The 56455-nt window shown below is 70.2% G+C and carries 53 protein-coding genes, 3 pseudogenes and 1 riboswitch (2 of these 57 only partly in view); of the genes and pseudogenes, 16 read left to right on the top strand and 40 right to left on the bottom strand.

Features of this window, described 5'->3' with window-relative positions; all coding sequences use genetic code 11:
* Positions 1–580, bottom strand: partial view of a gamma-aminobutyraldehyde dehydrogenase gene (locus AB0D14_RS10805; RefSeq protein WP_362776888.1) — the beginning only. The gene continues 941 nt to the left of window position 1, outside the view; only the first 580 of its 1521 coding nucleotides appear in the window; its start codon is at positions 578–580; the stop codon falls past the left edge of the window.
* A gap of 207 nt (positions 581–787) precedes the next feature.
* Here AB0D14_RS10805 and AB0D14_RS10800 point away from each other — a divergent pair, with 207 nt between their 5' ends.
* Positions 788–1357 carry an NADAR family protein gene (locus AB0D14_RS10800; protein ID WP_362776887.1) on the top strand — a complete coding sequence of 190 codons (570 nt, stop codon included), beginning with the start codon at positions 788–790 and terminating at the stop codon, positions 1355–1357.
* A gap of 62 nt (positions 1358–1419) precedes the next feature.
* Here AB0D14_RS10800 and AB0D14_RS10795 read toward each other — a convergent pair whose 3' ends face one another.
* On the bottom strand, positions 1420–1869 hold the full coding sequence (locus tag AB0D14_RS10795) for a DUF4190 domain-containing protein (RefSeq protein WP_362776885.1): 450 nt from the start codon (positions 1867–1869) through the stop codon (positions 1420–1422).
* A 561-nt stretch (positions 1870–2430) separates the two neighbouring features.
* On the opposite strand from AB0D14_RS10795, the pseudogene AB0D14_RS10790 reads away from it, so the two are divergent.
* Together AB0D14_RS10790 and AB0D14_RS10785 are read left to right on the top strand one after the other, a co-directional pair.
* Positions 2431–3514 (top strand): annotated as a pseudogene (locus tag AB0D14_RS10790) (adenosine deaminase).
* Between the two features lie 25 nt (positions 3515–3539).
* Complete coding sequence (locus AB0D14_RS10785) at positions 3540–4217, top strand: glycerophosphodiester phosphodiesterase (protein WP_362776884.1); 678 nt, start codon at positions 3540–3542, stop codon at positions 4215–4217.
* Between the two features lie 20 nt (positions 4218–4237).
* Here AB0D14_RS10785 and AB0D14_RS10780 read toward each other — a convergent pair whose 3' ends face one another.
* The 3 genes from AB0D14_RS10780 to AB0D14_RS10770 all read right to left on the bottom strand — a co-directional run bounded on the left by AB0D14_RS10780 (position 4238) and on the right by AB0D14_RS10770 (position 7790).
* Entirely contained in the window at positions 4238–4834 is a 597-nt protein-coding gene (locus tag AB0D14_RS10780; RefSeq protein ID WP_362776883.1) for a PadR family transcriptional regulator, read from the bottom strand.
* A gap of 36 nt (positions 4835–4870) precedes the next feature.
* Entirely contained in the window at positions 4871–5797 is a 927-nt protein-coding gene (locus tag AB0D14_RS10775) for an SGNH/GDSL hydrolase family protein (protein ID WP_362776881.1), read from the bottom strand.
* Positions 5798–6353: 556 nt separating this feature from the next.
* Positions 6354–7790 carry a gamma-aminobutyraldehyde dehydrogenase gene (locus AB0D14_RS10770; protein WP_362776879.1) on the bottom strand — a complete coding sequence of 479 codons (1437 nt, stop codon included), beginning with the start codon at positions 7788–7790 and terminating at the stop codon, positions 6354–6356.
* A gap of 251 nt (positions 7791–8041) precedes the next feature.
* Here AB0D14_RS10770 and AB0D14_RS10765 point away from each other — a divergent pair, with 251 nt between their 5' ends.
* The 7 genes from AB0D14_RS10765 (at position 8042) to AB0D14_RS10735 (ending at position 15313) form a co-directional block, all read left to right on the top strand.
* Positions 8042–8575, top strand: coding sequence for an Lrp/AsnC family transcriptional regulator (locus AB0D14_RS10765; RefSeq protein ID WP_362776877.1), 534 nt, complete (start codon positions 8042–8044; stop codon positions 8573–8575).
* Positions 8560–9957, top strand: coding sequence for an aspartate aminotransferase family protein (locus tag AB0D14_RS10760; protein WP_362776875.1), 1398 nt, complete (start codon positions 8560–8562; stop codon positions 9955–9957). The genes AB0D14_RS10765 and AB0D14_RS10760 overlap by 16 nt, the downstream gene beginning before the upstream one ends.
* A gap of 263 nt (positions 9958–10220) precedes the next feature.
* Positions 10221–10958, top strand: a complete 738-nt coding sequence (locus AB0D14_RS10755) for an ATP-binding cassette domain-containing protein (protein ID WP_362776872.1) — start codon at positions 10221–10223, stop codon at positions 10956–10958.
* Complete coding sequence (locus tag AB0D14_RS10750) at positions 10940–12799, top strand: hypothetical protein (protein WP_362776870.1); 1860 nt, start codon at positions 10940–10942, stop codon at positions 12797–12799. Before AB0D14_RS10755 ends, AB0D14_RS10750 begins: the two co-directional genes overlap by 19 nt.
* Before the next feature lie 127 nt (positions 12800–12926).
* Positions 12927–13334 (top strand): VOC family protein, encoded by a 408-nt coding sequence (locus tag AB0D14_RS10745; protein ID WP_362776868.1) that lies wholly within the window; start codon positions 12927–12929, stop codon positions 13332–13334.
* Positions 13335–13357: 23 nt separating this feature from the next.
* Positions 13358–14491, top strand: coding sequence for a Rossmann fold nucleotide-binding protein (locus AB0D14_RS10740; protein ID WP_362776866.1), 1134 nt, complete (start codon positions 13358–13360; stop codon positions 14489–14491).
* Positions 14492–14656: 165 nt separating this feature from the next.
* Positions 14657–15313, top strand: coding sequence for an LAETG motif-containing sortase-dependent surface protein (locus AB0D14_RS10735; protein ID WP_362776864.1), 657 nt, complete (start codon positions 14657–14659; stop codon positions 15311–15313).
* A 132-nt stretch (positions 15314–15445) separates the two neighbouring features.
* On the opposite strand, the gene AB0D14_RS10730 is transcribed toward AB0D14_RS10735, so the two are convergent.
* The 5 genes from AB0D14_RS10730 to rlmN all read right to left on the bottom strand — a co-directional run bounded on the left by AB0D14_RS10730 (position 15446) and on the right by rlmN (position 21559).
* Entirely contained in the window at positions 15446–16261 is an 816-nt protein-coding gene (locus AB0D14_RS10730; protein ID WP_362776862.1) for a maleylpyruvate isomerase family mycothiol-dependent enzyme, read from the bottom strand.
* A gap of 10 nt (positions 16262–16271) precedes the next feature.
* Positions 16272–17318, bottom strand: coding sequence for an ABC transporter ATP-binding protein (locus AB0D14_RS10725; protein WP_362777041.1), 1047 nt, complete (start codon positions 17316–17318; stop codon positions 16272–16274).
* Between the two features lie 23 nt (positions 17319–17341).
* The gene (locus tag AB0D14_RS10720) at positions 17342–18961 is read right to left on the bottom strand and encodes an iron ABC transporter permease (protein WP_362776861.1); all 1620 of its coding nucleotides are present in this window, start codon (positions 18959–18961) and stop codon (positions 17342–17344) included.
* 128 nt (positions 18962–19089) lie between these two features.
* Positions 19090–20178 carry a thiamine ABC transporter substrate-binding protein gene (locus AB0D14_RS10715; protein ID WP_362777039.1) on the bottom strand — a complete coding sequence of 363 codons (1089 nt, stop codon included), beginning with the start codon at positions 20176–20178 and terminating at the stop codon, positions 19090–19092.
* Positions 20179–20307: 129 nt separating this feature from the next.
* Positions 20308–20413: riboswitch (TPP riboswitch) on the bottom strand.
* A gap of 39 nt (positions 20414–20452) precedes the next feature.
* Positions 20453–21559 carry a 23S rRNA (adenine(2503)-C(2))-methyltransferase RlmN gene (rlmN, locus tag AB0D14_RS10710; RefSeq protein WP_362776858.1) on the bottom strand — a complete coding sequence of 369 codons (1107 nt, stop codon included), beginning with the start codon at positions 21557–21559 and terminating at the stop codon, positions 20453–20455.
* 369 nt (positions 21560–21928) lie between these two features.
* Here rlmN and AB0D14_RS10705 point away from each other — a divergent pair, with 369 nt between their 5' ends.
* The gene (locus AB0D14_RS10705; RefSeq protein WP_362776857.1) at positions 21929–22171 is read left to right on the top strand and encodes a hypothetical protein; all 243 of its coding nucleotides are present in this window, start codon (positions 21929–21931) and stop codon (positions 22169–22171) included.
* A gap of 191 nt (positions 22172–22362) precedes the next feature.
* Here AB0D14_RS10705 and AB0D14_RS10700 read toward each other — a convergent pair whose 3' ends face one another.
* From AB0D14_RS10700 to rpsB, 5 genes are all read right to left on the bottom strand, one after another.
* Positions 22363–23508 (bottom strand): phosphatidate cytidylyltransferase, encoded by a 1146-nt coding sequence (locus tag AB0D14_RS10700; RefSeq protein WP_362776855.1) that lies wholly within the window; start codon positions 23506–23508, stop codon positions 22363–22365.
* Positions 23508–24065: a ribosome recycling factor gene (frr, locus tag AB0D14_RS10695; protein WP_362776854.1), complete on the bottom strand. Its 558-nt coding sequence runs from the start codon at positions 24063–24065 to the stop codon at positions 23508–23510. The genes AB0D14_RS10700 and frr overlap by 1 nt, the downstream gene beginning before the upstream one ends.
* 121 nt (positions 24066–24186) lie before the next feature.
* A complete protein-coding gene (gene pyrH, locus AB0D14_RS10690) occupies positions 24187–24969 on the bottom strand; it encodes a UMP kinase (RefSeq protein ID WP_362776853.1) in 783 nt (260 codons plus the stop codon).
* A 210-nt stretch (positions 24970–25179) separates the two neighbouring features.
* Positions 25180–26016 (bottom strand): translation elongation factor Ts, encoded by an 837-nt coding sequence (gene tsf / locus AB0D14_RS10685; RefSeq protein WP_362776851.1) that lies wholly within the window; start codon positions 26014–26016, stop codon positions 25180–25182.
* Between the two features lie 174 nt (positions 26017–26190).
* Complete coding sequence (rpsB, locus tag AB0D14_RS10680) at positions 26191–27189, bottom strand: 30S ribosomal protein S2 (protein ID WP_362776850.1); 999 nt, start codon at positions 27187–27189, stop codon at positions 26191–26193.
* Positions 27190–27470: 281 nt separating this feature from the next.
* Between rpsB and AB0D14_RS10675 the strand changes: the two genes are divergently transcribed.
* On the top strand, positions 27471–28163 hold the full coding sequence (locus tag AB0D14_RS10675; RefSeq protein ID WP_362776849.1) for a M23 family metallopeptidase: 693 nt from the start codon (positions 27471–27473) through the stop codon (positions 28161–28163).
* Positions 28164–28338: 175 nt separating this feature from the next.
* On the opposite strand, the gene AB0D14_RS10670 is transcribed toward AB0D14_RS10675, so the two are convergent.
* The 18 genes and pseudogenes from AB0D14_RS10670 to AB0D14_RS10585 form a co-directional block, all read right to left on the bottom strand.
* Positions 28339–28896 (bottom strand): helix-turn-helix domain-containing protein, encoded by a 558-nt coding sequence (locus AB0D14_RS10670; protein WP_362777036.1) that lies wholly within the window; start codon positions 28894–28896, stop codon positions 28339–28341.
* A gap of 150 nt (positions 28897–29046) precedes the next feature.
* A complete protein-coding gene (gene whiG, locus AB0D14_RS10665) occupies positions 29047–29883 on the bottom strand; it encodes an RNA polymerase sigma factor WhiG (protein ID WP_362776846.1) in 837 nt (278 codons plus the stop codon).
* A 276-nt stretch (positions 29884–30159) separates the two neighbouring features.
* The gene (dprA, locus tag AB0D14_RS10660) at positions 30160–31302 is read right to left on the bottom strand and encodes a DNA-processing protein DprA (protein WP_362776845.1); all 1143 of its coding nucleotides are present in this window, start codon (positions 31300–31302) and stop codon (positions 30160–30162) included.
* A complete protein-coding gene (locus tag AB0D14_RS10655) occupies positions 31299–32921 on the bottom strand; it encodes a YifB family Mg chelatase-like AAA ATPase (protein WP_362776842.1) in 1623 nt (540 codons plus the stop codon). Before AB0D14_RS10655 ends, dprA begins: the two co-directional genes overlap by 4 nt.
* Entirely contained in the window at positions 32921–33328 is a 408-nt protein-coding gene (locus tag AB0D14_RS10650) for a YraN family protein (RefSeq protein WP_362776840.1), read from the bottom strand. The genes AB0D14_RS10655 and AB0D14_RS10650 overlap by 1 nt, the downstream gene beginning before the upstream one ends.
* Before the next feature lie 131 nt (positions 33329–33459).
* A complete protein-coding gene (locus tag AB0D14_RS10645; protein ID WP_005311352.1) occupies positions 33460–33768 on the bottom strand; it encodes a DUF2469 domain-containing protein in 309 nt (102 codons plus the stop codon).
* Between the two features lie 55 nt (positions 33769–33823).
* Positions 33824–34300: an NUDIX hydrolase gene (locus AB0D14_RS10640; RefSeq protein WP_362777034.1), complete on the bottom strand. Its 477-nt coding sequence runs from the start codon at positions 34298–34300 to the stop codon at positions 33824–33826.
* Between the two features lie 97 nt (positions 34301–34397).
* Positions 34398–35138 carry a signal peptidase I gene (gene lepB / locus AB0D14_RS10635; RefSeq protein WP_362776837.1) on the bottom strand — a complete coding sequence of 247 codons (741 nt, stop codon included), beginning with the start codon at positions 35136–35138 and terminating at the stop codon, positions 34398–34400.
* A gap of 80 nt (positions 35139–35218) precedes the next feature.
* Positions 35219–36070: a signal peptidase I gene (gene lepB / locus AB0D14_RS10630; protein WP_362776836.1), complete on the bottom strand. Its 852-nt coding sequence runs from the start codon at positions 36068–36070 to the stop codon at positions 35219–35221.
* Complete coding sequence (lepB, locus tag AB0D14_RS10625; protein WP_362776834.1) at positions 36054–37160, bottom strand: signal peptidase I; 1107 nt, start codon at positions 37158–37160, stop codon at positions 36054–36056. Before lepB (AB0D14_RS10625) ends, lepB (AB0D14_RS10630) begins: the two co-directional genes overlap by 17 nt.
* A complete protein-coding gene (gene lepB, locus AB0D14_RS10620) occupies positions 37153–37935 on the bottom strand; it encodes a signal peptidase I (RefSeq protein ID WP_362776833.1) in 783 nt (260 codons plus the stop codon). The genes lepB (AB0D14_RS10625) and lepB (AB0D14_RS10620) overlap by 8 nt, the downstream gene beginning before the upstream one ends.
* 44 nt (positions 37936–37979) lie before the next feature.
* On the bottom strand, positions 37980–38330 hold the full coding sequence (rplS, locus tag AB0D14_RS10615) for a 50S ribosomal protein L19 (RefSeq protein WP_362776830.1): 351 nt from the start codon (positions 38328–38330) through the stop codon (positions 37980–37982).
* Positions 38331–38466: 136 nt separating this feature from the next.
* Positions 38467–39288, bottom strand: a complete 822-nt coding sequence (gene trmD / locus AB0D14_RS10610) for a tRNA (guanosine(37)-N1)-methyltransferase TrmD (RefSeq protein ID WP_362776827.1) — start codon at positions 39286–39288, stop codon at positions 38467–38469.
* Complete coding sequence (gene rimM, locus AB0D14_RS10605; RefSeq protein WP_362776825.1) at positions 39288–39929, bottom strand: ribosome maturation factor RimM; 642 nt, start codon at positions 39927–39929, stop codon at positions 39288–39290. The genes trmD and rimM overlap by 1 nt, the downstream gene beginning before the upstream one ends.
* Before the next feature lie 104 nt (positions 39930–40033).
* Positions 40034–40273, bottom strand: coding sequence for an RNA-binding protein (locus tag AB0D14_RS10600; protein WP_149515387.1), 240 nt, complete (start codon positions 40271–40273; stop codon positions 40034–40036).
* Between the two features lie 2 nt (positions 40274–40275).
* Complete coding sequence (gene rpsP, locus AB0D14_RS10595) at positions 40276–40695, bottom strand: 30S ribosomal protein S16 (RefSeq protein WP_362776822.1); 420 nt, start codon at positions 40693–40695, stop codon at positions 40276–40278.
* 324 nt (positions 40696–41019) lie between these two features.
* The gene (locus AB0D14_RS10590) at positions 41020–41616 is read right to left on the bottom strand and encodes a hypothetical protein (protein WP_362776819.1); all 597 of its coding nucleotides are present in this window, start codon (positions 41614–41616) and stop codon (positions 41020–41022) included.
* A gap of 263 nt (positions 41617–41879) precedes the next feature.
* Positions 41880–42125 (bottom strand): annotated as a pseudogene (locus AB0D14_RS10585) (proline--tRNA ligase); the annotation flags it as partial.
* 380 nt (positions 42126–42505) lie between these two features.
* Here AB0D14_RS10585 and AB0D14_RS10580 point away from each other — a divergent pair.
* Positions 42506–43363 carry an SAM-dependent methyltransferase gene (locus AB0D14_RS10580; protein WP_362776817.1) on the top strand — a complete coding sequence of 286 codons (858 nt, stop codon included), beginning with the start codon at positions 42506–42508 and terminating at the stop codon, positions 43361–43363.
* 225 nt (positions 43364–43588) lie between these two features.
* Here the strand turns inward: AB0D14_RS10580 and ffh are convergent, their stop codons facing one another.
* From ffh to AB0D14_RS10555, 5 genes are all read right to left on the bottom strand, one after another.
* Complete coding sequence (ffh, locus tag AB0D14_RS10575) at positions 43589–45142, bottom strand: signal recognition particle protein (RefSeq protein ID WP_362776815.1); 1554 nt, start codon at positions 45140–45142, stop codon at positions 43589–43591.
* 212 nt (positions 45143–45354) lie between these two features.
* Positions 45355–47814: a [protein-PII] uridylyltransferase gene (locus AB0D14_RS10570; protein WP_362776814.1), complete on the bottom strand. Its 2460-nt coding sequence runs from the start codon at positions 47812–47814 to the stop codon at positions 45355–45357.
* A 25-nt stretch (positions 47815–47839) separates the two neighbouring features.
* Positions 47840–48178: a P-II family nitrogen regulator gene (locus AB0D14_RS10565; RefSeq protein ID WP_055510557.1), complete on the bottom strand. Its 339-nt coding sequence runs from the start codon at positions 48176–48178 to the stop codon at positions 47840–47842.
* Positions 48175–49524, bottom strand: coding sequence for an ammonium transporter (locus AB0D14_RS10560; RefSeq protein WP_362776812.1), 1350 nt, complete (start codon positions 49522–49524; stop codon positions 48175–48177). The genes AB0D14_RS10565 and AB0D14_RS10560 overlap by 4 nt, the downstream gene beginning before the upstream one ends.
* A 412-nt stretch (positions 49525–49936) precedes the next feature.
* Complete coding sequence (locus tag AB0D14_RS10555) at positions 49937–51424, bottom strand: hypothetical protein (protein ID WP_362776810.1); 1488 nt, start codon at positions 51422–51424, stop codon at positions 49937–49939.
* A gap of 438 nt (positions 51425–51862) precedes the next feature.
* Between AB0D14_RS10555 and AB0D14_RS10550 the strand changes: the two genes are divergently transcribed.
* The gene (locus AB0D14_RS10550) at positions 51863–52516 is read left to right on the top strand and encodes a bifunctional DNA primase/polymerase (RefSeq protein ID WP_362776808.1); all 654 of its coding nucleotides are present in this window, start codon (positions 51863–51865) and stop codon (positions 52514–52516) included.
* Between the two features lie 149 nt (positions 52517–52665).
* Here AB0D14_RS10550 and ftsY read toward each other — a convergent pair whose 3' ends face one another.
* Positions 52666–53877 (bottom strand): signal recognition particle-docking protein FtsY, encoded by a 1212-nt coding sequence (gene ftsY / locus AB0D14_RS10545; RefSeq protein WP_362776805.1) that lies wholly within the window; start codon positions 53875–53877, stop codon positions 52666–52668.
* Between the two features lie 109 nt (positions 53878–53986).
* Between ftsY and AB0D14_RS10540 the strand changes: the two are divergent.
* Both AB0D14_RS10540 and AB0D14_RS10535 read left to right on the top strand, forming a co-directional pair.
* Positions 53987–54322: pseudogene (locus AB0D14_RS10540) on the top strand (cytosine permease); the annotation flags it as partial.
* A gap of 208 nt (positions 54323–54530) precedes the next feature.
* Positions 54531–55505: an LLM class flavin-dependent oxidoreductase gene (locus tag AB0D14_RS10535; RefSeq protein WP_362776802.1), complete on the top strand. Its 975-nt coding sequence runs from the start codon at positions 54531–54533 to the stop codon at positions 55503–55505.
* Between the two features lie 157 nt (positions 55506–55662).
* Here AB0D14_RS10535 and AB0D14_RS10530 read toward each other — a convergent pair whose 3' ends face one another.
* Positions 55663–56455, bottom strand: the 3' portion of a protein-coding gene (locus tag AB0D14_RS10530; protein WP_362776800.1) for a sugar porter family MFS transporter. Its footprint extends 626 nt past the window's final position; only the last 793 of its 1419 coding nucleotides appear in the window; the start codon falls outside the window, past its right edge — the gene reads right to left on this strand; its stop codon occupies positions 55663–55665.

The following is a 56455-nucleotide window of genomic DNA, read 5'->3' as shown; positions in this document are numbered from 1 at the left end:
GCGGGGTGACCTCGGCGGGCTTGAGGACGATGGTGTTGCCCGCGGCGATCGCCGGGAGGACCTTCCAGGCCGCCATCTGGAGGGGGTAGTTCCAGGGGGCGATGGAGCCGACCACACCGATGGGCTCACGGCGTACGTACGAGGTGTGGTCGCCCGAGTACTCGCCTGCGGACTGGCCCTGGAGGTGGCGGGCCGCGCCGGCGAAGTAGGCGGTGTTGTCGATCGTGCCCGGGACGTCGAACTCCCGGGTCAGCTTGAGGGGCTTGCCGCACTGGAGGGACTCCACCCGCGCGAACTCCTCGGCACGGTCGGCGAGTACCGCGGCGAAGCGGTGCATGGCGTCGGAGCGCTCACCGGGGGTGGCGCCCGACCAGCCGGGGAACGCCCCCCGCGCGGCTTCGACCGCCGCGTCCACGTCAACGGTGCTCGCCAGCTGGTACGTGTAGATCCCGTCGCCGGTCGCGGGGTCGACGACCACGTGGTTCCGGCCGGACGTGCCCTTGGTCAGCCGGCCGTCGATGTACTGCGCGCCGTCCGCGAAATGGTCCTGCGCCTGGAAGCGATGGCCCGGATTGTGCATGTAGCTCTCCTCCGCCGCACTCCCCGTAACCCGGGGGTCGGCGTAGCTCCAGCTCGATTTGAGTGCCGATCCTGACAGAGCAATGGTGCTCCAACAAGTGATTCCGTTGTTGCCTTTTGGTTACGCGACGGAATCTGTCGACCAGGTGTCGAGGCGCCCGGGAAAAGACGGGACGGATTGTCAGTGGTGCGTGCCACACTCGCGGGCATGGGGGAGATCGAATTGCGGATCGCGTCTCGGGACGCGCTGATCAGCGCGGTGCGGGCGGGGGCGAGAGTCAAGTACCTGCACTTCTGGGGGCATCGGCCGCGTACGGACGGACGGATCGGGGCGAGCTGTCTGAGCCAGTGGTGGCCGTCGCCGTTCACGGCGGACGGGGTGGAGTACCGGACGGCCGAGCACTGGATGATGGCGCACAAGGCGCGGCGCTTCGGCGACGCGGAGGCGGAGCGGCGGGCGCTGGACGCGCCGAACCCCGCGCTCGCGAAGAAGGCCGGCCGTATGGTCCGGGGGTTCGACGAGGCCGTGTGGGAGCGGGAGCGGTTCGGGATCGTGGCCGAGGGGAGCGTGCGCAAGTTCGCCTCGGACGGCGAGCTGAGCGCGTTCCTGCTGGGCACGGGTGAGCGGGTGCTGGTCGAGGCCAGCCCCGTGGACCGTGTGTGGGGCATCGGACTGGCCGCGGACGACGAACGGGCCTTCGACCCCGACCGCTGGCAGGGCCCGAACCTACTGGGCTTCGCCCTGATGGAGGCCCGGGACCGTCTACGGTCCACCTGACGACGGCGCGTCGAACCCCGTGGGCCGGTGAGGGCCGGTGCGGGGGCTGGTGCGCGGGCTGGTCAGCCGGCAACCGTCAGCGATGTACTGAAACCGTCCCCGCCCGTGCCCGAGTCACCGCTCCCAGAATCCTCGGGCATCACCAAGAACAGCACCGCGACGGCAATGGCCAGCGCGAGACCGACCGCCCCACAGATGATCCCCGCCAGCACCTGCCCCGAATTCGTGGCTTCGCCGCGCCGGACCCTGCCCTGCCCGATCCCACCGAAGATCAGCGCGAGGATGCCGCAGGCGAGAGCCACCGGCCACAGACAGAACCCGACCGCCGCGATGATCCCGAGCACGAGCGACGCGGTGCCCAGTCCGTTGCTGGGCATCGCGGGCCAGCCGTAGCCGGGGCCGCCGGGAGCGCTTCCGTAGGCGTGGGCGGGCCCGTGGTTGCCGTGGCCGGGGTAGGCCGGATGCCCGTACCCGCCTCTGTGCCCGCCCTCATACCCGTACCCGTACGGCATCTGCCCCGGTCCTCCCGGCGCGATGGGCGGCGGCGGAACGGCCGAGGCACCCGGAGGCGCGAACGGATGAGCCCATGGGCCCGGCCCCGGAGTCTGCCCCTGAGCCATGCCGGGCGCAGGACCATACGGATACGGATACGGATACGGATACGGATACGGAAACGGATAGGGCGGCCCGGGATAAGGGGCGACAGCCTGCTGGTCGTACACCGAGGGAGAGGGCGAGGGCGCGGGTGGTGTCGCCCTGGCATGCTCCGTCGGCGCGGCCCAGGGGTTCAGTTCAGCAGGGGGGTCAGGGACGGCAGGGGCATCAGGGATAGCAGGGACGGCAGAGGTCTTGCCCAGCGGCACCTTCGCCCCCGGAACGGCGTCCGCGACATCTGCGGCGTCCGCGGCATCCGCTGGGCGACGGTCCTGCGGCTCGTCACCCGGCGCATCCGGTATCTGCGCGTCCTCGGACATGCGCGGAGTCCCCTCTGTCGTACGTGGAGTCATGCTACGGCCCAAACCTCCCCCGCGCGGGCCCCGGCCTACGATGATCCCTGAACCACCGATCAGCCGATCACCCGCGCCGGCCGGACACCGGCCCGGCGCCGTTCCTGGGGAGGAACCCTTGACCGACCTGCACTCCTTCATCGCCGGCCTGCCCAAGGCCGAACTCCACGTCCACCACGTCGGCTCGGCCTCCCCGCGCATCGTCTCCGAACTGGCCGCCCGCCACCCCGACTCCAAAGTGCCGACGGACCCCGAGGCTCTGGTCGACTACTTCACGTTCACGGACTTCGCGCACTTCATCGACGTGTACCTGTCCGTCGTCGACCTCATCCGCACGCCCGAGGACGTACGCCTCCTCACCTACGAGGTCGCCCGTGACATGGCCCGGCAGCAGATCCGCTACGCCGAGCTGACGATCACGCCGTTCTCGTCGACCCGTCGCGGTATCGACGAGGACGCCTTCATGGACGCGATCGAGGACGCCCGCACGTCCGCCGAGGCGGACTTCGGGACCGTCCTGCGGTGGTGCTTCGACATCCCGGGCGAGGCAGGTCTCGAATCCGCCGAGGAGACGGTCCGGCTCGCCACCACCGACAAGCTCCGCCCGGAGGGCCTGGTCTCCTTCGGGCTCGGCGGGCCCGAGATCGGCGTGCCCCGGCCGCAGTTCAAGCCGTACTTCGACCGTGCGATCGCGGCCGGCCTGCACTCCGTACCGCACGCGGGTGAGACGACAGGTCCTGAGACCGTCTGGGACGCGGTGACGGACCTGCGGGCCGAGCGCATCGGCCACGGCACGAGCTCCGTCCGGGACCCGAAGCTGCTCGCGCACCTCGCCGAGCACCGGATCCCACTGGAGGTCTGCCCCACCTCCAACATCGCCACCCGCGCGGTCCGCACCCTCGACGAGCACCCCTTGAAGGAGTTCGTACGGGCCGGCTTCGTCGTCACCGTCAACTCCGACGACCCGCCGATGTTCGGCACCGACCTCAACAACGAGTACGCGGTGGCCGCCCGCCTCCTCGACCTCGACGAGCGGGGCCTCGCCGCGCTCGCCAAGAACGCCGTCGAGGTCTCCTTCCTGGACGGCCCCGGCAAGACGGCACTCGCCGCGGAGATCGACACGTACACCGCTGGATGGCTCGCGCCCTGAGCCGGCACACCAGCACAATGGGCCGATGCGTACCGTGACTGCCGTGGCCCATCGCGGCGACCCCTACCGCGTCCGTGAGAACACGGTCGACTCACTGCGTTCCGCGCTCGAAAGGGGCGCGGACGCCGTCGAGATCGACGTCCGGCTGACCCACGACGGCGTGCCCGTGCTGCTGCACGACGACACGCTGAAGCGACTGTGGGGGCGGGACCGGCCGCTGCGGTCGCTCTCCGCCGACGAGGTGCGGGGGCTGACCTCGGGCGGGATCCCCACGCTTGAGGAGGCTCTCAAGTCGACGGACGAGGGCCGGTTCATGGTCGACATGCCGGGTCCGGCGGACGCGCGCGCCGTCCGCCGGATCGTCGGCGTCATCCGCGACCTGGGCGCCGAGGAGCGCGTGTACTACTGCGCGGGCGCCGCCACCATGCTCGCGGTCCGCGCGGCGGACCCTTCCGCGGAGATCGCCCTCACCTGGACGAGCCTGGCACCGCCCCGGCCCGCGCTGCTCGACGCGGTGCGGCCGCGGTGGCTCAACTACCGCTTCGGGCTCGCTAGCCGCGACCTCGTCACCCGGGTCCACCGAGACGGGTACCTGGTCTCGGTGTGGACGCCCGACACCCGGCGGTCCATGCGACGGCTCCTCGACGCGGGCGTCGACTCGATCACGACGAACCGCGTCGACACGCTGCGCTCCCTGTCCTGAGGTTCAACCGCTCCGGCCGGTCAGCTGTGGGCGCGGGCCTGGCTGTCGAGTGCCGCGACGCGCTGCGCGAGGCGCTTCAGGACGGTTTCGCCCCACTGGAGGTTCGCCCGTTCCAGAGCCATGCCGCCCTGGAGGGTGAGGTAGGGGCCGACCCGGTCGGCAGTGATGAGGTACTCGTCCTCGGTGCGTCCGGCCAGCATCCGTTCCTGCATGCGCTGGTAGCGGGCGAGTTTTGCGGTGGCCCGCTCGACGCGCTCGGCGACGGCGGCCCGTACGGCCTCGATGTCGTCGGTGTCCCCGATGTCGACGCACTGGACCTTGACCATCAGCTCGTCCCTGATGGCCAACGGCTTCGCGGGGCCCTCGGCGACGTACGCGCGCAGGACGTGCCGTCCGGCCTCGGTGAGCGAGAAGAGCCGTTTGTTGGGCCGGCGCTCCTGCTGGACGACACGGGCGGAGACGAGCCCGTCGCCCTCCATGCGCTCCAACTCCCGGTAGAGCTGCTGCGGAGTGGCCATCCAGAAGTTGGCGACCGAGGCCTCGAAGCCCTTCGCGAGGTCGTACCCGGATGCCTCACCCTCCAGAAGCGCGGCCATCACCGCGTTGCGCAACGCCATGGGCCCAAGCTAACACCGTGTTGGTTAGTCAGTTGATTAGTCAAAGGCGCGACTATCGCCCCGCTTGTCGCTGCCCGGCCGGTCCGGGTGGGCGACCGCGACCGCGGCGGGGGTGGCGGGTGCGCCGGGGGGCGCGGGTGCGGCAGGGAGGGCGGGTGCGGGGGCCGCGGCGGGTGGAAAGAGGACGGGCGGGAGCAGGGTCGGCCGCTTGGCCTGCCGGCCGTCGCCCGAGGAGCGGCCCCGGACGCGCCGCAGGAGCCAGGGCCCCAGGAAGCCGCCGACCCAGCGCAGTTCCGCCCCGACGCCCCGCGGTCCCGGACCCGCGGGCGCCTGCGCGCCGAGGGGCAAGGGCTGTGTCCAGGTGTCGTCGCAGCCCGGCAGGCCGACCGCGTGCGCGACCGCGGCGGCGATACGCGCGTGACCCAGCGGGCTCGCGTGCAGCCGGTCCGGGCTCCACAGCCGGGGGTCCGTCACCACTGCGTGGGCGGACATGTCGGCGATGAACACTCCGTGGCGTCCGGCCGCCTCCCGGATGCGGGCGTTGAGGGCGAGCACCCGGGAGCCGATCGGCCGGGCCAGCGGGGTGATCCGGCCGACGTCGGGAAAGGTGACCGTCGCGACGCGGGCGCCCTGTCCGGTCAGAGCGGCGAACATCGCCTCCAGGTGGCCGGCCACCTCGTCCGCGTCGAAACGGGGCCGCAGCAGGTCGTTCATCCCGGCGACCACGGTGGCCAGGTCGGGCCGCAGCGCGAGGGCCGGCGCGAGCTGCTCGGCACGCACCTGCCCGGCCAGCCGCCCGCGGACGGCGAGATTGGCGTACAGGACGTCCGGACATCCCTTCACGAGCTCCTCGGCCAAACGGTCGGCACACCCACGCAGCCCGCGCACGTCGTCGCCGTCACCGACTCCTTCGGTCTGGCTGTCCCCAAGGGCGACGTACCGCAGATATCCACTGTCGGACACGGAGTGACCACCTTTCGCCATAGACCACTAATACCCTATTCACATTGTTGTGTATGACAAGGGCAGGGCGAGGAGGAAGGCAAGAGGGAGGAAGGCAAGAGGAGTCCCTTGAACCGGACCCCTCACACAGGGGTCAGCGCCGTGGCCGCGCTCACGGCCCTGGCGGGCCCACCTGAACTGGCAGGCCCAACAGCCGTCCCAGGTACAACCGTTGGCAGTGAAAGCCGTGAACGCCGCGAAGACCACGAAGACCGCCGACAGTCCGCTACCACCAGGCCGGCGCGTCACCGGCGAGGGCGTCGCGCGTGACCTGGCCTGGCGGTCGGACCGGGCCGTGCCCGTGAGCGATGCCCGTTATGTACCTAGCGCGACGACGGCGACACGGAGTCGAGCGTCGCGGGACTCGTCTTCAGCAGCCGACCCACGTTCCGCTGTCGAGCCCGTGCTCGGCTGCGGGCCGCCCGCACCTCGCCGGCGGCGAACATCGCACGGCCCCGGGCGAACCAGCCTCCGCCCGGGCCCGCGCCCCCGCTCCCGCGTACCGCGTACCAACTGCTCAGCCCAGTGACGTCATGATGTGCTTGATCCGCGTGTAGTCGTCGAACCCGTATCCCGACAGGTCCTTGCCGTAGCCGGACTTCTTGAAGCCGCCGTGCGGCATCTCCGCGACCAGCGGGATGTGCGTGTTGATCCACACGCAGCCGAAGTCGAGGACCTTGGACATGCGCATGGCGCGCGCGTGGTCCTTGGTCCAGACGGAGGAGGCCAGGGCGTACTCGACGCCGTTCGCGTACTCGACGGCCTCGGCCTCGTCCGTGAAGGACTGGACGGTGATGACCGGGCCGAAGACCTCGTGCTGGACGATCTCGTCGTCCTGCTTCAGGCCGGAGACGACGGTCGGGGCGTAGAAGTAGCCCTTCTCGCCGACCCGGTGGCCGCCCGCCTCGACCCTGGCGTGTGCGGGGAGGCGCTCGATGAAGCCGCTGACCTGCTTGAGCTGGTTCGGGTTGTTGAGCGGCCCGTACAGCACGTCCTCATCGTCCGGCATGCCGGTCTTGGTGTCGGCGGCGGCCTTGGCGAGTGCGGCCACGAACTCGTCGTGGATGGCCTCCTGGACGAGGACGCGCGTGGCGGCCGTACAGTCCTGGCCTGCGTTGAAGAAGCCCGCCACCGAGATGTCCTCGACGGCCTTGGCGAGGTCGGTGTCCTCGAAGACCACGACGGGTGCCTTGCCGCCGAGCTCCAGGTGGACCCGCTTGACGTCCTTGGCCGCGGACTCGGCGACGGAGATGCCCGCCCGTACGGAACCGGTGATCGACGCCATGGCGGGCGTCTTGTGCTCGACCATCAGGCGGCCGGTGTCACGGTCGCCGCAGATGACGTTGAAGACGCCCTCCGGAACGATCGAGCCGATGATCTCGGCGATCAGGACCGTGGAGGCGGGGGTGGTGTCGGACGGCTTGAGCACGACCGTGTTGCCCGCGGCGAGCGCCGGGGCGAACTTCCACACGGCCATCATCATCGGGTAGTTCCACGGTGCGACCTGTGCGCAGACACCGATCGGCTCACGGCGGACGATCGAGGTCAGGCCCTCCATGTACTCACCGGCGGACCGGCCCTCCAGCATGCGCGCCGCGCCCGCGAAGAAGCGGATCTGGTCGACCATGGGCGGGATTTCCTCGGACCGGGTCAGACCGATGGGCTTCCCCGTGTTCTCCACCTCGGCGGCGATGAGTTCCTCGGCGCGCTCCTCGAAGGCGTCCGCGATCTTGAGGAGGGCCCTCTGGCGCTCGGCGGGGATCTGGTCGCGCCAGGCGGGGAAGGCCGCGGCCGCGGCCTCCATCGCGGCATCGACGTCGGCCTGTCCGGACAGGGGCGCGGTGGCGTACGCCTCGCCCGTCGCGGGGTTGACCACGTCCGTGGTCCGTCCATCGGCGGCATCGCGGAACTCTCCGGCGATGTAATTGCGCAGACGACGCAGCTCGGTACTCACTGCCCGGCCCTCCTGTCGGATGTCCTACGGCTCTTCTACGGCTCTTCTACGGCTGTCCTACTGCTGTTCCACGGCTGTCCTACGCCCCACGTGGCCACGTGTCCACTTGCTGAGACGCCTCGACGCCCACCCTAATCCTCGCTCCGACGTTTTCAACACCCCCGCCACCCCCAGAGCTGCGAAATCCGCAGACTGAGTACACGTAGACAACGAATTTCATCGATCAAACCTTGCGGAACTGTCGAGCCCTCATGCACAGTGACCTCGTGGCCAGTCGAAGCGCAGACCCCAAGGAATCCCGGGACTCCCGGGACGCCCGCGAGTCCAGGAACGGCACTCCCCAGCTGGATGCCGTCTCCCTCGCCATCGTCGAGCAGCTCCAGGAGGACGGACGCCGTCCGTACGCCGCGATCGGCAAGGCCGTGGGCCTCTCCGAGGCCGCCGTGCGCCAGCGCGTCCAGAAGCTGCTCGACCAGGGCGTGATGCAGATCGTCGCCGTCACGGACCCGCTCACGGTGGGCTTCCGCAGGCAGGCGATGGTGGGCATCAACATCGACGGCGACCTCGATCCGGTCGCGGACGCACTGAGCGCCATGTCGGAAGTCGAGTACGTGGTGATGACCGCGGGCTCCTTCGACATCCTCGCCGAGATCGTCTGCGAGGACGACGACCACCTGCTGGACGTCATCAACAAACGCATCCGGATCCTGCCCGGCGTGCGCTCCACCGAGAGCTTCGTCTATCTGAAGCTCAAGAAGCAGACCTACATGTGGGGAACCCGATAGCCGTGACTGCCAAGGACCTCAGCCGCACCGCGTACGACCACCTGTGGATGCACTTCACCCGCATGTCCTCGTACGAGAACGCGCCCGTCCCCACGATCGTCCGTGGCGAGGGCACGTACATCTACGACGACAAGGGCAAGCGCTACCTCGACGGTCTGGCCGGGCTCTTCGTGGTCCAGGCGGGCCACGGCCGTGCCGAGCTGGCCGAGACCGCCGCCCGGCAGGCCAAGGAACTGGCCTTCTTCCCGATCTGGTCGTACGCCCACCCGAAGGCCGTCGAGCTGGCCGAGCGCCTCGCGCACCACGCTCCGGGCGACCTGAACAAGGTCTTCTTCACCACGGGCGGCGGCGAGGCCGTCGAGACCGCCTGGAAGCTCGCCAAGCAGTACTTCAAGCTGCAGGGCAAGCCGACCAAGTACAAGGTCATCTCGCGCGCGGTCGCCTACCACGGCACCCCGCAAGGTGCCCTGTCCATCACCGGTCTGCCCGCCCTGAAGGCCCCGTTCGAGCCGCTGGTCCCCGGCGCCCACAAGGTCCCGAACACCAACATCTACCGCGCTCCCTCGTTCCTCGACAACGGGTCCGGCGTCGACCCCGAGGTCTTCGGCCGCTGGGCCGCCGACCAGATCGAGCAGGAGATCCTCTTCGAGGGCCCGGAGACGGTCGCCGCGGTCTTCCTGGAGCCCGTGCAGAACGCCGGCGGCTGCTTCCCGCCGCCGCCCGGCTACTTCCAGCGAGTACGTGAGATCTGCGACCAGTACGACGTGCTGCTCGTGTCGGACGAGGTCATCTGCGCCTTCGGCCGGCTCGGCACGATGTTCGCCTGCGACAAGTTCGACTACGTACCGGACATGATCACCTGTGCCAAGGGCATGACCTCCGGCTACTCCCCGATCGGCGCCTGCATCATCTCGGACCGGCTCGCCGAGCCGTTCTACCAGGGCGACAACACCTTCCTGCACGGCTACACCTTCGGCGGTCACCCGGTGTCGGCGGCCGTGGGCCTCGCGAACCTCGACATCTTCGAGCGCGAGAACCTCAACCAGCACGTCCTGGACAACGAGGGCGCGTTCCTGTCCACCCTGCAGAAGCTGCACGACCTGCCGATCGTCGGTGACGTCCGCGGCAACGGCTTCTTCTACGGCATCGAGCTGGTGAAGGACAAGGCCACCAAGGAGACCTTCACGGACGAGGAGTCGGAGCGCGTGCTCTACGGCTTCGTCTCCAAGAAGCTCTTCGAATACGGCCTCTACTGTCGCGCCGACGACCGCGGCGACCCGGTCATCCAGCTGTCACCGGCGCTGATCTCCGACCAGTCGACGTTCGACGAGATCGAGGGGATCGTCCGCCAGGTGCTGACGGAGGCCTGGACGAAGCTGTGATTCCGGCTCGGTCCCGCTGGGCCCGCCCGGCTCGGCCCCGTCCGGCGCCGATGCGCTGAAGCTGTGATCAACACCGGCCCCGGTGGCGCCCGTTCGAGTGAGAATGGACGCCCCGGGGCCGCGTGCTGTCCGGCCTCCGGGCCCCGACTCCCTAGCGTGCCCAGTGACCGATCGGCCCTGCCTTCGTTCCCCCGGGCCGGGGGACCGTGCGACCTTCCGAGGCCGCTCGGGCAGCGCGAATCAGATCTGAAGAGGTGTACGCGATGGCGGCTCCGCCGGACCACGAGGTGCTGTGGGCACACGCCCTGCACGTCACACACAACGGCTCACCCGCACTCACCGGCGTCTCACTCGGGGTTCGCGAGGGCGAGATCCTCGCCGTCGGCGGTCCGCGAGGCAGCGGCAAGACGACCCTGCTCCAGTGCCTGTCGGGCCAGCTCCTGGCGCAGGAGGGCGAGGTCTGGTTCAGCAGCACCCCCCTCCACACCATGGGTCCGTCGGCCCGCGAGCGGCTGCGCCGCGACCGCTTCGGCTGGATCGACCCGGCACCGGTCCTCGTCCCCGAACTGAACGCCTGGGAGAACGCGGCCCTGCCCCTGATGCTCCGCGGTGTCAGCCGCCGACGGGCCAAGACGGCCGCCCTGGAGTGGCTGGACCGCCTGGACATCGGCGACTGCGCCCGCAAACGCCCGTACGTCCTGCTCCAGGCGGAACGCCAGCGCGTGGCCATCGCCCGCGCCCTGGTCCCCGCGCCGACCGTGATCTTCGCCGACGAGCCCACCGCGCCGCTGCACCGCGCGGACCGCGCCCAGGTGTTGCGCACGCTCACCACGGCGGCCCGCTCGCACGGGATCACCGTCGTCCTGGCCACGCACGACACGGACACCGCGGCGCTCGCCGACCGTACGGTGTCGCTGCTCGACGGGCGGCACGTGAACACCGTCCATCTGCCGCCGGTCAGCGAGACGGAAGGCCGCGCCGCGTGCTCGCTCTCCGCCTAGCCCGCAGCGCCCACCCCGCGGTCCAGTTCCGCAGGCTCCTCGTCGCCGCGGCGGCCGCGGGCACGGGCTTCCTGCTCCTGTGCACCCTGGGATACGCGATGGGGCATCCGGACGCGTCGGCGTCGGCCGTGCTCCGCCTCGCCTGGTGCGTCGCGCCGATCGCCGCCACCGTGCAGTTCGCGGTCGCCGTCGCCCGGACCGACCCGGCCACCCGGCCCCGGACCGGACTCTCGGCGATCGGCCTGGGCCCCGGGCAGCTGATGGTCCTCGCGGCCGTCTCCACCGCGGCGTCCTGCACGCTCGGTTCGATGGTCGCCCTGCTGTTCTTCCTGCACCTGCGCGGCGATCTGACCGGGCTCCCCTTCGACGGCGAGGCCGCCGGCCTCCTCGCCGCGAACCAGCCGCTGCCCCTGCCCGCCGTGCTCACGCTCCTGGCACTGGTGCCGGTCATCGCGTCGGTGGCCGGCGCGGTGGTGCTGCGCCCGCGGGACGGGCGGCCGACCGGTACCGCGGCGGGCGGACGCCCACGACGGCTGGGCGGTTTCGGCGGCCACGGACGCTCCTCCGAGCACGTCGGATTCGGCGCGTACGGGCGCTTCGGGGCACGCGCGGGCGTGCGGGCGCGCGCAAGGGCGGACGGCCACGACGAGGGCCGGGACGCCCCCGGGCAGGACGCGCCCGACTCCGGCCCCACCGTCCGGGACGGTACGTCGGAGGCGCCGAGCACGCACGGGGCTCCCGACGACGCACGCACCGAGAGCACCGGACGTGCCGGACGTACTGGTCCCGAAAGCGCCGGACGTAGCGGACGTACCCGTGCGGACCGTGCCGGACATGCCGGTGCCGAAAACGCCGGACGTACCAATGCCCGACGCGGCACCGCGGAAGGATCCGGCGACGTCGTCGCGCTCGACGCGCCCCGCCGCTCGGGCGCCCGCGGCACCGTGAGGACCGACGACCACCACCTCGCCGCTGCCCACCCCGACTCCCCCGCACAGGCCGGGTCCGGCGCACCCGCCCCCGACGACACACCCCTCCGCCACCCGGACAGCCCGCTTCACCTGGCTGACCCGCTTGACCCGGCTGACCTGCTTGACCCGGCCGACCCGGCCAGCCCCCACGGCCCCCACGGCCCGGACAGCGAGACCGCCGCAGGCAGCCCCGCAGGCAGCCCTTCGCTCGTGCAGCTCGCCGGCTCCCCGCTGGACCCTCACCGCCCCCTGGCCCCGCTCCCCGCCCCCGGCGGCCTTCCCTGGGGCGCGGCCGTGCTCGCCGCCGGGCTCGCGGTGGAGACGTACGCCGGACGTACCGCCCCCGCTCACGGAGGGCCCGCGCTGCCCGGCGGCTTCACCGGTGGGTCCTTCGGGGTGCTCGTCGGCTGGGCGCTCACCGCGTTCGGACTGGCGCTGGCCGGGCCCGCGCTCACCCACCTCGGCGGCAGGCTGCTCCAGTCGGTACGGCCGGGTGCCCTGCGGCTGCTCGCCGGGCGCGTACTCATGGAGGAGGCGACCCGTATCGGCCGCCCGCTCGGCGTGGTGTGCGCGGTGGCGTCGGGCGCGTACGCCATGGCCGTGCTCCACACCGGTACACGCCCCGGCATCGGTCCTCTCACCACGCTCGGCGCGCTGCTCGTCGCCGGGTGCACCGTGGCGACGCTCCTGACCGCCGCCGTCGAGGCGAAGAACGCGCGCGCCGACACCACCTCGGCCCTGCTGCGGATCGGCGCGCCCGCCACCACTCTGCGCGTCGCGGCCGCCCTTCGCGCCGGCGCACTGCTCGTCGTCCTCTCCCCGCTGACCTGGGCCGTCGCGGAGCTCGCGGTACTGCCGCTGGCCCACTGACCCACTGCCCCGCCGTACGGGAGGAGATCGACCGCACGTACGAAAAAGATTCGCGCGGACCGATGACTTTTTGACGGCCCTCCGGTCTGACCCTCCGAACAGCAACCCACCCTACGGAGGACCCCCCATGTACCAGCAGATGATCTTCGTGAACCTGGCCGTGAGCGACGTGGACGCGTCGAAGAAGTTCTTCACCGAACTCGGCTACACGATCAACGCGCAGTTCTCGGACGAGAACTCCGCGTCCGTCGTCATCAGCGACACGATCGTCGCGATGCTGCTGAACAAGAAGCGCTACGCGGACTTCACGAAGAAGGAGATCGCGGACTCGACGAGGACGAGCGAGGTACTCCTGTGTCTCAGCGCCGAGAGCCGCGAGAAGGTGGACGAGCTGGTCGACAGGGCCATCTCGGCGGGCGGCTCGGCGAGCGGGGAGCCCCAGGACCACGGCGTCATGTACGGGCGCGCCTTCGACGACCCGGACGGCCACACCTGGGAGGTCATGTGGATGGACCCGGCAGCCCTCCAGGGCTGAACCGGCCATGCTTACATGGGCGGGTGCAGACGAGCCCCGCCCATGTGGCCCACCACAACGACCGCGAGATCGAGACGCTCGAGGAGTTCGACGCGACCGTCTCGGCACGCGGCACCCTCGCCGACTTCCGCGTCCAGGCCGTCGACCTGACGGACCGTACGAAAGAGCTGCTCGCCAGCGACACCGCGGGCGCCGTCTTCCTGGGCTGCCCGATGCGGGAGAGCGCGGCGGCGAAGATCCGCGCCGACGGCGCCCTGGTCTTCCCGCCCCTGCCCGACGTGCCGTTCGACCCGTACCGCGGCCATCTCTACACGCCCGACGAATTGTTCGCCTCCCTCGACAAGGGCTACGAGGAGACACCGGACGCCGCCGGGTACGCCTGGTTCCAGCGGACCAGGGCCGACGGCGACATCTACGCGTCGATGCTGCGCTCCATCCACGACGACAGCGTCTCGGACGCCCTCGGAGAACTCCTGCGCGGGGCGCGGGTGGTGGGCGTGATGGGCGGTCACACGATGGCGCGCGGCACCGGCGCGTACGCGGGCGCGGCACGGCTCGGCCGTGCACTCGCCCGCGCCGGGTTCACAGTGGCCACGGGTGGCGGCCCCGGCGCGATGGAGGCGGCGAACCTCGGCGCGTACTCGGCCCCGTACCGTGACGGCATGCTGGACGAGGCGTGCGAACTCCTCGCCAAGGCACCCTCGTTCGTCCCGTCCGTGACCGACTGGGCACGTGCCGCCTTCGAGGTGCGCGACCGCTGGCCGAAGGGCAACACCTCGGTGGGCATCCCCACCTGGTTCTACGGACACGAGCCGCCGAACGCCTTCGCCTCCCACATAGCCAAGTACTTCGCCAACGCCACCCGCGAGGACGGCCTGCTGGCCCGCTCGAACGCGGGTGTGGTCTTCCTGCCCGGCGCTGCCGGGACGGTCCAGGAGATCTTCGACAACACGACTCCCAACTACTACGAGTCCCGCGGCGAACCCACCCCCATGGTGCTGGTGGACCGCGCCCACTGGACGGAGCGCCTGCCCGCCTGGCCCCTCCTCCAGGCCCTTGCCCGCGACCGCTCGATGGAGTCCCGCATCGCGTTGGTGGACCGGATCGAGGAGGCACCGGAGACGCTCGACCGACTGTCGCGTGTAAACGAAACCTAAAAGCCAAGGGGCAAGACGGACAATGGATTGACAACCGGAGACGGTGCCCAATAAACCTGTGAGGCGTCTGGGGTTGCTGTTTCGCAGCAACCCCCACCACCCCCCTCGTTGTTGTGCATCCCGTGAAGGGCAATCGTGTCCATATCTCACCGTACCGCGCGTTCTGTGCGCATTCTCGGAGTTGCCTCCGCCTCGGCCGCGCTCACGCTCGGCCTCGCCGGCAACGCGCTCGCCTGCAACATCAGTGAGTTCAAGGCCGTCGCCAAGTGCGACGGCACCAAGGGCGTCATCAGCGTCACCGACAAGGACCCGTCGGGCGTCAAGGCCAAGGTCAGTGTCTTCCTCCAGTCGAACGGTGCCGACGCCAAGCTCGTCGGTGAGCAGGAGGTCGAGGGCACACGCGAAGGCGTGACCATCGACTTCTCCGAGGACTGGAAGCCGAACGCGACGTACCGCGTGCACGTCAAGGCCGGCAACCAGGTCGACGAGGACATCAAGCCGAACCTCGTCACCGGGTCCGAGGCGTGCAAGTCCGAGGAGACGACGCCTCCGGCGACCCCGTCGCCTTCGGACAAGCCCTCTAAGCCCGCGGAGGAGCCCTCCAAGCCCGCGGAGTCCCCGGAGCCCTCGGAGTCGGAGAGCAGCACTCCCGCCGCCTCGGCCGGTGAGAACACTCCGTCGCCCGCAGGCGACTCGAACCTCGCCGAGACCGGTTCGAGCTCCAACACCGGTGCGATCGCCGGGATCGCGGCCGCGCTCGTGGCGGCCGGTGCCGGTGTGATGTACGCGCTGCGTCGCCGTGGTGCGGCGAACGGTCGCTGACACCAACTGGTCGGACCTGTCACATCTGTAGTACCTGTAGTAGCTGTAATACCTGTAGTAGCTGTTGTGGCCCGTCCCCTCGCTGGCGAATTCCAGGGGGCGGGCCCTTCGCTGTTTTCGCTAGGACCTGTCCTAGTCGAACGAGGCTCGCTCCAGCCAGAAGTCCAGTACCTCGCGCTCCCCCAGGACCTCCAGCCGGCCGCCGTCCGGCGGAAGCCTGCGGTAGAAGGCGAGCAGCACGTCGGTGAGGGGCCCGCGCAACGCGACGTTCGCCTTCTCGTGGCCGTGCCGCCAGTCGATGCCCTTGTCGCCGAACTCGATGAGCCATTCGGTTTCCAGGCCCGGGTCGGTGTCGGTAGTGGTGTCAGTGGTGGGGGTGTCAGTGGCGTGGAGGTGGATACTGCGGCCCGCACCGCGCAGTTCCCTCGTGGCGTCGTCGGGATACTCCTCCCGCGCGAAGTGGACGATCTGCAGCCACTCCTCGATCGCGTCCGCCGCCAGGTCCTGATCGACCTCGAACGTCACCCCGGTCGTGCCCGCCGCGTCGGCCCGGTGGATGACCGTCTCGTGCGCCATCCGCCGCGCCCAGAAACCGGCCGTGTGCTCCCAGGCCCAGGACCAGGCCGGGGTATTGGCTCCGGCTGCGCGGAAGGTCTCCGCGGCCCGCTCCGCGCCCTCCGCGAGCCAGGCGTCGAGCGCGGCGGGGTCGCCGTCCTGCGGCCTCCCGCCCGGCACGTCCTCGACCGGCACGTCCCCGGTCGCCCGCGTCCGCACGATGTGCTCGGACCAGCGATGCGCCCCGCCCACGTGCACGGCGAGTTCCCACAGAGTCCAGTCCGGACAGGTCGGCACGGTCGCGGTGAGGTCCGCCCCGACGAGATGGGACCTCAGCAGCGCGGTCTGGCCGACGACTTCGTCGCAGTAACGGTCATGCCCGAGTAGCGTCATGGGCCGCACCCTAGGCGGCTCGGGCCTCTCCGAGTACGACAATTTCGGCTGCGTCGAAGGTCACCCCGACCTCTTCCCCGGTCTCCGGCGCGTCCCGCAGCGCGCACGCCGCCTCAAGCCGCGGCGCGTTCTCGGGCTGCAGCTGTACGGCGACATGGGTGCCCCGGAAGGTCCGTGCGGCCACCGTGCAGCGCAGCCCCTCCGCGGCCGGTACTAGCCTTACGCCCGCAGGTCTGACGAGCAGCGTGACCTCGCCCTGTCGGGTGTCGCGGGGCACCGGCACCTTGCCCCAGGGGGTGTCCGCGGCCTCTCCCCCGACGGTCGCCCCGGCCACGTTCTCGAAGCCCAGGAAACGGGCCACGAACTCGTCTGCCGGACGCTGCCAGACCTCAAGTGGCGTACCCGACTGGGCGATCCGCCCGTCTCGCATGACGACGACCCGGTCGGCGAGCGCGAAGGCCTCCCCCTGGTCGTGGGTGACCGCGAGCACGGTGGTTCCCAACTCGCCGAAGAGCTCGCGCAACTCGACCACGAGGCGTTCACGCAGGGAGCGGTCCAGCTGGCCGAGCGGTTCGTCGAGCATGAGCAGCCGGGGCCGGGGAGCCAGCGCACGGGCGAGGGCGACCCGCTGCTGTTCGCCGCCGGAAAGGGAAGCGACGCCCCGTCCGTGGGAGTCCGGCAGGCCTACGAGTTCGAGCAGCTCGCGCACTCGTACGGCCTGTTGCTGCTTCGGCTCACCGTGCATACGCAGCCCGAAGGCCACGTTGCCGGCGACGTCGCGCTGCGGGAAGAGCTGGTGGTCCTGGAACATCAGGCCGACGCCCCGCTTGTGCGCGGGCACGCCATCGAGGTCGTGGCCGTCCAGGAACACCCGCCCGTGGTCCAGGTGCTGCAGTCCGGCGACCGCCCTCAGCAGCGTCGACTTGCCGCTTCCGCTGGGCCCGAGGACACACACGATCTCGTGCTCGGCGACCTCAAGCCCGACATCGTCGAGCACGGCCCGCCCGCCGAACCGTACGGTCGCCCCATCGAGCACGAGCATCGCCCCGTCGAACATCGCCCCGTCGAGCTTGGGCATCGTCAGAACTCTCCCGTCCGGTCGCCGCGAAGGTCGGTACGAAGGCGTTCGAGGACCAGCAACGCCACCGCGCACACCACCATCAAGATGGTCGAAAGGGCCATGGCCTGCCCGTAGTTGAGCTCGCCTGCCCGCCCGAGCAGCCGCGCCACGGCGACCGGCAGCGTCGGATTGTCGGGCCGTGCGATGAAGACGGTCGCGCCGAACTCGCCCAGCGACACGGCGAAGGCGAACCCGGCGGCGATCAGCAGCGCCCGCCGCACCATCGGCAGATCGACCTCACGCCACACCCGCCACGGCGAGGCCCCGAGTACCGCCGCCGCCTCGCGCAGTCGCCCGTCCACGGCTCGCAGCACCGGCAGCATGGTCCGTACGACGAAGGGGACGCCCACCAGCGCCTGCGCGAGCGGCACCAGGATCCAGGTGCTCCGCAGGTCCAGCGGCGGTTGGTCGAGCGCGATGAGGAAGCCGAAGCCGACCGTCACGGCGGAGACGCCGAGCGGCAGCATGAGCAGCGCGTCGAATCCCCGTACGAGACGTCCGGCGTCCCGGCGGGTGAGAGCGGCGGCCGCGAGTCCGCCGATCAGCAGCGCGATGGCGGTGGCTGCGAGGGCGTACCGCAGGGAGTTGCCGATGGCGTCGATCGGCGGTACCAGGAAGAGACCGCCTTCGTTGCTGGTCAGCGCCTTGTAGTAGCCGAATCCGGATCCGGGGGCGTCGAATGACCGCTGGACGAGGACGGCCAGCGGCAGGACCAGCAGGACGGCGATGCTGCCGAGGACGGCGGCGAGCAGCGCCCACTGCCCCGCCCCGCGCGGCCGTCGGGAGGTCATGGAGGCGTCGACCAGGCGCAGGGCCGTCTCCCGCCGCCGTACGGTCCGGGCGTGGACGGCGAGGATGCCGCCCACCGCCACGAACTGGACGATCGTCAGCACGGCGGCCGTGGAGAGGTCAAAGATCTCCGAAGTCTGCCGGTAGATCTCGACTTCGAGTGTCGAGAAGGTGGGGCCGCCGAGGATCTGCACGACGCCGAAGGAGGTGAAGGTGAAGAGGAAGACCATGAGTGCGGCGGCGGCCACGGCCGGACCGAGCGCCGGAAGCGTCACCTTGCGCCAGACCGCGAACCGTGAGGCGCCGAGCATCCGCGCGGCCTCCTCCTGACGCGGGTCGAGCTGCGCCCAGAGGCCGCCGACCGTGCGGACGACGACCGCGTAGTTGAAGAAGACGTGCGCGAGCAGGATCGCCCACACGGTCGTGTCCAGGCGTACGCCCCACAGCTCGTCCAGGAGCCCGCCCCGCCCGAGCAGCGCCAGGAAGGCCGTGCCCACGACCACTGTCGGCAGCACGAACGGAACCGTCACGACGGCCCGGAGGATCTGCTTGCCCCTGAACTCGAAGCGTGCGAAGACGTACGCGCCGGGGAGCGCGATCAGCAGAGTGAGCGCGGTCGAAGCGAGCGCCTGCCAGGTCGTGAACCACAGGACGTGCCGGATGTCCGGCTGCGCGAGCACGTCCTGGATCCGCCCGAAGTGCCAGACCCCGCCGGTCTTCAGCCCACGGGCCGTGATCGCGACGACCGGGTAGGCGAAGAAGAGCCCGAAGAACGCGACGGGCACGGCCATGAGCCCAAGCCGCGCCACACTCCTCCTACGCTCCCTACGCGGGCGCGGGCGTCGACGCGGAGGCCGGGGCGGGCGCTTTCGCGGCTCGACCGCGGCCTCGGCCTCGGCCTCGGCCTCGCCGCGGGGCTCTACTTCAGTACGAGCGAGGTCCATGACTTGACCCACTCGTCACGGTTGTCGGCGATCCTGGCGGGGTCCAGGGTCTCGGGGTTCTCGGCCTGCGGGCCGAACTTCACGAACGCCTGGGGCACCTGGGCGGCCTCACGGACCGGATACACGAACATGTTGAGCGGCATGTCCTCCTGGAACTGCTTCGTGATGAGGAAGTCGACGAGCGCCTTGCCGCCCTTCGCGTTCTTCGCGTCGCTCAGCAGGCCCGCGTACTCGACCTGGCGGAAGCAGGTGCCGTCCGCGACGCCGGTCGGCGCGGTCTTCGGCTTCGGGTCGGCGTAGATGACCTCGGCGGGCGGGGACGAGGCGTACGAGACGACGAGCGGCCGGTCGCCCTTGGCCTTCTTGCCGCCGGCGGACCCGGAGAACTCCTCGTTGTAGGCCTGCTCCCAGCCGTCGACGACCTTCACGCCGTTGGCCTTGAGCTTCTTCCAGTAGCCCTCCCAGCCGGCGTCCCCGTACTTGGCGGCGGTGCCGAGCAGGAAGCCGAGGCCGGGCGAGGACGTGGACGCGTTCTCGGTGACGAGGAGGTTCTTGTACTCGGGCTTGATCAGGTCGTCGAAGGACGTCGGCGGGGCGAGCTTGTGCTCGCTGAAGTAGGCCTTGTCGTAGTTGACGCAGATGTCACCGGAGTCGATGGGCGTGACCCGGTGCTTGTCCTGGTCGACCCGGTACTCGGCCTGGATTCGATCGGCGCCCTTGGCCTCGTACGACTGGAACAGCCCGTTGTCGAGCGCGCGCGACAGCAGGGTGTTGTCGACGCCGAAGAAGACGTCGCCCTGCGGATTGCCCTTCGTGAGGATCGCCTTGTTGACGGCCTGCCCGGCGTCGCCGTCCTTGAGGACCCTGACCTTGTACCCGGACTCCTTCTCGAACGCCTTCAGTACTTCCTTGGTGTAGGCGAAGGAGTCATGGCTGACGAGGGTCACGGTCTTGGATCCGGAGCCTCCGTCGCCGGACCCGGACGACCCGCACGCGGAGAGCGTGAAAAGGCCGAGCCCGGTGGCAGCGACCACGGCCGTGACTCTCTGAACGGTGCTTGTGATGCTCGTGGTGCTCTTGTTGCTCGTGGTGTTCTTGTTGCTCGTGGTGCTCACGGAATTCCTCCTGGGTTGACCAGGAAGAGACGCGGCCCTGCCCGGGACCTCGGTCGGGTCCCGGGCAGGGCGCAACAGCTTGAGTAGTGACCGAACTTCCTACCCAGAATGACCTGGGCAAGGTTCAGAGGGTCTGCGGGCTCTCCCGCACTCTCAGCGCTGTGGCGCTCCCCTGTCGGAATATGAAGATGTCGGAACCCGCAATGCGGGTACGCCCGCCAGACTACCGCTCGGTGGCCGCGAGCTGCCCGCACGCCCCGTCGATCTCCTGACCACGGGTGTCCCGGACGGTGACGGGCACACCATGGGCGGCGATCGCCTCGACGAACGCCTTCTCGTCCTCGGGCCGCGAGGCGGTCCACTTGGAGCCGGGCGTCGGGTTCAGCGGAATCAGGTTCACATGCACCGGCTTGCCCTTGAGCATCCGCCCGAGCCGGTCACCGCGCCACGCCTGGTCGTTGATGTCCCGGATGAGCGCGTACTCGATGGAGAGCCGGCGCCCGGACCTGGCCGCGTACTCCCAGCCGGCGTCCAGCACTTCCCGTACCTTCCACCGCGTGTTGACCGGTACGAGGGTGTCGCGCAGCTCGTCGTCAGGCGCGTGCAGGGAGATGGCGAGGCGGCACTTGAAGCCCTCGTCGGTGAACCGGCTGATGGCCGGGACGAGACCGACGGTGGACACGGTGATCCCGCGCTGCGACAGTCCGAGCCCGTCCGGCTCGGGGTCGGTGAGGGCCCGGATGGACTGGACCACCCGCTTGTAGTTGGCGAGCGGCTCGCCCATGCCCATGAAGACGATGTTGCTGAGCCGCGCCGGGCCGCCGGGGATCTCCCCGTCGCGCAGCGCCCGCATGCCGTCGACGATCTGGTGCACGATCTCGCCGGTCGACAGGTTCCGGTCGAGGCCGGCCTGCCCGGTCGCGCAGAACGGACAGTTCATCCCGCAGCCGGCCTGCGAGCTGATGCACATGGTGACCCGGTCCGGGTAGCGCATCAGCACGGACTCGACGAGGGTGCCGTCGAAGAGCCGCCAGAGGGTCTTGCGGGTGGTGTCCTCATCGGTGGACAGATGCCGCACGACCGTCATCAGCTCGGGCAGCAACGCCTCCTGCAGCTTGGCGCGCGACCCGGCCGGGATGTCGGTCCACTCCTCCGGATCGTGTGCGAGCCGCGCGAAGTAGTGCTGCGAGAGCTGCTTGGCACGAAACGGCTTCTCACCGATCGCGGCAACGGCCTCTTTGCGCTCGGCGGGCGTGAGATCGGCAAGGTGCCGCGGCGGCTTCTTGGCTCCGCGGGGGGCAACGAATGTGAGTTCTCCGGGCTTAGGCATGGCTGTACCAGTGTCGCAGATCGATTCGTGTGACCTGGGCCGCGCGCTGTGCGGGGTGGTCGTCAGTGGTCGACCCCACACGCCGCACGCCGCCGCTCTCCTCCGACGGCCCGCAGACGGCCCGGCACTGTGGGCGTTCGCCCTGGCCGGCGTGCTGACAACGGCATCCGGGCGGGGCCGGCGGCCTCGGCCCCGTGGAGCATGATCCGATCACGACCGACGAACCCGCCCGTGTGGCATTGCCATATAGGCCACCTCAGGACCTAGAATCGAACTTGTGTACGAAAAAATGTCTCGCCCGGACCGCCCGGACCGCCCGGATCACCTGCGCCGCGTCCGCGAATGGCCTGATACCGACCTCGGCGTGCTGTGAACCGCGGGCAGCCGCAGTCGCAGGAGACAGGCACCGCTCCCATCGTCGTGCACCGCGCGGCGGGCGGCGGCGGGCGGCGGGTGTCGATTCGCGCCCTGGGCGCAGGCCTGGCGCACAGCGATGCCGATGTGGTCGAGTTCCTGCGCCGCGCGGGTCTGCCGGACGCGGGGGAACTGCTGGACGACCCTCAGTGGGTCGAATGGCAGGGCGGGCGGCCCCATGAATACGACGCGGGCTGACGGGCTGACGGGCTGGCGGGCCGACAGCGCCTCAGCCTGCGCGCAGTACCGCACGCCACACACCGCACAGCACGCCGTACTCGACGCCGCACAGCACGCCGTACTCGACGCCGTACAGCACGCGTTGCACCAAAAGACCCCCAACCTTGATCGGCTGGGGGTCCTCGCTGCCGGCGGAGCAAGCCCGCCGATCAGCCGGATCCGACGAAGAGCACCAGGAGCAGCCACACCACAGGAGCGGTGGGCAGCAGTGAGTCCAGTCGGTCCATGATGCCGCCGTGGCCCGGGAGCAGCGTGCCCATGTCCTTGATTCCCAGGTCGCGCTTGATCATCGACTCGCCGAGGTCGCCGAGCGTGGCGCTGGCCGCGACCGCGAATCCGAGAACCAGCCCCTGCCACCAGGTGCCGTCCTCGATGAGGAACTGCATGCACAGCGCACCCGCCGCCATGGCGAAGGTGACCGCGCCGAGCAGGCCCTCGCGGGTCTTTCCGGGGCTGATGCGCGGGGCGAGCTTGTGCTTGCCGAAGCGCCAGCCGACAGCGTACGCACCTGTGTCGCTGACCACGGCCAGCAGCAGGAACGCGAAGACCCGCCGCGCACCGTCGTCCGCGGTGAGCATCATCGCCACGAACGTGGCGAGGAACGGGATGTAGAAGGCCGCGAAGACCGCCGCGGTGACGTCCTTGAGGTAGCCCTCGGGTGGCTCCGTCATCCGCCAGACCAGGACCGCGAGCGCGGTGAGCGCCATCGCCACCCAGGCGCCCTCGGGCCCCCGGACGTATCCGGCGACGACCATCGCCGCGCCGCCCACCGCCAGCGGCACGATCGGCGCCTTGATGCTCTTGCGCTCCGCGAGCCTCGACGTGAGTTCCCACAGGCCGACCACGACGGCGACAGCTATGACGCCGACGAAGGCCGCCTTGACGACGAACAGCGACGCGACGATCACGACGCCGAGCCCGACACCGACCCCTATGGCAGCGCCCAGGTCGCGGCCCGCGCTCCTTTTCTGCGGCGCGGGGGCGGGTTGTGCGGCGCTGGTCATGGGCTCCTGCGGATTCTGCGGGACCTGCGGATTCTGCGAAGGAGCCTGGAACGGCGGCGTCGACGGCGTCTCGTCGCGGAACAGGGGGCCGCCCGTCCGAGCAGCCCCCCGGTCGTCATCCTGGTCTCCGCCATGCGCGGGTTCGTCGGGCACGATGGGCATGGGGCGAGTCTGCTGCGCGTGGTGCGCATCGTACGCGGGACCCGCCGGGGCAGCCCCCTGGACAGGCCCCTGGTCGGACGGCCCCCAGTACCCGGCTTGCGGCGGCACCCCCCAGGAAGATTGGTTCATCAGACCTCGAGCAGCTCTGCTTCCTTGTGCTTGAGCAGCTCGTCCACCTGGGCGACGTACCTCGCCGTGGTGTCGTCGAGCTCCTTCTCCGCACGGCGGCCCTCGTCCTCGCCGACCTCGCCATCCTTGATCATCTTGTCGATGCCGTCCTTGGCCTTGCGGCGGACGGAACGGATCGAGATCTTGGAATCCTCGGCCTTGGTCCGGGCGACCTTGATGTAGTCCCTGCGGCGCTCCTCGGTGAGCTCGGGGAACACCACCCGGATGATGTTGCCGTCATTGCTCGGGTTGACGCCGAGGTCGGAGTCACGGATCGCCTGCTCGATGTTGCGCAGCGCGCTCTTGTCGAACGGGGTCACCACGGCCATGCGCGGCTCGGGCACCGAGAACGAGGCCAGCTGGTTGATCGGTGTCAGTGCGCCGTAGTAGTCCGCCACGATCTTGTTGAACATCGCCGGGTGCGCACGGCCGGTGCGGATCGCGGCGAAGTCCTCCTTGGCGACCACGACGGCCTTCTCCATCTTCTCCTCGGCCTCGAGGAGGGTCTCTTCGATCACCACTTGCTCCTGCGTGTCTTGAGTAGGCCCGGCTGCGGTTCCTTTGGCGGGTAGGCGGCCGGCTGCGTCGCGTCTTGTTCCTGCACGGTTCCCGACCGGCAGGACATTGTCCATCCCCCGGTCAGGCCCGGCTGCCCTGGTCACCCACAAGCGTGCCGATCTTCTCACCCTTGACGGCCCGAGCGATATTGCCCTCCGCCAGAAGCTCGAAGACCAGGATCGGGAGCTTGTTGTCGCGGCACAGGGTGATCGCGGTCATGTCGGCGACCTTCAGGTCGCGGGTGATGACCTCGCCGTAGCTGAGCGCGTCGAACTTGACTGCTTCGGGGTTGGTCTTCGGGTCGGAGTCGTAGACCCCGTCCACACCGTTCTTGCCCATCAGCAGCGCTTCGGCGTCGATCTCCAGAGCGCGCTGGGCGGCGGTGGTGTCCGTGGAGAAGTACGGCATGCCCATACCGGCGCCGAAGATGACCACACGGCCCTTCTCCAGGTGGCGCACGGCCCGCAGCGGGATGTACGGCTCGGCGACCTGCCCCATGGTGATGGCGGTCTGTACGCGCGAGTCGATGCCCTCCTTCTCCAGGAAGTCCTGGAGGGCGAGGCAGTTCATGACCGTACCGAGCATGCCCATGTAGTCCGAGCGGGCCCGGTCCATGCCGCGCTGCTGGAGCTGGGCTCCGCGGAAGAAGTTGCCGCCGCCGATGACGACGGCGAGCTGGGCACCGCCACGGACGACCGCGGCGATCTCCCGGGCCATTTTGTGCACCACGTCTGGGTCGACGCCGAGCGCCCCGCCACCGGCGAACGCCTCGCCGGAAAGCTTCAGCAGGAAGCGCCCGGCTCCCTTGCCGTGATCGCCCTTGTCGCCTTTGTCGTCCGTGTCGGCGGCCTTGGTGCTGGTCATGGAGATCTCGCCTCTTTTACGTGTCGCGCATACGTGTCGCACATACGAAGAAGGCCACTGCCGGTGGGGTGTTGTTCGCATCCCATGCGCGGCAATGGCCTCCTCGTCAGTTCTGCTGTCGTCCGCGCGTCCGCGCGGGACGGGATACGCGACCAGCGCGGACGACTGCTGTCGACCCTAGCGGGATCGCGCGTCGATCGCGGTACGGACTCAGATGCCGACCTTGATGCGCGAGAAGCGCTTCAGGGTGACACCGGCCTCGTCCAGGACCTTCTGAACGGACTTCTTGTTGTCGAGCGCGTACGGCTGGCCGAGGAGGGTGGCCTCCTTGAAGAAGCCGTTGACGCGACCCTCGACGATCTTCGGGAGCGCGGCCTCGGGCTTGCCCTCGGCGCGCGTGGTCTCCTCGGCGACGCGACGCTCGGACTCGACGACCTCGGCCGGAACGTCCTCACGGGAGAGGTACTTCGGCGCGAAGGCGGCGATGTGCTGCGCGATGCCCTTGGCGAGGCCGGCGTCGGCCTTGTCCAGCTCGACCAGGACACCGATCTGCGGGGGCAGGTCGGGCATGGTGCGGTGCATGTACGCGGCCACGTAGGCGCCGGAGAACTGCGCGAAGCGGTCCAGGACGATCTTCTCGCCCAGGTTCGCGTTGGCCTCGTCGACGAACGCCTGGACCGTCTTGCCGGCCTCGATCTCCGAGGCGAGCAGCGCCTGGATGTCGGCCGGGGAGGACGCGGCGGCGTGCTCGGCGATCTGGTTGGCGACGACCTGGAACTTCTCGCTCTTGGCGACGAAGTCCGTCTCGCACTTCAGCTCGACCAGGACACCGGAGGTGTTGTCGTCGGCGATGATCGAGACCACGGCGCCGTTCTCGGCGGAGCGGCCCTCGCGCTTGGCGACGCCCTTCTGGCCCTTGATGCGCAGCGCCTCGACGGCCTTGTCGACGTGGCCGTCGGCCTCGTCCAGCGCCTTCTTGCAGTCCATCATGCCGGCGCCGGTGAGCTCACGGAGCTTCTTGACGTCGGCGGCGGTGTAGTTCGCCATGATCTGTGAATCTCTTCTCGGAGTTCGAAGTCTCGAGGTCGGCGTCCGCCGCTGATCGGGCGGGCGTCCACCGAAGATCTACGGGCTGGGGGTGAACGGTGGGCGACGCACTCGGCGCCGCCCACCTCCCACTCACGAGTGGGGGTACCCCCACTCAACCGTGACGCTGGATCGTCAGGCCTGCTCGGCCGCGGCGGGCTTCTCGGCCTCGGCGGCGTCGGCCTCGGCAGCAGCCGGAACCTCAGCCTCGGGGGCCTCGGCGGCGGGCGCCTCAGCCTCAGCAGCAGGCGCCTCGACCTCAGCGGCCGGAGCCTCAGCAGCAGGCGCCTCGGCCTCGGCGGCCGGAGCGTCGGCGGCGGGCGCCTCGGCAGCGGTCTCGTCACCCTCGGCGGCCTTCTTCTCGCCGCCCTCGAGCAGGTCGCGCTCCCACGCGGCGAGCGGCTCGCCCGCGGCCTTGTCGCCCTCGGCGGCCTTGCCGGCGCCGGAACGGGAGATGAGGCCCTCGGCGACGGCGTCGGCGATCACGCGGGTGAGCAGCGTGACGGAGCGGATCGCGTCGTCGTTGCCCGGGATCTTGTAGTCGACCTCGTCGGGGTCGCAGTTGGTGTCGAGGATGGCGACGACCGGGATGTGGAGCTTCCGGGCCTCACCGACCGCGATGTGCTCCTTCTTGGTGTCCACGATCCAGACGGCGCTGGGCACCTTGGACATCTCGCGGATACCGCCAAGGGTCTTCTCCAGCTTGGCCTTCTCGCGGGAGAGGACGAGCAGCTCCTTCTTGGTGAGGCCGGACGCGGCCACATCCTCGAAGTCGACCTGCTCAAGCTCCTTGAGGCGCTGCAGGCGCTTGTAGACGGTCGAGAAGTTGGTGAGCATGCCGCCCAGCCAGCGCTGGTTCACGTAGGGCATGCCGACGCGGGTCGCCTGCTCGGCGATGGCCTCCTGCGCCTGCTTCTTCGTGCCGACGAACATGACCGTGCCGCCGTGGGCGACGGTCTCCTTGACGAACTCGTAGGCGCGGTCGATGTACGACAGCGACTGGAGCAGGTCGATGATGTAGATGCCGTTGCGCTCCGTGAAGATGAAGCGCTTCATCTTCGGGTTCCAACGACGGGTCTGGTGACCGAAGTGGACGCCGCTTTCCAGCAGCTCCCGCATCGTGACGACGGCCATGGCCGTACTCCTTGGTGTTCTCGGTTGTGCCGCGTCCGCCGGACGGCGGTCGCGCCTGACGCCCGCTTTGCGCCTTGCCACAAGGGACCGAGGGGCGCTGACATCGGCTGTTTGACGACCTGATGTCGGGGCGTGCGAAGTCGACCCGGTGACCCGGATCGCCACAAGAAGTGTACGGGACCCGCGAGGTGCCGGATGACGCCGTTGTCCACAACTGACGGGTACTCCACAGATCCCGGCCATGATCCTCTTTTCGGCGTCGCGCACGGGACCGTTCTCCCATGCGAGCAGAGCGATTTCTTCGTACGTGGCCGACGTTGCTGCCGGCCTTCCTGATGGCCGCCGCGCTGGTACTCGGCCCTGTACCCGGCGGGCCCGCGGCCATCGCCCGCGGCGGCGACCTGGGCGCCGGCTCCGTCGGCGGCTTCAGTGGCGGCTCCAACGGTGGGTCCGGTGATGGGTCCGGTGATGGGTCCGGTGGCGTGGACCCGCCGGTCCCCACGGTCGGCCGCGCCTGGCCGGTGGGGTCGCGCCCGCCGGTGGCACGCGGCTGGGAACCGCCGGCGACCGCCTACGGCCGGGGGCACCGGGGCGTCGACCTCACCGCGGCCACCGGCGCCCCGGTCCGGACCGTCGCTGCCGGCCGCGTCTTCTTCGCGGGCCGGGTCGCGGGCCGCGGGGTCGTCTCGGTCGAGCTGACCGGCACGGGAGACCCTCCCCTGCGCACGACGTACGAGCCGGTGCGGGCGACGGTGAAGAAGGGCGCCGTGGTGGCCGCGGGCGAGGCGGTCGGCGTACTGGAGCAGGCGGGACCCCACTGCCCGGCGTCGTGTCTGCACTGGGGACTGCGGCGGGTGGACACCTACCTGGACCCGCTGTCCCTGCTGCCCGCGTGGCTGCTCGGCCGGGGCCCTTCACGCCTGCTGCCGGTCACCGGGGTACCGGAAGCGACGTCCGACGCGACGCCCCTATGACGGACGGCCCCTGCCTCCGCCCGGAAAGGCAGGGGCCGGAAAGAAGGAGGGAGGGAGAGGGGGCGGGGAGGGGGCGGGGCGCGGAGGGGGCGGGGAGGACACTCGCGCACCATCCGCCGGGACGGGCACCGCTCCTCGTCCACCGGGCGGCCCCGAATGCCTCAGGGCCGGTGTCTCAGCCCCGCACGCCTCGCAGAGCCATGGCGACGGCGGCGTCAATGATCACTCCGGGCTCTTCGGCCGCGCCGAGTTCGATCCTCCGCACCGCCGCGTCCGCTATCCCCTGGAGGAGCATCGCGGCCATCCGGGGCTGCTCGTGCCCCATGTCCCGCAACGCCTCCACGATCATCGCGACGAGCCCCCCGTGCGCGGCCCGGATCTTCTCGCGCGCGCCCGCGTCGAGCTCACTCGCCGAGATCGCCACCACGGCCCGGTGCCGCCGGTCCCCGACGAGGGCGAGCTGCTGGCGGACATACGCCTCAACCTTGCCCTCGGGTGTCCCGGCCAGCGACATCGCCGACTCGACCTCGGCGGCCCAGAGCGGGAAATCGACCTCGCAGAGCTCTTCGACGACTGCCGCCCGGGACCGGAAGTACTCGTACACGGACGAGCGCGCGAGACCTGTCCGCTCGGCGAGTGCCGGGAACGTCAGCGCCTCCGTCCCGCGCTCGGACAGCAGTGACCGAGCCGCGTCCAGCAGGGCGGCTCGCTGCATCGACCGGTGCTCGGCCACGGAGGCCGCTCGAATCCTTGGCACGCTCCCACTTTACGGACGCCGCGCCCAGGACGGGAGTCTCCCGCCCAGGGGAGCTGCGTCCGTCCGCGCGGGAGAGGTCACGCCGTGGTTCGCCGCCGCGCATCAAGGAGAGCGGATCCAACCAGGTCAGCGGCCAAAACTCGCCAGCTTCGCCCGCAGCTGGAGCACCGATTTGGTGTGGATCTGACTGACGCGGCTCTCCGTCACCCCGAGCACGTTACCGATCTCGGCGAGGGTGAGCCCCTCGTAGTAATAGAGAGTGACCACCGTCTTCTCCCGGTCGGGCAGTGTGTTGATGGCCCGCGCCAGGAAGCGCCGCAGTTCACGACCCTCCGCGACCTCCACCGGGTTGTCGGCCGCGGTGTCCTCCAGCGTGTCCATCAGGCTCAGCCGGTTGCCGCCCTCACCGCCGACATGCAGCAGCTCCTCCAGGGCCACGACGTTGGCCAGCGACAACTGACCGAAGACCGCATGCAGTTCTTCGACCGCGATCCCCATCTCGGCGGCCACCTCGCACTCCGACGGAGTACGCCGCAGCCGCGCTTCCAGCGTCGCGTAGGCGCGCTCGACGTTGCGTGCCTTCTGCCGCACGGACCGGGGGATCCAGTCGAGCGCCCGCAGCTCGTCGATCATCGCGCCCCGAATCCGCGTGATCGCGTACGTCTCGAACTTGATCTCCCGCTCGATGTCGAACTTCTCGATGGCGTCGATCAGCCCGAACACACCCGACGAGACGAAGTCCGCCTGCTCCACATTGGGGGGCAGTCCCACGCTCACCCGGCCCGCCACGTACTTCACCAGCGGCGAGTAATGCAGGATCAACTGCTCGCGCAGCCGCCCGTCGCCCGTGGTCTTGTACGACCTCCACAGCTCGTCGAGCGTCGAGGGGGCGGGCGGCCGCACGCCGCCGCGCGCAGCGGGGGGAACTGCCGCCCGGTCAGACCCGGAGGTGTGCTGGGGCATTCGTCGCCTTGTGCCGTTCTGCAGTGAACCGGTGGTGACTGCGTGAGCTGTCGGTCTGATGTCGAGTTGCCTGTCTGAGTCGGGATCCATGTGAGCGTAGCGTGACTGGAGCGTCGCAGTGTGCGAACACTGGTGGACTCACCGTGCGCAGATACGTTCCGCTGCCGCCCCCGGGGGTCACGGCCGTCGCCGTGAGTAACCACCGCGGGACGCCAACTACGGGGAACCCCAAGGGCTTCGGGAGTCCCCCGGACGGCCGAACACTCTCGGTCAACATCACTCACGGCCCTCACCGATGGACATCGCGGCCTGGCGTGTCAACTTCCAGCCGTCGCCGTGTCGTTCGACGAAGCCAAGTGAGCGGAGTTCGTACAGTCTCGCGACCGCGTCGTCCTCGCTCGTCCCGGCGCCCCTGGCGATCTCCTGCCGCGATGCCGCCTCCCGGGCCGGCAGCGCGGCCAGCACCCGGGCGGCTGCCTGGTGCAGAAGGTCGCGCGGCAGAACCGGCCCCCGCCGGGCCGGGGCCAGCTCGCCCATGTCGCCGACGAGCTCGGCCACTTCCGCGGCGTCGGTAACCAGCACCGCTTCCCCGCGCAGGAGTTCGTGCACACCCGCCGAGAGACTGCTGCTGGCCGGCCCGGGCACTCCCATCGTGAATCTGCCCAACCGTTGCGCGGCTCGGGCGGTCACCAGTGCACCGCTCCGGTAGGCCGCCTCGACGACCACCGTGCCGCGCGTCAACGCCGCGATGACCCGGTTGCGCAGGATGAACCTGCTCGGGGTCGGGTGATCACCGGGCGGCAACTCGCCCACGACCAGACCCTGTTCGGCGATCCTGTTGATCAACTGTGTGTGGCCGCGTGGATAGGGCCGGTCGACCCCGCAGGCGAGCACGGCGACGGTGGCGCCGCCCGCCCCGAGCGCGCCGCGGTGCGTGGCCCCGTCCACGCCGTAGGCGCCTCCCGACACCACGACCCATCCGCGCTCCGCGAGCCCGGCGCCAAGGATGGAGGCCATGTGGGCGCCGTACTCGGTACAGGCCCGCGCGCCCACGACCGCGACCGAGCGCAGAGCCCATATCCGCAGGCTGGGCCGCCCTCGCACCCACAGCCCGAGGGGCCTCGCGTCCCCGAGGTCGTCCAGTTGAGCAGGCCACTCGGCGTCGCCGGGACACACGAACCGCGTCCCGCTGTCCCGCGCCATCACCAGGTCCCGTTCCGGGTCGGCCCGCTCGGCCCGGGCCCGCAGGCCCGCCCATCTCGTGTCCGTCACGCCAGGCAGCTGCTGACCGCCTCCGGCGAGGCGTCGGGCCACCTCCCCGGCACCGCTCTCCCGTAGCCATCGCCCGCAGATCTCGTCCCCCGGCTCGACGACACGTGCGAGGAGGGCCCGGTGAAGCCGCTCCTCGTCCGCGCTCACGACGACGCCCCGATCGCCATCGGCACCCCCCGGGGAACCCCGGTCCGCAGTTGCAGCGCGAGCGTCACGTCTGCGGCCTCGGGCCGGTCACGACCCGCGAGATCCGCGACGGTCCAGGCGACCCGCAGGACACGGTCGAATCCCCGGGCGGTGAGCACACCTCGCTCCAGACTGCGCTCCGCGTCGTCCATGGCGCCCGGAGACGCGTACCACCGGCTGCGCAGCTCGCGGCCCGGCACCTCGCTGTTCGTGCGCCAGGGGGTGCCCGTCAGACGTGTGGCGGCCCGCTCCCTGGCCACCCGGACCCGGTCGGCGACCGTCTCGGTGGATTCACCCCGCGCACCCCGCTCCGTCAGCTGGGAACGAGTGACCGCGTCGACCTCGACCCTCAGGTCCACGCGGTCGAGCAGCGGTCCGGAGAGCCGGGCCTGGTAACGGCGGATCGCGGAGGGCGAGCAATCGCACACGGTTTCCCGCTGCGAGAAGCGGCCACAGGGGCAGGGATTGGCCGCGAGCACCATCATGAACCGTGCCGGAAAACGCACGACTCCGGCGCTGCGCGCGATCACCACGTGCCCCGACTCCAGGGGCTGGCGCAGCGCGTCAAGGGCATGGCTGCTGAATTCGGGTGTCTCGTCGAGGAAGAGCACTCCCCGGTGCGCGAGCGACACCGCGCCCGGCCGTACCACTCCCCGGCCGCCCCCGACCAGAGCCTGCATGCTCGCCGAGTGGTGCGGGGCGCAGTAGGGAGCGACGTCGACCAGCGGTTTGCCGGGCGGCAGGAGACCGGCGATCGAGTGGACGGCCGTGACCTCCAGGGACTCACCCCGGCCGAGCGGCGGCAGGATGGCGGGCAGCCGCTCGGCGAGCATCGTCTTGCCCGCTCCCGGTGGCCCCTCCAGGAACAGGTGGTGGCCGCCGGCCGCGGCGACCTCCACCGCGGTCCGTGCCGACAACTGGCCGATGACGTCGGCGAGGTCGTGTCCGTGGTCGTACTGGGCGGCGCCCACGCTCTGCATGCCCGTGGCCGCGCCCGTGCCCGGCATGCGCAGCCCCGCGAGCGGATCGGTCCGGCCCGGCTCGTCCGGGTCCTCGTCGGGTACGGGTTCGTCCGTGAGGACGGCGATGAGCTGTCGAAGGCTGCGGACACCGAGCACGGACACGCCGGGCACCAGCGACGCCTCGGCGGCCGCGCACTCGGGCACCACCACCTGTTCGTATCCCGCGTCGGCCGCGGCCAGCACGGCCGGCAGCACACCCCGTACGGGCCGGACCCGTCCGTCCAGGCCCAGCTCGCCGATCATCACGAGGTCGGCGAGCACGCGTGGATCGATGCGCTCGGAGGCGCCCAGGGCCGCGCAGGCGATGGCGAGATCGAACCCGCTGCCGCCTTTCGGCACCGAGGCCGGGCTGAGGCCCACGGTGAGTTTCTTCTGCGGCCACTCGCCGCCGGAGTTGACCACGGCCGCCCTGACACGGTCCTTGCTCTCCGTCAGGCTCTTGTCGGGCAGCCCCACCAGGGTGAACGCGGCGACCCCGGGCTCCAGGTCCGCCTGGACCTCGACGACGACGCCGTCCACGCCCACGAGGGCCACCGAACACGTACGCGCGAAGCCCATCAGGCCACCCCTCGCACGTGCTCCACGACGGGGGCGCCGCGGTCGGGCAGCACAACACCCACGACGTCGATGCGGACGCCGCCCGGTGGGGCCCCTCCGTGTTCCTGCAGCCAGCGTTCAGCGAGGCCGCGCAGGCGCTGGGCCTTCACAGGGGTCACGGCGGCCATCGGGTGCTCGAAGGACCCCGTGCGGCGGGTCTTGACCTCGCAGACGACCAGGGCGTCGCCGTCCTGGGCCACGATGTCGATCTCGCCTGTCCTGCCCGCGCGCCAGTTGCGCTTCAGGATGGTCATGCCGGCCTCGACCAGCCGCCGAGCGGCCAGGTCCTCGCCGTACTTGCCGAGTGCGTTGCGCGCCTTGGACGCCCTGGGCGCCCCGGATGCCTTGGATGCCTTGGAAGTATTCATGTCGGCACCACCTCCGGCGCCAACAGTGAGTCCATACCGATCCGCTATTGGATCTTGGTGGACGGCCGCTCGGTTGTGGACAACTCAGTCACCCACACGAGCGGCCGCCGCAGGACTTCCAGGACCTGCCCCTAGCTGCCCGGCAACTCCAGGTCGCTCTTGTTCAGCTCCTCGATGTTCACATCCTTGAATGTCAGGACGCGCACCTGCTTCACGAACCGAGCCGGTCGATACATGTCCCACACCCAGGCATCCGCCATGGACACCTCGAAAAACACCTCGCCCTGAACCGAGTGCACCTGCATCTCGTAATCGTTGGTGAGGTAGAAACGCCGTTCGGTCTCGATCACGTATTTGAACAGACCGACGACATCGCGGTACTCCCGGTAGAGCTTCAGCTCCATCTCGGTCTCGTACTTCTCGAGGTCCTCGGCGCTCATGGCATGTTCCCCTTCAGCCGTGCGTCCCCCTATTGTGCGCCAGCCCCGCGAGCCCCTAGACGATTTCCGTGTCGAGGGTCTCGGGCCTGGCCGGGGGCCCTTCGTCGAGCAGCCTGCGCAGCAGCCCGGCGAGTCTGGTCGGATACACCGTCTCATGTGCCCGGTGAAGTTCCCGGCACGTCCACCAGCGCGCTCCGGCGACGCTGCGCCGTTCCAGCTCGGTCAGCCCCGTGGCACGGGTCGCCGTCTGTGCCGTACGGGCCAGGTAGTACCACTCGTCCTGGCTCCAGCGGCGCCCCGCGAAGGGAAACGAACAGGTCCGTCGCCACAGCACCGGACCCAGCTCCACCTCGGTGATGCCGGTCTCCTCCGCGAGTTCCCGCAGCGCGGCCTCTTCCCGCGTCTCGTCGCCCTCCAGACCGCCGCCCGGTGTGAACCACCAGTTGTCCGACGGATCCTCGGGTTCGTGGCCGTGCAGCAGCAGAATGCGGTCCCGCGGATCCAACAGCACCACCCGGGCCACTTTCCGCAGCTCACCGAGCTCGCCGGGGGCCGGGGCCGACGGCTCGCCCGTGCCTTCGTGACCCGCGCCCGAGCTGTCGGCCCCGCCTGCCGTCGGCAAAGACGCCTCAGCCGGCAAGTGCCTGCTCCCCCGTACGGCTGCGCCTGCGTCCCGTGCGCTTGGCGATCGGCCCGTACGCCGCCCCGCCCAGGACGAGCACCCCGCCCGCCACGATCATCGTGAGGACCAGTCGCAGAGGCCCCGGATCGGAAAGGCCGCCGAGCGCCTCGAAGCCGGTGGGGCGGGCCAGCATGCCGTCCATGGGCCAGGCCACGGCGTCGACGCGCGCGTTCACCGCGCTGCGCGGCACCGTGCCGTTACCGGCCTCCGTCAGATGGGCGGTGGAGTCCAGCGAGCCGCTGCGCTCGTCGCCGAGCAGGAAGAGCCGGCCCTCGGGCACCTCGATGGTCGGGATCGTGGACGACTCGGCCGCGCTGCCCTTCGGCAGATACGGTTCCTCGATCTTCTTGCCGTTGACGGTCAGCTTGTCCTGCGTGCAGCAGGCCACCGTGTCCCCGCCGACTGCGACGACCCGCTTGACCAGGGGCATGTTGCCCCAACTGGCCTGCTTGAAGACGACGACGTCACCGCGCTCGACCTCTGAGCCGTCGATCCGCTCGGCGAGCACCCGGTCGCCGCCCGCGATGGTCGGCGACATCGAGTCGGTCGGCACGGTGTACGGCTGGTAGACGACCGCTCCCCAGGCGAATCCACCGAGGAAGAGCACACAGCCGAGGGCCACGGCCAGCCCCGACAGCTTGCTGCCGAGCCGTCCATGGCCCTCGTCCGTACGACTTGTCCCGCTCATCCCAGTGCTCCCCAACTCGGAGAATCGCCCCCCGCGGCCCACGTCCGGGCCACGGAAGATCGGCGATCTGGGACGGCACCCTACCCGGCGGTACGCGACCCAGAAACCCTGGTGTTCCCGACGGTAAGGCGACGCCTGCGCCACAGCACCAGCGGCACCGCGCCCGCGAGCCCGAGGGTCCCCGGAGCGGCGGCGCTCAGGTTCTGGTCGAAGGTGTCCGGCACCGGCAGTGTGGACCAGCGGGTGGGCGGCCAGGCGACGACGATGGCGCGGCCCACGACGTTGCCCACGGGCACGAAGCCCTTGTTCTTGTCCTGCTGGTGGTAGCGGGAGTCCAGCGAGTTCTGCCGGTGGTCGCCCATGACCCAGATTTTGCCATCGGGAACCTTCAGCTTGAACTGGCCACCGCCGTCGTCCATCGTGCAGGGCGTGTTGCCCGGGTACACGTAAGGCTCGTTCAGCGCCTTGCCGTTGACCCTCAGCGGACCGGTGTCCTTGCACTCGATGGTGTCGCCGCCGACTCCGACGACGCGCTTGATCAGGTCCTTCTCCTCGGAGGAGGGCATCAGGCCGATCCAGCTGAGGGCCGTCTGAATCGCGTTCGGGTTCGGCGTCGGCTCGCCCGCCAGCCACTTGTCGGGGTCGTTGAAGACGACGACCTCGCCGCGCTCGGGCTCCGAGCCGAACCACGGCGTCAGCTTGTCGACGAGGACGCGGTCACCCTGCTGAAGGGTGTTCTGCATCGAGTCCGAGGGGATCGAGAACGCCTGCACCAGGAAAGTCTTGATCAGCAGCGCGAGAACCAGCGCGATGCCGATGAGCAGCGGGAGTTCCTTCCAGAAGGACCGCGGCTTCTTCGGCGCCGAATCGGCGCCGTCGGCGTCCCGCTCGTCTCTGCCTCCGTCGTCACCGGAGTCAGCTCCGGGGGGCACGACGTCCTCTGCGGACGGGGGGACCGTGTCGTCGGATCGTCCCGGTCGCTCTTCGGATCGCTCCGGCCGCTCTTCGGGGCCCTCGTGTCCGGATCGTGCGCCGACCGCCAAATCCCCCACATCCACTCCTCACTCCGTGCCGCCGCCTGCGACGGATACGACGCAGGCCCACCACTCCCATAACGAGCGGGAGTTCCGCAGGGGTCGGGAGCGCGATCAATCCGTATCGATCCGCGGTGGCCACCCTATGCGACGTCTCGAGGGCGGTGGTCGCTCCGCCGCCCGCGTCGGGTACGGACGTGTAGGTCTCCGGCTCCTTGAGCTTGCTCCAGTGGCCGACGGGCCAGGCGATGACCATGGCACGGCCCACGACGTCCTCGGAAATGGTGCCGTTGTACTTCTCGGTGCGGTGATAACGGGAGTCGGCGGAGTTGGACCGGTGGTCGCCCATCACCCAGAGGCGCCCCGCGGGCACCTTCACCTCGAAGACGAGCGACGAGGGTTTGTCGCCGGGGTTGATGTACGGCTCGTCGAGCGGCATGCCGTTGACGGTCACGCGCCCCTGGGCGTCACAGCACTTGACGGTGTCGCCGCCGACCGCGACGACCCGCTTGATCAGGTCCCGTTCGTTGTCGGAGGGCAGCAGACCGATGAAGGTCAGCACCTGTTTGACCTGTTTGACAACGATGGGATCGTCCGTCTTCGCCACCGGCTGTTCGTCCTCCAGCCAGCCACCGGGGTCCTTGAACACGACGACGTCGCCGCGTTCGGGCTTCGAGCCGAACCACGGCGTCAGCTTGTCGACCAGGACGCGGTCGCCGATGCGGATCGTCTGCTCCATGGAACCCGACGGGATCACGAAGGCCTGCACGAGGAACGTCTTCAGGACGAGCGCTATGAGCAGGGCGACACCGATCAGGAGGGGTATTTCCTTGACCGCCGAGCGCTGCCTTCGCCGCTTGACCCGCCGGGCCAGCTTGCGCCGGTCGGCCCGGCCGGGCATCACGGGGCCGCCCGTACGCCGGGAGCCCGTGGGCAGGAGGTCCTCGGCGGCACTGTGGGTGCCGCGGGGCTTGCCGCGGTTACCCATGGACACCGTCCGCGGACTTCCGCTCGGCCGTTCCCTCGGCCGCTGCCTCGCCCGTTCCCGGGGCTGGCCGGCCCGCGGCGGCGGGCACGCGCGCGTAGCCACCGGCGCGTTCGATACCGGTCCAGTGGCCGAGGGGCCAGGCGACCCAGTCGGCTCTGCCGATCACGTCACCTACGGGGATCATGCCGCCGCCCGGGGAGCCGAGGTGGTCGCGGGAGTCGCTCGAGTTGCCGCGGTGGTCACCGAGGACGAAGAGGGTGCCGCCGGGCACGACGACCTCGAAGGGCACTTCGGACGGCTCGTCCCCCGGGTACAGAAACGTCGACTCGTCGACGAGACGGCCGTTCACCTCGATCCTCCCCTGCCTGTCGCAGCAGACCACATGGTCTCCCCCCACGCCGACGACACGTTTGATGTAGTCGGCGTCGCCGAAGTAACCGGTGCCGTCGAACACGACGACGTCACCGCGCCTCGGCTCAGCACCGAAACGGTACGCCAACTTATTTACGAGAACGCGGTCCCCGATCCTCAATGCGGGCTCCATCGAGCCGCTGGGAATCTCGAACGGCTGGATCACGAAGCGGGTGAGCAGCAGCAGGGAGAACAGACAGAACAGCACGGTCAGGCTGATCCGTCCGCCAGGAACCCGGTCGGCGGCCTGGCTCACCAACGCGAAACGCGACCGTCCCTCCGCCCCCTGTGTGTCCGAGATCTCCTCGGATACGGCGGGGTGGGAGGAGCGGTCGCGCTCCGTCTGCTGTGCTTCGGCGTCCATGTGGGCCAGATGCTATCCGGCCCTCACACGGGCCCCGCGCGAGCTCACCTGTCGCGCTTCTCCTTGATCTTCGCGGCCTTGCCGCGCAGCTCACGGAGGTAGTAGAGCTTCGCGCGGCGTACGGCGCCGCGGCTGACGAGCTCGATCTTCTCGACGATCGGGGTGTGCACCGGGAAGGTGCGCTCGACGCCGACGGAGAAGGAGACCTTGCGGACGGAGAAGGTCTCGCGGACACCGGCGCCCTGGCGGCGGATGACTACGCCCTTGAACTGCTGCACACGCGAGCGGTTGCCCTCGATGACACGGACGTGGACGTTGACGGTGTCACCCGGGCGGAAGGCCGGGACGTCGCTGCGCAGCGACGCGGAGTCGACAGAATCGAGCAGGTTGGACATGATCGTCTGCTTTCTTCGCCGATGCCACAGGTCATCGACGGAAGTAGGTGCTTCCAGAAAGGGGGCTGTTCTCGTCGGGGCGGGCGTCATGTCCCCCTGTGGCAGGGGCGCACGCTGGACGACGTACAGCAATCGCCTATTCTTCCACGGCGTCGGGCCTGCGCCCAAATCGACCGTCGGGGCCCGGCTGCCAGCCCAGGATGGAGAGCATCTCCCGGTCCTTCTTGTCGAAAGCGGCGGGGTCGCAGCGCTCGATGAGGTCCGGCCTGTTGGCGATCGTGCGCCGCAGGGCCTCGTCCCGGCGCCAGCGGGCGATCTTGCCGTGGTGGCCGCTGAGCAGCACGTCCGGGATCTCCCGGCCGCGCCACTGGGGCGGCTTCGTGTAGACCGGCCCCTCCAGGAGGTTCGCCATGGCCCCCGGCGCGAACGAGTCGTCCCGGTGCGACTCGGCGTTGCCCAGGACGCCCGGCAGCAGCCGGGCCACGGCCTCCGTGACGACGAGGACGGCCGCCTCGCCGCCGGCCAGCACGTAGTCGCCGATGGAGACCTCGTAGACGGGCACGCGGGTCGCGTACTCGTCGATCACACGGCGGTCGATGCCCTCGTAGCGGGCGGGCGTGAAGACCAGCCAGGGGCGCTCGGAGAGCTCGACGGCGAGTTCCTGGTTGAAGGGGCGGCCGCTGGGCGTGGGGACGACCAGGACGGGCCCGCGGGATCCGGTCTCGTAGCCTTCGGCCAGGACGGAGTCCAGCGCGTCGCCCCAGGGCTCGGTCTTCATGACCATGCCGGGGCCGCCGCCGTAGGGGGTGTCGTCGACCGTGTTGTGCCGGTCGTAGGTCCACTCCCGCAGATCATGCACGTGCACATTCAGCTGTCCACGCGCGCGTGCCTTCCCGACGAGGGAGACCTTCAGGGGGTCCAGGTACTCGGGGAAGATCGTGAGGACGTCGAGCCGCATCAGGCGCCGGCTTCCGGGCCGCTGCCCGCACCGGAGCTGTTTCCGGCCTCCCCGGAGGAGGCCGCTTCCCCGGAGGAGACCGGTTCCTCGCCCGAGACGCCGTCCGCCTCCCTGGAGGAGGCGATTTCCGCCTTGTCGTCGATCAGACCGGGCGGCGGGTCGATGACCGCCCGCTGCTCCTCCAGGTCGATCTCGACGACGATCTCACCGACGAACGGGATCAGCACCTCGGTCCCGTCGGCGCGCTCGACCACGAAGAGGTCCTGCGAGGGCAGGTGCGAGATCTCGGTGATCCGCCCGACCTCGGTGCCGTCCTTCAGGACGACGTCCAGGTCCATGAGCTGGTGGTCGTAGTACTCGTCCGGGTCCTCGGGCACCGCGTCCGGGTCGACCTCGGCGATCAGCAGGGTGTTGCGCAGCGCCTCGGCCCCGTTGCGGTCGCGTACGCCCGCGAAGCGCAGCAGGAGGCGGCCGCTGTGCACCCGCCCGGTCTCGATGGTCAGCGGACCGGCCGAGGCGGGGTCCGTGGCCAGGACGGCACCGGGCCCGAGCCGCAGCTCCGGCTCGTCGGTGCGTACCTCGACGGTGACCTCACCCTTGATGCCATGGGCGCGGCCCACCCGCGCGACTACCAGCTGCACTTGCCTGATCTCCTGTCGTGTGTCCACTGCATTACCGCGTGGACGACCACGGGCCGGGGACGGCCCTGTGGCCCTCCCCGGCCCGAGCCGGTGCTACGAGTACGTCAGCGGACGTGATCCACGTCGACGAGGTCGACGCGGACGCCGCGGCCGCCGATGGCGCCCACGACGGTGCGCAGGGCGCGCGCGGTGCGGCCGTTACGGCCGATCACCTTACCGAGGTCGTCGGGGTGGACCCGGACCTCGAGGACGCGCCCGCGGCGCAGGTCGCGCGAAGCGACCTGTACCTCGTCCGGGTTGTCGACGATGCCCTTCACGAGGTGCTCGAGAGCCTCCTCGAGCATGCTCAGGCCTCGGTCGACGCGGACTCGGCGGCGGCCTCGTCCTTCTTCTCAGTCTTCTTCTTCTGAGTGATGGCCTCACCCTTGCCCTCGTTGTCGCCGCCCAGGGCTTCGAACAACGGACGCGTGGCCTTCGGCTCCGCGACGAGCAGCGGGGGCGGGGCGGGCTCGCCCTTGTACTTCTGCCAGTCGCCGGTCAGCTTGAGAATGGCGAGCACGGGCTCGGTCGGCTGCGCGCCGACACCCAGCCAGTACTGCGCACGCTCGGAGTCGACCTCGATACGCGAGGGGTTCTGCACCGGGTGGTACAGGCCGATCTCCTCGATGGCCCGGCCATCACGGCGGGTACGGGAGTTGGCGACGACGATGCGGTAGTGAGGCGCACGGATCTTGCCCAGACGCTTCAGCTTGATCTTGACTGCCACGGGAGTGGTCTCTCCTGGTCTTGACGTGGTTGGGCACGGCGAGATTGCCGCGTGGGGTTGCGGTACCCGAGTGCCCGATGGACGCGTCAGCCGGAGGAGAGAGGGGTCCTGTGCGGCTGCGAGTACAGCTGGCTATTCTGCCACACCCTGACGGGCGCCTTGCACCGGGCAGGCCCCGGGCGGTCCCGGTCGGCCCGCGGTGGCGCCGGGCCCGGCGCCACCGTCGAGGTGGGGCACCGATCGAGCCGGCACCCACGAAGTGCCGCCGCGCTCTCCTGCACCACCCCGGCGGTACGACGGCCCGCCGCTGTGTCAGCTGCCCGCTCAGCCCGCCGCCGCGCCGACCACCTCCGGGATACGGAACGGCTTCCCGCACCCTCCGCACACGATCGGCGCCTGTGCGAGGACCGACGGAACAACGCGGACGTTGCGTCCGCAGTCGCAGACCGCCTTCACCCGCACGCCCCCTCCGGAGGAGCCGTGGCGGGCGGCCGGGCCCCGGAAACTGCGGGCCGTGTCGGCGGAGGTCGCGACTGTGTGCGCCTTGAGGGCGCGCTGCAGCCGCTCGATCGTCGGGCGGTAGCGCCGCCTCGCCTCGGGATTGAGCGTGACCAGTGAGAAGCCGCTGCTGGGATGCGGTTCCTCGGGGTGGTCCAGACCCAGCTCCTCGGCGATCGCGAGAAATCTGCGGTTGTGGTAACGGCCGGCGCGGGAGGTGTCACGGACTCCTCGGGCGGCGGCGATGCCGTGGACTGCCTCGTGAAGCAGTCGCTCGAAGGAGAGTTCGTGTCCGCAGGCGGACGACGACTCCCCGATCAGGGACTCTGGCGCGGCAAGATCTGGCAGCTCGGGGTGGTGCCGCTGAATGTCGGCCCACGCCCCTGCCAGCTCTGCGGCGAGAACAGGTGGTGTCGTGCTCACGTAATGACAACGAGCCGAGGTGCCTCTGTGTTCCTATTCCGGGGCATCCCAAATATTTTGCACGTACCCGTCAGTTGCCACTGATGCGTCCTGACGAGGGCGGGTGCGCTGATCTGCGGAGAAGCCTCACAGTTCCCACCTAGCCGGTACGTAGTGACGTGTACGTTCCAGCGTGTAGGCGCTGTCTGCGCGTCGGGGCACCTGGGGCCGCCGGATGCGCAAGAGGCGTTTCGGTCCTTCTCACGGCGGAATGCCGGGGCCCAGTAGGCGCGGGCCACGACGGCGACGTTACCGGGTGCGCCCTCGGCCTCGGGCACCGGCCCGTCCTCGGCCACCAGACACCCTACGGTCGGCGCGTGCGCGGCGAGCCCGGTCTGCACCTCTTCGCCGAAAGGGGGCCGAGGGGGCAGAAGAGAGGCTCGCGCGACAGGCGCCCCGCCACCCGCGACAGCGGCCTCGAAGGCCTCCGTGACCTCCGGCACCTCCGAGGTACGTGGCTCCCGGCGCTCGCCGACCTTGGCCGGAACCGCATCCTCACCTTCGGTGGCGAGGACCAGGGCCGTACGGGGCGGGGCGCGGCGGCAGCCGCAACCCACTGTCATCGTCGTACGACCCGATCCGGCCATCCACGACGCCGGGCCCTCCCGACGTCCGATCGTTCGCCCGGACAGAGGATCAGGGCCTTCGCCATGACTCTTTCGCAGGGGCACATGTTGCCGGTATGTGAATTTTCGCGGCGCGCGCCGATGGTACGCAAACCGGGCGCCTCAACCCCTGGACGCCACGACGAGCGCGGAGTTTCCTGGCATACGGGGGGAGTGCGAGCGCACTGCACGGGGGTGAAGAAGCGGGGCTCAGAAGCAACTCTCGGTGGATTGGGGCACATTCGATGACACCTACGCTCGTGCGGCAGCACCTACCTCACTCGGGGGCTGCGCCCCAGGTGGATCAGTGGGCACGCGCGCGTGACTGGGCCGAGATTCAGGAGCGGATGCTCGTACCGCTCTACGAGGCCGTCTACGAGCGACTCGAAGTGGGCTCCTCGACCAGGCTGTTGGGGCTCGGTTGCGGGTCCGGCCTGGCGCTGCTGATGGCTACGGCGCGCGGCGCCTCGGTCACCGGTCTCCAGGCTCGCGCGCCGGAGCGACTGGCGCTCGCGCGGGAGCGCCTGCTGCCCGAGGCGTGGGGCACACGCGCGCGTGCCGGTGCGCGGCTGACGGACGGGGAGCCGGCGGACATCGGCGACGCGGCGACAGTGGCGTACAACCTGGTGACCGCCTTCGAGCCGGTCGGGTGTGTGGCCGGCGACTCCGAAGGGCTCGCCGAGTCGCTGGCGGCGGCGGCTCCGCTCGTCGGACCGGGGGTCCCCGTGGTCCTCGCGGGCTGGGGACCGCCGGAGCGGTGCGCCACGTCCTCGGTCCTGCGGGTCGCCACCAAGCTCGCGGATCCCCTGCGCGGTACGGGCAGTTGGCGCCCGGCTCTCCGTGACGACCTGGAGGAGGTGGCCCGGCGTGCCGGTCTTCGGCCCGACGGCTCCGGGCGGGTCGCATGCCCCTTCGGGTACGCGGACGTGGACAACGCGGTGCGGGGGCTTCTGTCCACCGGGCTCTTCGACTCGGCCGTCACGGCCACGGATCGGGCTCAGGTCGACAAAGAGGTGCGGGAGGCTCTGCATCCGCACGCGCGGCGGGACGGGACGGTGTGGATGCCGAACGTCTTCCGGTATCTGATCGCACGGACGGCCTGAACGCATGGCCTCAACGCGTGGCCTGACAGGACAGCCTGAACGCATGGCCTGACCGGACGGCCTGAACGCCTGGTCTGAGAGGTACGCGTCCGCGGCGGGGGTGGTCTCGCCCCCGCCGCCCCTGCCCTTCCCGACCCTGCCGAGGGCTGCACCCCCAGGCCCCTACTGCCGGCCCGGACGGGCCAGGGGTCACCCCCAGCCCATGTACTTCCAGTCCGTGTACTTCTAGCCCATGAACTTCTTGAACTCGTCCGGCAGTTCGAAGTCCTGGGGCTGCTGACCGCCCGGCAGGCCGAACGCGCCGCCGGACTGTCCCGCGGCCTCCCGGCGCGCGGCAGCCTCTTCCTCCTGCTGCTTGCGCTTCATCGGGTTGCCGGACCGCTGCTTGCCCTTGGCCTTCTTGGGCTGCTTCTTCACCCGGCCGGCCCCGCCGCCCGTGCCCGGCATCCCGGGCATTCCCGGCATACCGCCACCCTGGGCCATACGGGACATCATCTTGCGGGCCTCGAAGAACCGCTCGACCAGACCCTTGACCGCGCTGACCTCGGCACCGGCACCCTTGGCGATACGAGCGCGCCGCGAGCCGTTGATGATCGTCGGCTCCTGGCGCTCGCCCGGAGTCATCGACTTGATGATCGCGGCCATGCGGTCCACGTCGCGCTCGTCGAGGTTGTTGATCTGGTCCTTGATCTGGCCCATGCCGGGAAGCATGCCGAGCAGTTTGGAGATGGAGCCCATCTTCCTGACCTGCTCCATCTGGGCCAGGAAGTCGTCGAGCGTGAAGTCCTGGCCCTTCTTGGAGGCCAGCTTCTCGGCCATCTTCTCGGCCTCTTGCTGCGAGAAGGTCTGCTCGGCCTTCTCGATCAGCGTGAGCATGTCGCCCATGCCGAGGATCCGGGACGCCATGCGGTCCGGGTGGAACGCGTCGAAGTCGTCCAGCTTCTCGCCGTTGGAGGCGAACATGACCTGGCGGCCGGTGACGTGCGCGATGGAGAGCGCCGCACCACCGCGGGCGTCACCGTCGAGCTTCGAGAGAACCACGCCGTCGAAGCCGACTCCGTCGCGGAAGGCCTCCGCGGTGTTGACCGCGTCCTGGCCGACCATCGCGTCGACGACGAAGAGGATCTCGTCCGGCGAGACCGCGTCGCGGATGTCGGCGGCCTGCTGCATCAGCTCGGTGTCGATACCGAGGCGGCCCGCGGTGTCGACGATGACGACGTCGTGCTGCTTCTGCTTCGCGTACTCGATGGAGTCCTTGGCGACCAGGACCGGGTCCCCGACGCCGTTGCCCGGCTGGGGCGCGTAGACGCCGACACCCGCGCGCTCGCCGACGACGCTGAGCTGGTTCACCGCGTTCGGACGCTGGAGGTCGCACGCGACGAGCAGCGGGGTGTGCCCCTGGCCCTGCAGCCACTTGCCGAGCTTTCCGGCGAGCGTGGTCTTACCGGCACCCTGCAGACCCGCGAGCATGATCACGGTCGGCGGCTGCTTGGCGAAGCGCAGCCGCCGGGTCTCGCCTCCGAGGATGCCGACGAGCTCCTCGTTGACGATCTTGATGACCTGCTGGGCGGGGTTGAGCGCTTGCGATACCTCGGCCCCGAGGGCCCTCTCCTTGACCTGCTTGATGAAGGCCCGGACAACCGGCAGCGCGACGTCCGCTTCCAGTAGGGCGATACGGATCTCGCGCGCGGTGGCGTCGATGTCCGCCTCGGACAGGCGCCCCTTGCCGCGAAGGTTCTTGAATGTCGCTGCGAGGCGATCGGAGAGAGTGTCGAACACGGCGGTCGCGAATCCTCAAGTCGGGGGCGGGGGGGCAGGTCCGCCCTCCAGGGTATCTGCCCGCACAAGGAAGGGTCTCCACCCCGTCACAGGGTTCTGTCGCAGGCCCGGTCGAGCCCCGTGCACCGGAGCGGCCCGTAAGGGGCGCGGGGAACCGCACGCTCAGCCGCAGCAGGCCCGCGGGCATGGAACAACCGGTCCCCGCCGGACACTCACTCCCGCAACGTGTCCTCCAGCGCCCGCGCGACCGACGCCGCCTGCTCCCCCGGCAGCGGCCCCCCTTCGGGCCCCGTCACATAGAAGGCGTCCACCGCGTTGGCGCCCAGCGTGGAGACATGCGCGCTGCGCACCTGGACCTGCGCGTTCTCCAGCGCACGCCCGATGCGGTGCAGCAGCCCGGGTGCGTCGTGAGCGCGTACCTCGATGACGGTGGCGAGCCGGGACGCGACGGAGGCCACGCTCACCCGGGCCGCCGGCGCGACGATGCCCCGCCTGCGCGGGTAGGCGGCGTCCCGCTCGGCCAGACGTCCGGCGATGTCGAGGGAGCCGTCGAGGGCGCGTACGAGATCGGCGCGCAGGCGGGCGGCCTGCGGCAGGGAGCCGTACTCGGCGGCGACCCTCCAGTCGAGGAGCAGCACGGAGCCGGGGACGCCGTCGGGCAGGTCCAGCGCCCGCAGTTCCGCGGTCCGAACGGTGAGCCGGTGCATGGCGAGGACACCCGCCACGGCGGGCAGGACGCCTTTCTGGTCCGGCACAGCGATGAGCAGTTCCACGCCGAGGGGCTCCGGGTCCTCTGCGGGCTCCCCCGAGGACTCCTCGACGGGCGGTTCGGTCTGGGCGCGCAGCGCGAGCACGGGACCGCCGGTGCGGAACGCCTCGATGGCGAGCCGCTCCTGTTCGGCGGTGGGCGCCACGGCCTCGGGCTCCTCGGGGTCGTCCCCGGCGAGCACGGCGGAGACCCGCTTGACCAGGTCCGCGACGAGGGACGCGCGCCAAGAGGACCACGCAGCAGGCCCTGTGGCCAGCGCGTCCGCCTCGGTGAGCGCGTGCAGGAGTTCCAGCGTGCCCTGCGAGCCGACCGCGTCCGCGACCGAGCGTACGGTCGCCGGGTCCTCCAGGTCGCGCCTGGTCGCCGTCTCGATGAGCAGCAGGTGATGACGTACGAGGGTGGCGAGTGTCGCCACGTCCGTGCGGTCGAAGCCGATCCGGGCCGCCACGTCCCGCGCGATGATCTCGCCGGCCACCGAGTGGTCGCCGGGCCAGCCCTTGCCGATGTCGTGCAGCAGGGCGGCGACCAGCAGGAGGTCGGGGCGGTGGACGCGGCGGGCGAACTCGGCGGCGCGTACCGCCGTCTCGATCAGATGGCGGTCGACGGTCCAGATGTGGACGGCGTTGCGCTGCGGCCGGCAGCGGACGCGCTCCCAGTCGGGCAGCAGCCGGGTGACCAGCCCCTCCGCCTCCAGGGCCTCCCAGACCTCGATGGTCGAGGGCCCCGAGCCGAGCAGCGTGACGAGTTGCTGGCGGGCCTCGGCGGGCCACGGCGTGGGCAGCGGACGGGCCGCGGCGGCCATCCGGCGGACCGCGTGCAGCGAGAGCGGCAGACCCGCCTGGGCGGCCGCGGCGGCGGCGCGCAGCGGCAGCACGGGGTCGCGGTCGGGGCGGGCGGCGCGGGCGAGGACGACCTCGCCGTCCTGCTCGACGACACCCTCCGCCAGCGGGGAGCGTTCGGGAGCGGGTTTGCCGCCGCCCAGCATGGCGCGCAGCCGCGGCCGCACGGCGCGCGACCGCAGCACGCGCCCCACTTCGCGCCAGGTGACATCACTGGCGTACGAGACGACGCGGGCGGCCTCGTACACCTGGCGGAGCAGGGTGTCGGCGTCCAGCAGGCCGAGTTCCGCGGCGACCTGGTCCTGTTCCTGGAGGGCGAGGCGGTCGGTGGCGCGGCCGGTGGCGAGGTGCAGGGCGTCACGGACGTCGAGGAGGCTCTTGCGGGCGTCGGAGAGGCCCTCGCGCGGGGCGTCGGCGAGCCAGGAGGCCGCGACGGCGCGCAGCGCGGTGGCGTCGCGCAGGCCGCCGCGGGCCTCCTTGAGGTCGGGTTCGAGGAGGTACTGCAGTTCGCCCTGGCGCTCGGCGCGCTCGGCGCACAGTTCCTGGAGTTCGGGGAGCCGTTTCGGCGCCTGGTTGCGCCAGTCGGCGAGGACGGCCGTACGCAGTCCGGCGGTCAGGCCGAGGTCGCCGGCGAGGTGGCGGGCGTCCAGCAGCCCGAGCTGCACCTTGATGTCCTCGCCCGCGGTCTTGCGGGCCTCGGCGGGCGTGCGGACGGAGTGGTCGAGGTCGAGGCCGAGGTCCCAGACCGGATACCAGATGCGATCGGCGAGGGAGGCCACCGTGCCGGGGTCGGCGCTGCCGTCGTGCAGGAGCAGCAGGTCGAGGTCGCTGCGCGGGGAGAGTTCGCCGCGGCCGTACCCGCCGACGGCGACGAGCGAGATGCCGCGCAGCGTGGCGGCGCCCGCGTCGAACAGGCCGGTGAGCCAGTCGTCTGTCAGTTCGGCGAGGGCCGAACGGCGCGGCGGCCCGGACTGCGCCCCCTCCTGGAGGAGGCGCAGCCGGGCCGCCGCATAGCCGCTGGGTCCCGAGTCCTCTGCTTCCGTACGCATGCCCGTACTCGTCACCCAGTGGCTCCTGTTCTTCTTCTGCCTACAGCGCGTCGGGGCCGCGCTCGCCGGTCCGGACCCGGACCGCCGTCTCGACCGGGACGGACCAGACCTTGCCGTCTCCGATCTTGCCGGTACGGGCCGCCTTCACGATGACATCGAGCAGCTGCTCGGCGTCGTCGTCCTCGACCAACACCTCGATACGGATCTTGGGGACGAGGTCGACGGTGTACTCGGCACCGCGGTAGACCTCGGTGTGGCCCCGCTGACGACCGTATCCGCTCGCCTCGGTGACCGTGAGGCCGTGGACGCCGAAGGCCTGGAGGGCCTCCTTGATCTCGTCGAGCCGGTGGGGCTTGACGACGGCGGTGATGAGCTTCATGCGTCCACCTTCTTGTTCGCAGTGCCGGGGACCGGGCCGGGGCCTGGGGCCGTGGTCCGGGCAGCGCCGCCGCCGGCACCGCTGAAGTCGTATGCGGTCTCGGCGTGCTCCTCCTGGTCGATGCCCGCGACCTCGACGTCCTCGGGGACGCGCATCCCGATCGTCTTGTCGATCAGGAAGGCGAGTACCGCGGAAGCCACGAGGGAGTAGGCGAGGACACCGAAGACACCGGCGCACTGCTTCCAGAACTGGTCGAGGCCGCCGCCGTAGAAGAGGCCCGCGACGTCGGACTGGCCGCCGCCGGTGGCGAAGAAGCCGACCAGCAGGGAGCCGACGACACCGCCGACGAGGTGGACGCCTACGACGTCCAGCGAGTCGTCGTAGCCGAACTTGTACTTGAGGCCGACGGCCATGGCGCAGAGCACACCGGCGATGGCGCCGACGGCGATCGCGCCGAGCGGGGAGACCGCGCCGCCGGACGGGGTGATGGCGACCAGGCCGGCGACCGCGCCGGAGGCTGCGCCGAGGGTGGTGAACGCGCCGTGGCGGATCTTCTCGTAGGCAAGCCAGGCGAGCATGGCGGCGGCGGTGGCGACCTGCGTGTTGACGAACATCAGCGCGCCGACGCCGTCGTCGTTGCCGAGCCAGGAGCCGGCGTTGAACCCGAACCAGCCGAACCACAGCAGACCGGCGCCGAGCATCACCAGCGGCAGGCTGTGCGGGCGCATCGGGTCCTTCTTGAACCCGACGCGCTTACCGATCACGAGGATCACACCGAGTGCCGCGGCACCCGCGTTGATGTGGACCGCCGTACCACCGGCGAAGTCGATGACACCGAGCTCGAAGGCCCAGCCGCCGGTGCCCCAGACCCAGTGCGCGACCGGGAAGTAGACGACCGTGGCCCACAGCGCGATGAACAGGGACCAGGCGGTGAACTTCACCCGGTCCGCGAGGGCGCCGCTTATCAGGGCGGGCGTGATGATCGCGAACATCAGCTGGAAGACGGCGAAGACGTAGATCGGGATGGTGTAACCGTCCCAGAGCTCCACCTTGCCGATACCGGTGAGGCCGACGAAGTCCGAGGACCAGCCGACGATACTGCCCGAGTCGGTACCGAAGGCCATGGAGAAGCCGTAGAGCACCCACAGGATCGTGATGATCCCCATGCTGATGAAGCTCATCATCAACATGTTCAAGGTGCTCTTGACCCGGACCATGCCTCCGTAGAAGAAGGCAAGACCGGGAGTCATGATCAGCACCAGGGCGGAACAGATGAGCATGAACCCGGTGTTCGCGGCAGACAGCGTCGGGGCGTCTGCGGCAAGCGTGATGGCGACTGGTGCCATCGGCGTCTCCTCGTCGTTTGGTACGGCCCCGTGCGGGCGAAGCCATGAGCGGTTGTGAGGGGCGGGCCGGTTATGTGCCAGAGATTGGCGCAGCGCGGTTTCGACCGGCGCCCCTGCATGTTTCGCCCGGGTGACGAAGAGGGTGTACGTGTTACGCCTCGATGAACCGCCGGATAGTGGCGCCCTCGATCGTTATCGTGGCGCAACCTTCCACCGGACGCACCCCCAGTCATTGCCAGACGCGACCCGAGCCATCAATTGAGCAACCCCGACGGCGCCCAGCCACCTACGCGAGAGCGGCGCCGGTTTAGGCGCAAAAACGAAACCGGCCGCGGCCGTCCGTCCGATGACCTGGCATGGGGGAGCCGAGTCGGGCTGTTATGGACGGCGGTCGCGGCCGGCGTACTGGGGGTCAGACCGCCTCGGCGGTCTCGGGCAGGTCGACGGCGAGCTGGTCGGTCAGATCCACGACGGCGGTGAGGTCCCCGAAGTCGCGTACGGCCGTGTCGACGGTTTTTCGGATACGAGTGTTGACCCGCTCGGAGCGCACCTTCTTGGCGATCGTGAGGGCTTTGCGCACCAGGACCGCGCTCTGCTCGGGTTCCCTCCTGAGCAGGTGCACCGTGCCCATCCCGACGAGGTTGAGTGCGTACGAACGCTGGTGCTCCAGGTCCTTCTCGAAGAGGTCGACGGCCTTCTGCATGACGGGCTCGGCCAGCGAGGCGTACGTGGGGCTACGGCCCGCGACGTAGGCGAGGTCACGGTAGGAGTGGGAGTTCTCGCCGTGCAGCTCGGCCTCGGAGAAGAAGCGGATCCAGTCGGGCTCGGGCGCGTCGAACTCCGCCGCGTCCTCGAAGGTGTCCTCCGCCATTCGGACGGCCCGCTTGCACTTTCCGGGCTGCCCCATGCTGGCGTACGCGCGGGCCTCCATCGCATACAGCATGGACTGGGTGCGCAGGCTCGCGCAGTCACGGCTTCCGTACTGGGCGAGGTGGATCAGCTCCAGCGCGTCGTCGGGCCGGCCCAGGTGGATCATCTGGCGGCTCATGCTGGACAGGATGTACGAGCCCAGGGGCCGGTCGGCGGCCTCCTTGGCGGCGTGCAGAGCGAGGACGAAGTACTTCTGGGCGGTGGGCTGGAGCCCCACGTCGTAGCTCATCCAGCCGGCCAGCTCGGCCAGCTCGGCGGCGACCTTGAACAGCCGCCTGGTGGTGGACTCGGGCTGGGGCTCCTGGAGCAGGTCGGTGACCTCGTGCAGCTGGCCGACGACCGCCTTGCGGCGCAGTCCGCCGCCGCACTGGGCGTCCCACTGGCGGAACATGACGGTGGTGGACTCCAGGAGCTCCAGCTCGGGTTGGGAGAGCCGGCCGGGGCGGCGGGAGGCGGCGGCGGAGAGCGCGGGCTCCTCGCGCGGAACGCCGGGGCTGGGAACCAGCCAGCGCTGCATGGGCTCGATGAGCGTGGGGCCCGCGGAGAGGGCCAGGGACGACCCGAGGAAGCCGCGCCGCGCCAGCATCAGGTCGCTGCGCGAGAACTCGCTGATCAGGGCGACCGTCTGCGGGCCGGTCCAGGGCAGATCGACGCCCGACACGGACGGTGACTGGTGCGCGGCGCGCAGGCCCAGGTCCTCGACGGCGACGACACAGCCGAAACGCTCGGAGAACAACTCGGAGAGGATGCGCGGGATCGGCTCGCGCGGATTCTCCCCGTCGAGCCAGCGGCGGACCCGCGAGGTGTCCGTCGAGATGTGGCTGGCGCCCAACTGGCGCGCTCTGCGGTTCACCTGGCGCGCCAGCTCACCCTTGGACCAGCCGCTGCGCACGAACCACGAGCCCAACAATTCATTGGGGCGCTTGTCCGTGCCAGTCGCGGTCGTCGCGCCTCCGCCGTTGCCGCCCACTGGAACGCCCCCATCCCTGAACCCACTTGCTGCGCTGTGTGCGCCAAGCCCTAACAGAATGCCGGTAAACAAGCCGTCCGTCCGGTCGTTCTCACCCATCGAACGGGAAGTCGAGTTGCCTCCGGCATACCCACAAGTGCATGCGTCCCCAGGACTCGTGCACTCACAGTAATCCTACGATCACCGCTCCAGCCATGGCGATCCCGGAAACGCCACCATTCGCCACCCCTTCGGATGAACTCGCGGTGGCCGCCACGCGATTCACTTGACACACGACGGTCGGGAGCGGGCGCAACGAGGCACACCGGGGCGTGTGAAGCCGGGCGCACCACCCGCAGCGCTACTGGGCGCCGTATGGACTGCACGCCATTGGGCACTGAGAGTTACAACATGATTCCATGACGTAACCATGGGCGCGCTGGACCCGTTGGAGGGGGCATGGGCTTCACGATCGGCGGTATCCGCGAAATTCGGTCCGGTTCACGTCGTCGCGGCCGCTCCTCGGAGTGCACCGCCGTGGCCGAGTTCACCGGACTGTGGGGCTGGGACGTGGTGCCCGGCGCCCGGGCGGCCGCGGGGGCCTGCTCGTGCGGCCGCCCGGACTGCCCCGAACGCGGCGCGCATCCCCTGGACTTCGCGCCTGTCGTCCCCGCGGGCGCCACTCTGGACGCGGTGACAGAGGCCTGGGGCCAATTCCCCGGCGCCGCGGTGATGCTCCCCGTGGGCCGCGCATTCGACGTCATCGAGGTCGCCGAGTCCGCCGGCCGCCGAGCACTGGTCCGACTCGAACGCATGGGCCTCCCGCTGGGCCCCGTGACCGTCACTCCCGAGGGCCGCGCCCACTTCTTCGTCGCACCCGGCGCGGCGGCCGAACTGCCCGAGCTGCTTTACCGCATGGGCTGGGACGATGCCACGCTCGACCTGCACGGGCTGGGTTCCGGCAGGCACATCACGGCCCCGCCGTCCGACCGCGGCGGCCTCGGCCCGGTCCGCTGGCTCCGCTCCCCCGCCCTGGACTCGGCGACGAAGCCACCGGCCGCGCGGCTGCTGCTGGGAACACTGGCGTACGTGACGCACCGGTCACGCGCATAGGCCTGTCGGCCCGGCCTGCCGACAGCGGGCCTCCCGACGCCACCGATAGCCACCGATACGGAAGGGCCCCGCTCCATCTGCACCATGGAGTGGGGCCCTTCCTCGTGCACGTACCTGTCGCACTGTCCTACCTACTGTCGTGCGCTTCCTCACTCTCCGATAAGCGCATCCACGAATGCCTCCGGCTCGAACGGGGCCAGGTCGTCCGCGCCCTCGCCCAGGCCGATGAGCTTGACGGGGACACCCAGTTCGCGCTGGACGGCGATGACGATGCCGCCCTTGGCCGTGCCGTCGAGCTTGGTCAGGACGATGCCGGTGATGTCGACAACCTCGGCGAAGACCCTGGCCTGCACCAGCCCGTTCTGACCGGTGGTGGCGTCCAGGACGAGCAGCACCTCGTCGAGCGGAGCGTGCTTCTCGACGACACGCTTGACCTTGCCGAGTTCGTCCATGAGCCCGGTCTTGGTATGCAGACGGCCGGCCGTGTCGATGAGGACGACGTCGGCGCTCTCCTGGATGCCTTCCTTGACGGCGTCGAAGGCGATGGAGGCGGGGTCGCCGCCCTCGGGACCGCGGACGGTACGGGCGCCGACGCGCTCGCCCCAGGTCTGCAGCTGGTCGGCGGCGGCGGCACGGAAGGTGTCGGCCGCGCCGAGCAGCACATGCTTGCCGTCGGCGACGAGCACGCGCGCGAGCTTGCCGGTGGTGGTGGTCTTGCCGGTGCCGTTGACGCCGACGACCATCACGATGCCGGGGGTGTCCAGACCGGACTCGGTGTTCACGGTGCGGTCGAAGTCGGGCACCAGCAGGGTGAGCAGTTCCTCGCGCAGCAGGCCGCGCAGCTCCTCGGGCGTCCGCGTGCCGAGCACCTTCACCCGCTCGCGCAGCCGCTCGACCAGCTCCTGCGTGGGCTGCACGCCGACGTCGGCGGTGAGCAGCGTGTCCTCGATCTCCTCCCAGGTGTCCTCGTCGAGGTGCTCGCGCGCGAGGAGCGTGAGGAGCCCCTGACCGAGCGCGTTCTGCGAGCGGGAGAGCCGGGCGCGCAGGCGCACCAGGCGCCCGGCGGTCGGTTCCGGGACCTCGATCGGGGGTGCTTCGACGACCGGAGCGGGCTCCTCGACGAGGACCGGAGCGGTCGCCGAGGTGTCCGGAAGATCCACCTCCTCTATGGTGCGGCGCGGTTCGTCGCGCGGCGTCTCGGCCTCGTCGCCGACGTGCGGCTCGGCCGGCGGGGCGGTGATGTCGGGGGCGGCGGGGGGCGGCGGGGGCAGCTGCTTGCGCCTGCGGCTGCCGATCAGGAGCCCACCGAGCGCGCCGACCACGACCACGGCGATGACTACAGCAAGGATGACGATTTCCATAACAGCTCCAGTATGGCTTGACCTCCCGCCCGGCCGTTCGCTTCCAACGCGGGGCGGTATGTCCCACGGGCCGGGCCGGCCCGCCCGCCGCCCTGTGTCGGCCGGAGACCTGAACTTCTGGCAGGCACTGGTGGTGGCCACGGCGACGCCGATCGAGTCGTACGAGCTCGTTCGACTCGTCGGGCTCGTCGGGCTCGTCGGGCTCGTCGGGCTCGTCGGGCTCGTCGGGCTCGTCGGCATCGCGGGGTAGCCCGGTGGCGCGCCCGGCATGATGCTCCCCCGGGCGGCCTTCGGTCGGCGTGGCGATCTGCTGCCGGGCTCGCTGATCCGGATCGCCCGCCGGGGCTGGGAGACGAGCAACGCGGTGACCGGCGCGTATGCCCTGCTCACCGTGCTCGACATCGCCTTCGGCATCCGCGGCGACACCGGCCTGGTCATGGTGACGCCTACTCACGGGCACCAGCGCCTACTGGTACCGGGGCGGCTTCGCCCCGGCCGCGGTCGCCGCCCGGGCACCGGGCTGCCCTTCACCCCGCCCGAGCCGGAGCACACCAAGGGGCCCGCGACTATGGCTGTCTGACGCTCCGTCAGCTACCGTCCCCCCGCACCGGAGCCACCAGCACCCCACCCGCTCGGCGAAGGGCGACTTTCCCATGTCCGTAACGGTCGTACGTTTCAACCTCGTCGAACCCGGCGCCACGCCCGCCTCGCTCAGCGACCGCTACAAGGCCGCGCTGGAGATGGCCGCCTACGCCGACGACCGCGGTATGACCACCGTGCAGACCGAGGAACACCACGGCGCCGCCAACAACTGGCTGCCCTCGCCGTTCGTCTTCGCGGGCGCGGTCTTCGGTGCGACCCGGAAGATCGCGGTCACGGTCTCGGCGATCATCGGTCCGCTGCACGATCCGCTGCGGCTGGCCGAGGACATCGCCGTACTCGACCTTCTCAGCGGCGGCCGGCTCGTCACGGTGGCCGGCATCGGCTACCGGCCCGAGGAGTACGCGCTGTTCGACGTGGAGTGGGGACGGCGCGGCCGGCTCCAGGACGAGCTCCTGGAGACGCTGCTGAAGGCGTGGACCGGCGAGGACTTCGCGTACCGCGGCCGTACGGTACGGGTCACTCCGCGCCCCTTCTCCGATCCGCATCCCCTGCTGCTGGTGGGCGGTTCGTCGAAGGCCGCAGCCCGGCGCGCGGCGCGGCTCGGCCTGCCGTTCTTCCCGAGCGCGCACCTGCCGGACCTTGAGGCGTACTACAAGGAGCGGCTCGTCGAGTACGGCACGCAGGGCTGGACCATGATGCCCGCGGCGGTCACCCCGCTGCTGCACCTCGCCGAGGACCCGGACCGCGCCTGGGCCGAGCACGGGAAACACTTCCTGCACGAGGCGCGGACCTACGCCTCCTGGCAGTCCTCCGACATCCGCTCGGCGGTGAAGTCGGCTGCCACGACGGTGGACGAGCTGCGCGCCGAGGGCGTCTACCGGATCGTGACGCCGGACGAGTGCCTGGCCGAGGGCCTCGACAGCTACGTACTGCATCCGCTGTCCGGCGGGATGCCCGTCGACGAGGGCTGGCGCAGCATGCACCTGTTCTGCGAAAACGTACTGCCCCGCCTCAAGGGCCGGTAGGCCCCCGAACCGGGGCGGTACACCTCGTACGAACACGAACACGAGTACGAGTACGAGTACGAGGAGACGGGCAGCGGGGACTTGGCCCGTCTCCTCGGGTTCACGCGATGGGCCACAGGCCGGCCCATCTGCGACGGGCTCACCCGTCTGTGACGGGCTAACCCATCTCCTCCAGGGTCTTGCCCTTCGTCTCCTTCACGAACTTGAGCACGAACGGGATGGAGAGCGCGGCGAAGACCGTGTAGATCACGTAGGTCATCGAGAGGTTCCAGTCGGCCAGCGACGGGAAGCTCGCGGTGATGGCCCAGTTGGCGATCCACTGTGCGGCGGCGGCGACGCCGAGCGCGGCGGCGCGGATCCTGTTCGGGAACATCTCGCCGAGGAAGACCCAGACGACGACACCCCAGGAAAGCGCGAAGAAGAGGACGAACACATGGGCCGCGACCAGGGCGACCCAGCCCTGGGTGGCGGGCAGCTTGCCGTCGACGAGGTCGAAGGAGAAGGCCCAGGCCTCCAGGGCGAGCCCGATGACCATACCCACGGAACCGATGAGCGCGAGTGGCCGACGGCCGATCCGGTCGACGAAGATCATGGCGATCACGGTGCCGATGATGTTGATGATCGACGTGGTGAACGAGTAGAGGAACGAGTCCGTCGGGTCGACGCCCACCGACTGCCACAGCGTCGAGGAGTAGTAGAACGCGACGTTGATGCCGACGAACTGCTGGAAGACCGAGAGCCCGATACCGATCCAGACGATCGGCTTGAAGAAGAAGGTGCCGCCGAGCAGATCCTTGAAGACCGACTTGTGCTCGCTCTTCATGGCGTGCTCGATCTCGGCGACGCGGGCGTCCAGGTCGATCTTGTCGCCCTCGACCTCCCGGAGCACCTCACGGGCCCGCTCGTGGCGGCCGGCGGAGATCAGGAAGCGCGGCGACTCGGGGATCGCG

This window comes from Streptomyces sp. NPDC048484 (genome assembly GCF_040651415.1).
In the GTDB taxonomy this organism is placed as follows: domain Bacteria; phylum Actinomycetota; class Actinomycetes; order Streptomycetales; family Streptomycetaceae; genus Streptomyces.
This window is presented reverse-complemented; position numbering and strand designations above follow the sequence as displayed.

What these genes read in the sequence shown, in the direction of transcription:
- AB0D14_RS10800 (WP_362776887.1), top strand. Translation starts at nt 788, where the DNA reads ATGGGGGAGATCGAATTGCGGATCGCGTCTCGGGACGCGCTGATCAGC.
- AB0D14_RS10795 (WP_362776885.1), bottom strand. Translation starts at nt 1,869, where the DNA reads ATGCCGTACGGGTACGGGTATGAGGGCGGGCACAGAGGCGGGTACGGG.
- AB0D14_RS10785 (WP_362776884.1), top strand. Translation starts at nt 3,540, where the DNA reads ATGCGTACCGTGACTGCCGTGGCCCATCGCGGCGACCCCTACCGCGTC.
- AB0D14_RS10780 (WP_362776883.1), bottom strand. Translation starts at nt 4,834, where the DNA reads ATGGCGTTGCGCAACGCGGTGATGGCCGCGCTTCTGGAGGGTGAGGCA.
- AB0D14_RS10765 (WP_362776877.1), top strand. Translation starts at nt 8,042, where the DNA reads ATGCACAGTGACCTCGTGGCCAGTCGAAGCGCAGACCCCAAGGAATCC.
- AB0D14_RS10755 (WP_362776872.1), top strand. Translation starts at nt 10,221, where the DNA reads ATGGCGGCTCCGCCGGACCACGAGGTGCTGTGGGCACACGCCCTGCAC.
- AB0D14_RS10745 (WP_362776868.1), top strand. Translation starts at nt 12,927, where the DNA reads ATGTACCAGCAGATGATCTTCGTGAACCTGGCCGTGAGCGACGTGGAC.
- AB0D14_RS10730 (WP_362776862.1), bottom strand. Translation starts at nt 16,261, where the DNA reads ATGACGCTACTCGGGCATGACCGTTACTGCGACGAAGTCGTCGGCCAG.
- AB0D14_RS10725 (WP_362777041.1), bottom strand. Translation starts at nt 17,318, where the DNA reads ATGTTCGACGGGGCGATGCTCGTGCTCGATGGGGCGACCGTACGGTTC.
- AB0D14_RS10720 (WP_362776861.1), bottom strand. Translation starts at nt 18,961, where the DNA reads ATGGCCGTGCCCGTCGCGTTCTTCGGGCTCTTCTTCGCCTACCCGGTC.
- rlmN (WP_362776858.1), bottom strand. Translation starts at nt 21,559, where the DNA reads ATGCCTAAGCCCGGAGAACTCACATTCGTTGCCCCCCGCGGAGCCAAG.
- AB0D14_RS10700 (WP_362776855.1), bottom strand. Translation starts at nt 23,508, where the DNA reads ATGAACCAATCTTCCTGGGGGGTGCCGCCGCAAGCCGGGTACTGGGGG.
- pyrH (WP_362776853.1), bottom strand. Translation starts at nt 24,969, where the DNA reads ATGACCAGCACCAAGGCCGCCGACACGGACGACAAAGGCGACAAGGGC.
- tsf (WP_362776851.1), bottom strand. Translation starts at nt 26,016, where the DNA reads ATGGCGAACTACACCGCCGCCGACGTCAAGAAGCTCCGTGAGCTCACC.
- rpsB (WP_362776850.1), bottom strand. Translation starts at nt 27,189, where the DNA reads ATGGCCGTCGTCACGATGCGGGAGCTGCTGGAAAGCGGCGTCCACTTC.
- AB0D14_RS10675 (WP_362776849.1), top strand. Translation starts at nt 27,471, where the DNA reads ATGCGAGCAGAGCGATTTCTTCGTACGTGGCCGACGTTGCTGCCGGCC.
- whiG (WP_362776846.1), bottom strand. Translation starts at nt 29,883, where the DNA reads ATGCCCCAGCACACCTCCGGGTCTGACCGGGCGGCAGTTCCCCCCGCT.
- AB0D14_RS10655 (WP_362776842.1), bottom strand. Translation starts at nt 32,921, where the DNA reads ATGGGCTTCGCGCGTACGTGTTCGGTGGCCCTCGTGGGCGTGGACGGC.
- AB0D14_RS10650 (WP_362776840.1), bottom strand. Translation starts at nt 33,328, where the DNA reads ATGAATACTTCCAAGGCATCCAAGGCATCCGGGGCGCCCAGGGCGTCC.
- AB0D14_RS10645 (WP_005311352.1), bottom strand. Translation starts at nt 33,768, where the DNA reads ATGAGCGCCGAGGACCTCGAGAAGTACGAGACCGAGATGGAGCTGAAG.
- lepB (WP_362776837.1), bottom strand. Translation starts at nt 35,138, where the DNA reads ATGAGCGGGACAAGTCGTACGGACGAGGGCCATGGACGGCTCGGCAGC.
- lepB (WP_362776834.1), bottom strand. Translation starts at nt 37,160, where the DNA reads ATGGGTAACCGCGGCAAGCCCCGCGGCACCCACAGTGCCGCCGAGGAC.
- lepB (WP_362776833.1), bottom strand. Translation starts at nt 37,935, where the DNA reads ATGGACGCCGAAGCACAGCAGACGGAGCGCGACCGCTCCTCCCACCCC.
- rplS (WP_362776830.1), bottom strand. Translation starts at nt 38,330, where the DNA reads ATGTCCAACCTGCTCGATTCTGTCGACTCCGCGTCGCTGCGCAGCGAC.
- trmD (WP_362776827.1), bottom strand. Translation starts at nt 39,288, where the DNA reads ATGCGGCTCGACGTCCTCACGATCTTCCCCGAGTACCTGGACCCCCTG.
- AB0D14_RS10600 (WP_149515387.1), bottom strand. Translation starts at nt 40,273, where the DNA reads ATGCTCGAGGAGGCTCTCGAGCACCTCGTGAAGGGCATCGTCGACAAC.
- AB0D14_RS10580 (WP_362776817.1), top strand. Translation starts at nt 42,506, where the DNA reads ATGACACCTACGCTCGTGCGGCAGCACCTACCTCACTCGGGGGCTGCG.
- AB0D14_RS10565 (WP_055510557.1), bottom strand. Translation starts at nt 48,178, where the DNA reads ATGAAGCTCATCACCGCCGTCGTCAAGCCCCACCGGCTCGACGAGATC.
- AB0D14_RS10560 (WP_362776812.1), bottom strand. Translation starts at nt 49,524, where the DNA reads ATGGCACCAGTCGCCATCACGCTTGCCGCAGACGCCCCGACGCTGTCT.
- AB0D14_RS10550 (WP_362776808.1), top strand. Translation starts at nt 51,863, where the DNA reads ATGGGCTTCACGATCGGCGGTATCCGCGAAATTCGGTCCGGTTCACGT.
- ftsY (WP_362776805.1), bottom strand. Translation starts at nt 53,877, where the DNA reads ATGGAAATCGTCATCCTTGCTGTAGTCATCGCCGTGGTCGTGGTCGGC.
- AB0D14_RS10535 (WP_362776802.1), top strand. Translation starts at nt 54,531, where the DNA reads ATGTCCGTAACGGTCGTACGTTTCAACCTCGTCGAACCCGGCGCCACG.